The sequence below is a fragment of the Variovorax paradoxus B4 genome (assembly GCF_000463015.1).
GTDB lineage: Bacteria > Pseudomonadota > Gammaproteobacteria > Burkholderiales > Burkholderiaceae_C > Variovorax > Variovorax paradoxus_E.
In genome coordinates this window covers 5,149,020-5,202,500 of sequence record NC_022247.1, presented here as the reverse complement: position 1 = coordinate 5,202,500, position 53,481 = coordinate 5,149,020, and the positions used below count along the sequence as shown (strand labels likewise).

The 53,481-nt window shown below is 64.8% G+C and carries 43 protein-coding genes, 2 tRNA genes, 5 rRNA genes and 1 riboswitch (2 of these 51 running past the window's edge); of the genes, 23 read left to right on the top strand and 27 right to left on the bottom strand.

The genetic code is table 11. The annotated features are described in order from the left end of the window. The 7 genes from VAPA_RS24210 to rrf (VAPA_RS24180) all read left to right on the top strand — a co-directional run. Positions 1-2,369 (top strand): 23S ribosomal RNA (locus VAPA_RS24210); it begins 504 nt to the left of the window's first position. 128 nt (positions 2,370-2,497) lie between these two features. Further along, a 5S ribosomal RNA gene (gene rrf / locus VAPA_RS24205) occupies positions 2,498-2,610 on the top strand. A 545-nt stretch (positions 2,611-3,155) separates the two neighbouring features. Beyond that, a 16S ribosomal RNA gene (locus VAPA_RS24200) occupies positions 3,156-4,690 on the top strand. Positions 4,691-4,769: 79 nt separating this feature from the next. After that, positions 4,770-4,846: transfer RNA gene (locus tag VAPA_RS24195), tRNA-Ile, on the top strand. 29 nt (positions 4,847-4,875) lie between these two features. Continuing rightward, a tRNA-Ala gene (locus VAPA_RS24190) sits at positions 4,876-4,951 on the top strand. A gap of 322 nt (positions 4,952-5,273) precedes the next feature. Beyond that, positions 5,274-8,146, top strand: a 23S ribosomal RNA gene (locus VAPA_RS24185). A 128-nt stretch (positions 8,147-8,274) separates the two neighbouring features. Beyond that, positions 8,275-8,387, top strand: a 5S ribosomal RNA gene (gene rrf / locus VAPA_RS24180). The 16S, 23S and 5S rRNA genes sit together here with 2 tRNA genes alongside, the layout of an rRNA operon. A 106-nt stretch (positions 8,388-8,493) precedes the next feature. Here the strand turns inward: rrf (VAPA_RS24180) and VAPA_RS24175 are convergent. From VAPA_RS24175 to hppD, 5 genes are all read right to left on the bottom strand, one after another. Next, positions 8,494-9,423, bottom strand: a complete 930-nt coding sequence (locus VAPA_RS24175; protein WP_021012641.1) for an MBL fold metallo-hydrolase — start codon at positions 9,421-9,423, stop codon at positions 8,494-8,496. Further along, the gene (locus tag VAPA_RS24170) at positions 9,424-11,118 is read right to left on the bottom strand and encodes a long-chain-fatty-acid--CoA ligase (RefSeq protein WP_021012640.1); all 1,695 of its coding nucleotides are present in this window, start codon (positions 11,116-11,118) and stop codon (positions 9,424-9,426) included. It abuts the gene before it with no gap. A 145-nt stretch (positions 11,119-11,263) separates the two neighbouring features. Next, on the bottom strand, positions 11,264-12,142 hold the full coding sequence (phhA, locus tag VAPA_RS24165) for a phenylalanine 4-monooxygenase (protein WP_021012639.1): 879 nt from the start codon (positions 12,140-12,142) through the stop codon (positions 11,264-11,266). A gap of 15 nt (positions 12,143-12,157) precedes the next feature. Next, positions 12,158-12,952, bottom strand: a complete 795-nt coding sequence (locus VAPA_RS24160) for a transporter substrate-binding domain-containing protein (protein ID WP_021012638.1) — start codon at positions 12,950-12,952, stop codon at positions 12,158-12,160. A gap of 28 nt (positions 12,953-12,980) precedes the next feature. Then, on the bottom strand, positions 12,981-14,108 hold the full coding sequence (gene hppD / locus VAPA_RS24155) for a 4-hydroxyphenylpyruvate dioxygenase (RefSeq protein ID WP_021012637.1): 1,128 nt from the start codon (positions 14,106-14,108) through the stop codon (positions 12,981-12,983). A gap of 157 nt (positions 14,109-14,265) precedes the next feature. Between hppD and VAPA_RS24150 the strand changes: the two genes are divergently transcribed. From VAPA_RS24150 to lnt, 4 genes are all read left to right on the top strand, one after another. Then, positions 14,266-14,739: an Lrp/AsnC family transcriptional regulator gene (locus tag VAPA_RS24150; RefSeq protein WP_021012636.1), complete on the top strand. Its 474-nt coding sequence runs from the start codon at positions 14,266-14,268 to the stop codon at positions 14,737-14,739. Positions 14,740-14,848: 109 nt separating this feature from the next. Beyond that, the gene (locus tag VAPA_RS24145) at positions 14,849-15,577 is read left to right on the top strand and encodes a GNAT family N-acetyltransferase (protein ID WP_021012635.1); all 729 of its coding nucleotides are present in this window, start codon (positions 14,849-14,851) and stop codon (positions 15,575-15,577) included. A gap of 89 nt (positions 15,578-15,666) precedes the next feature. Further along, positions 15,667-16,545, top strand: coding sequence for an HlyC/CorC family transporter (locus VAPA_RS24140; RefSeq protein WP_021012634.1), 879 nt, complete (start codon positions 15,667-15,669; stop codon positions 16,543-16,545). After that, positions 16,545-18,134: an apolipoprotein N-acyltransferase gene (lnt, locus tag VAPA_RS24135; protein WP_021012633.1), complete on the top strand. Its 1,590-nt coding sequence runs from the start codon at positions 16,545-16,547 to the stop codon at positions 18,132-18,134. The genes VAPA_RS24140 and lnt overlap by 1 nt, the downstream gene beginning before the upstream one ends. Before the next feature lie 19 nt (positions 18,135-18,153). Here the strand turns inward: lnt and VAPA_RS24130 are convergent, their stop codons facing one another. From VAPA_RS24130 to VAPA_RS24100, 7 genes are all read right to left on the bottom strand, one after another. Then, complete coding sequence (locus VAPA_RS24130; protein WP_021012632.1) at positions 18,154-19,527, bottom strand: FAD-binding oxidoreductase; 1,374 nt, start codon at positions 19,525-19,527, stop codon at positions 18,154-18,156. A gap of 10 nt (positions 19,528-19,537) precedes the next feature. Beyond that, on the bottom strand, positions 19,538-20,341 hold the full coding sequence (locus VAPA_RS24125) for an ABC transporter permease (protein WP_021012631.1): 804 nt from the start codon (positions 20,339-20,341) through the stop codon (positions 19,538-19,540). Beyond that, positions 20,338-21,168, bottom strand: coding sequence for an ABC transporter ATP-binding protein (locus VAPA_RS24120; protein ID WP_021012630.1), 831 nt, complete (start codon positions 21,166-21,168; stop codon positions 20,338-20,340). The genes VAPA_RS24125 and VAPA_RS24120 overlap by 4 nt, the downstream gene beginning before the upstream one ends. A gap of 11 nt (positions 21,169-21,179) precedes the next feature. Beyond that, positions 21,180-22,166, bottom strand: coding sequence for an ABC transporter substrate-binding protein (locus VAPA_RS24115; RefSeq protein WP_021012629.1), 987 nt, complete (start codon positions 22,164-22,166; stop codon positions 21,180-21,182). Positions 22,167-22,240: 74 nt separating this feature from the next. Next, positions 22,241-23,104: a creatininase family protein gene (locus VAPA_RS24110; RefSeq protein WP_021012628.1), complete on the bottom strand. Its 864-nt coding sequence runs from the start codon at positions 23,102-23,104 to the stop codon at positions 22,241-22,243. 15 nt (positions 23,105-23,119) lie between these two features. Next, a complete protein-coding gene (locus VAPA_RS24105) occupies positions 23,120-24,394 on the bottom strand; it encodes an amidohydrolase family protein (RefSeq protein ID WP_021012627.1) in 1,275 nt (424 codons plus the stop codon). Continuing rightward, positions 24,391-24,978: an NAD(P)H-dependent oxidoreductase gene (locus tag VAPA_RS24100; protein ID WP_021012626.1), complete on the bottom strand. Its 588-nt coding sequence runs from the start codon at positions 24,976-24,978 to the stop codon at positions 24,391-24,393. Before VAPA_RS24100 ends, VAPA_RS24105 begins: the two co-directional genes overlap by 4 nt. Positions 24,979-25,206: 228 nt before the next feature. Between VAPA_RS24100 and VAPA_RS24095 the strand changes: the two genes are divergently transcribed. Together VAPA_RS24095 and VAPA_RS24090 are read left to right on the top strand one after the other, a co-directional pair. Continuing rightward, entirely contained in the window at positions 25,207-25,422 is a 216-nt protein-coding gene (locus VAPA_RS24095; RefSeq protein ID WP_021012625.1) for a hypothetical protein, read from the top strand. A gap of 33 nt (positions 25,423-25,455) precedes the next feature. Further along, positions 25,456-26,454: a serine hydrolase domain-containing protein gene (locus VAPA_RS24090; protein ID WP_021012624.1), complete on the top strand. Its 999-nt coding sequence runs from the start codon at positions 25,456-25,458 to the stop codon at positions 26,452-26,454. A 62-nt stretch (positions 26,455-26,516) separates the two neighbouring features. On the opposite strand, the gene VAPA_RS24085 is transcribed toward VAPA_RS24090, so the two are convergent. After that, positions 26,517-27,740, bottom strand: a complete 1,224-nt coding sequence (locus VAPA_RS24085) for an MFS transporter (protein ID WP_021012623.1) — start codon at positions 27,738-27,740, stop codon at positions 26,517-26,519. Between the two features lie 110 nt (positions 27,741-27,850). Between VAPA_RS24085 and VAPA_RS24080 the strand changes: the two genes are divergently transcribed. Next, positions 27,851-28,792 (top strand): LysR family transcriptional regulator, encoded by a 942-nt coding sequence (locus tag VAPA_RS24080; protein ID WP_021012622.1) that lies wholly within the window; start codon positions 27,851-27,853, stop codon positions 28,790-28,792. Between the two features lie 18 nt (positions 28,793-28,810). On the opposite strand, the gene VAPA_RS24075 is transcribed toward VAPA_RS24080, so the two are convergent. Further along, positions 28,811-29,668, bottom strand: a complete 858-nt coding sequence (locus tag VAPA_RS24075; RefSeq protein WP_021012621.1) for a hypothetical protein — start codon at positions 29,666-29,668, stop codon at positions 28,811-28,813. Between the two features lie 121 nt (positions 29,669-29,789). Here VAPA_RS24075 and VAPA_RS24070 point away from each other — a divergent pair, with 121 nt between their 5' ends. Further along, positions 29,790-30,509: a carbonic anhydrase gene (locus VAPA_RS24070; protein WP_021012620.1), complete on the top strand. Its 720-nt coding sequence runs from the start codon at positions 29,790-29,792 to the stop codon at positions 30,507-30,509. 45 nt (positions 30,510-30,554) lie between these two features. On the opposite strand, the gene VAPA_RS24065 is transcribed toward VAPA_RS24070, so the two are convergent. Together VAPA_RS24065 and VAPA_RS24060 are read right to left on the bottom strand one after the other, a co-directional pair. Beyond that, on the bottom strand, positions 30,555-31,682 hold the full coding sequence (locus VAPA_RS24065; protein ID WP_021012619.1) for a hypothetical protein: 1,128 nt from the start codon (positions 31,680-31,682) through the stop codon (positions 30,555-30,557). Between the two features lie 156 nt (positions 31,683-31,838). Beyond that, the gene (locus tag VAPA_RS24060; protein ID WP_021012618.1) at positions 31,839-32,516 is read right to left on the bottom strand and encodes a TetR family transcriptional regulator C-terminal domain-containing protein; all 678 of its coding nucleotides are present in this window, start codon (positions 32,514-32,516) and stop codon (positions 31,839-31,841) included. Between the two features lie 152 nt (positions 32,517-32,668). On the opposite strand from VAPA_RS24060, the gene VAPA_RS24055 reads away from it, so the two are divergent. Further along, positions 32,669-33,739 (top strand): asparaginase, encoded by a 1,071-nt coding sequence (locus VAPA_RS24055; RefSeq protein ID WP_021012617.1) that lies wholly within the window; start codon positions 32,669-32,671, stop codon positions 33,737-33,739. A 118-nt stretch (positions 33,740-33,857) separates the two neighbouring features. On the opposite strand, the gene VAPA_RS24050 is transcribed toward VAPA_RS24055, so the two are convergent. From VAPA_RS24050 to VAPA_RS24040, 3 genes are read right to left on the bottom strand one after another with little or no spacing between them, the layout of a single operon-like run. Then, a complete protein-coding gene (locus VAPA_RS24050) occupies positions 33,858-34,679 on the bottom strand; it encodes a phosphatase PAP2 family protein (protein WP_021012616.1) in 822 nt (273 codons plus the stop codon). Positions 34,680-34,689: 10 nt separating this feature from the next. After that, positions 34,690-35,514, bottom strand: coding sequence for a metallophosphoesterase family protein (locus VAPA_RS24045; RefSeq protein ID WP_021012615.1), 825 nt, complete (start codon positions 35,512-35,514; stop codon positions 34,690-34,692). Beyond that, positions 35,511-36,476, bottom strand: coding sequence for a diacylglycerol/lipid kinase family protein (locus tag VAPA_RS24040; RefSeq protein WP_021012614.1), 966 nt, complete (start codon positions 36,474-36,476; stop codon positions 35,511-35,513). Before VAPA_RS24040 ends, VAPA_RS24045 begins: the two co-directional genes overlap by 4 nt. 249 nt (positions 36,477-36,725) lie before the next feature. Here VAPA_RS24040 and glyQ point away from each other — a divergent pair, with 249 nt between their 5' ends. Genes glyQ through VAPA_RS24015 form a run of 5 tightly spaced genes read left to right on the top strand, consistent with a single transcriptional unit; the run spans position 36,726 to position 42,170 of the window. Continuing rightward, positions 36,726-37,631: a glycine--tRNA ligase subunit alpha gene (gene glyQ / locus VAPA_RS24035; RefSeq protein ID WP_021012613.1), complete on the top strand. Its 906-nt coding sequence runs from the start codon at positions 36,726-36,728 to the stop codon at positions 37,629-37,631. Positions 37,632-37,634: 3 nt separating this feature from the next. Beyond that, positions 37,635-39,773, top strand: a complete 2,139-nt coding sequence (gene glyS / locus VAPA_RS24030) for a glycine--tRNA ligase subunit beta (RefSeq protein ID WP_021012612.1) — start codon at positions 37,635-37,637, stop codon at positions 39,771-39,773. A gap of 19 nt (positions 39,774-39,792) precedes the next feature. Beyond that, entirely contained in the window at positions 39,793-40,386 is a 594-nt protein-coding gene (gene gmhB, locus VAPA_RS24025) for a D-glycero-beta-D-manno-heptose 1,7-bisphosphate 7-phosphatase (protein ID WP_041946228.1), read from the top strand. Then, positions 40,386-41,159, top strand: a complete 774-nt coding sequence (locus VAPA_RS24020) for a lysophospholipid acyltransferase family protein (protein WP_021012610.1) — start codon at positions 40,386-40,388, stop codon at positions 41,157-41,159. Before gmhB ends, VAPA_RS24020 begins: the two co-directional genes overlap by 1 nt. Positions 41,160-41,189: 30 nt before the next feature. Further along, positions 41,190-42,170, top strand: a complete 981-nt coding sequence (locus VAPA_RS24015) for a M48 family metallopeptidase (RefSeq protein ID WP_021012609.1) — start codon at positions 41,190-41,192, stop codon at positions 42,168-42,170. Positions 42,171-42,206: 36 nt separating this feature from the next. Here the strand turns inward: VAPA_RS24015 and thiC are convergent, their stop codons facing one another. From thiC to VAPA_RS23975, 8 genes are all read right to left on the bottom strand, one after another. Beyond that, the gene (gene thiC, locus VAPA_RS24010) at positions 42,207-44,093 is read right to left on the bottom strand and encodes a phosphomethylpyrimidine synthase ThiC (RefSeq protein WP_021012608.1); all 1,887 of its coding nucleotides are present in this window, start codon (positions 44,091-44,093) and stop codon (positions 42,207-42,209) included. Between the two features lie 87 nt (positions 44,094-44,180). After that, positions 44,181-44,285: riboswitch (TPP riboswitch) on the bottom strand. A 26-nt stretch (positions 44,286-44,311) separates the two neighbouring features. Beyond that, entirely contained in the window at positions 44,312-44,740 is a 429-nt protein-coding gene (locus tag VAPA_RS24005; protein WP_021012607.1) for a YchJ family protein, read from the bottom strand. A gap of 86 nt (positions 44,741-44,826) precedes the next feature. Beyond that, entirely contained in the window at positions 44,827-45,957 is a 1,131-nt protein-coding gene (locus VAPA_RS24000; protein WP_021012606.1) for an acyl-CoA dehydrogenase family protein, read from the bottom strand. Positions 45,958-45,995: 38 nt separating this feature from the next. Next, positions 45,996-47,246, bottom strand: coding sequence for a glutamate carboxypeptidase (locus tag VAPA_RS23995; protein WP_021012605.1), 1,251 nt, complete (start codon positions 47,244-47,246; stop codon positions 45,996-45,998). An 84-nt stretch (positions 47,247-47,330) separates the two neighbouring features. Then, entirely contained in the window at positions 47,331-48,515 is a 1,185-nt protein-coding gene (locus tag VAPA_RS23990) for an acetyl-CoA C-acyltransferase (protein ID WP_021012604.1), read from the bottom strand. Between the two features lie 54 nt (positions 48,516-48,569). After that, complete coding sequence (gene aceK, locus VAPA_RS23985) at positions 48,570-50,390, bottom strand: bifunctional isocitrate dehydrogenase kinase/phosphatase (protein WP_021012603.1); 1,821 nt, start codon at positions 50,388-50,390, stop codon at positions 48,570-48,572. 4 nt (positions 50,391-50,394) lie between these two features. Next, the gene (gene can / locus VAPA_RS23980) at positions 50,395-51,159 is read right to left on the bottom strand and encodes a carbonate dehydratase (RefSeq protein ID WP_021012602.1); all 765 of its coding nucleotides are present in this window, start codon (positions 51,157-51,159) and stop codon (positions 50,395-50,397) included. A 39-nt stretch (positions 51,160-51,198) separates the two neighbouring features. Beyond that, on the bottom strand, positions 51,199-51,597 hold the full coding sequence (locus VAPA_RS23975) for a MerR family transcriptional regulator (protein ID WP_021012601.1): 399 nt from the start codon (positions 51,595-51,597) through the stop codon (positions 51,199-51,201). Between the two features lie 121 nt (positions 51,598-51,718). Here VAPA_RS23975 and VAPA_RS23970 point away from each other — a divergent pair, with 121 nt between their 5' ends. Beyond that, positions 51,719-52,798, top strand: coding sequence for an MBL fold metallo-hydrolase (locus tag VAPA_RS23970; protein ID WP_021012600.1), 1,080 nt, complete (start codon positions 51,719-51,721; stop codon positions 52,796-52,798). Positions 52,799-52,807: 9 nt separating this feature from the next. Continuing rightward, positions 52,808-53,481: the 5' portion of a leucine-rich repeat-containing protein kinase family protein gene (locus VAPA_RS23965; RefSeq protein WP_021012599.1), read on the top strand. Its footprint extends 637 nt past the window's final position; the window shows 674 of its 1,311 coding nt (coding positions 1-674); the start codon lies at positions 52,808-52,810; the stop codon falls past the right edge of the window.

Sequence of the window (53,481 nt, the reverse complement as noted above, 5' to 3'; positions counted from 1 at the left end):
GAAACCGCGTGCTTACAAAAAGTAGGAGCCTCGTAAGGGGTGACTGCGTACCTTTTGTATAATGGGTCAGCGACTTACATTCAGTGGCAAGGTTAACCGAATAGGGAAGCCGTAGAGAAATCGAGTCCGAATAGGGCGATCAGTCGCTGGGTGTAGACCCGAAACCAAGTGATCTATCCATGGCCAGGATGAAGGTGCCGTAACAGGTACTGGAGGTCCGAACCGACTAGTGTTGCAAAACTAGCGGATGAGCTGTGGATAGGGGTGAAAGGCTAAACAAACTTGGAAATAGCTGGTTCTCTCCGAAAACTATTTAGGTAGTGCCTCAAGTATTACCATCGGGGGTAGAGCACTGTTTTGGCTAGGGGGTCATGGCGACTTACCAAACCAAGGCAAACTCCGAATACCGATGAGTACAGCTTGGGAGACAGAGCACCGGGTGCTAACGTCCGGACTCAAGAGGGAAACAACCCAGACCGCCAGCTAAGGTCCCTAAAATTGGCTAAGTGGGAAACGAAGTGGGAAGGCTAAAACAGTCAGGATGTTGGCTTAGAAGCAGCCATCATTTAAAGAAAGCGTAATAGCTCACTGATCGAGTCGTCCTGCGCGGAAGATGTAACGGGGCTAAGCCAGTTACCGAAGCTGCGGATTTGCAATTTATTGCAAGTGGTAGGAGAGCGTTCTGTAAGCCTGTGAAGGTGCGTTGTAAAGCGTGCTGGAGGTATCAGAAGTGCGAATGCTGACATGAGTAGCGTTAAAGGGGGTGAAAAGCCCCCTCGCCGTAAGCGCAAGGTTTTCTACGCAACGTTCATCGGCGTAGAGTGAGTCGGCCCCTAAGGCGAGGCAGAGATGCGTAGCTGATGGGAAACAGGTCAATATTCCTGTACCGTTATATAGTGCGATGTGGGGACGGATCTTAATAGGTCATCCGGGTGTTGGATATCCCGGTTTAGTTGGATGTAGGCGTGCATTAGGCAAATCCGGTGCACATATACCGAGGCCAACGATCGAGCGAGCTTGCTCGCGAAGTGACTGAACGAGGTTCCAGGAAAAGCCACTAAGCTTCAGCTATATACGACCGTACCGCAAACCGACACTGGTGCGCGAGATGAGTATTCTAAGGCGCTTGAGAGAACTCAGGAGAAGGAACTCGGCAAATTGACACCGTAACTTCGGAAGAAGGTGTGCCCTATTAGTGTGTAGTGAACAACGAAGCATGAATGGGTTGCAAAAAATCGGTGGCTGCGACTGTTTATTAAAAACACAGCACTCTGCAAACACGAAAGTGGACGTATAGGGTGTGACGCCTGCCCGGTGCTGGAAGATTAAATGATGGGGTGCAAGCTCTTGATTGAAGTCCCAGTAAACGGCGGCCGTAACTATAACGGTCCTAAGGTAGCGAAATTCCTTGTCGGGTAAGTTCCGACCTGCACGAATGGCGTAACGATGGCCACACTGTCTCCTCCTGAGACTCAGCGAAGTTGAAATGTTTGTGATGATGCAATCTCCCCGCGGAAAGACGGAAAGACCCCATGAACCTTTACTGTAGCTTTGTATTGGACTTTGAACAGATCTGTGTAGGATAGGTGGGAGGCTTTGAAGCAGGGTCGCTAGATCTTGTGGAGCCAACGTTGAAATACCACCCTGGTGTGTTTGAGGTTCTAACCTAGGTCCATTATCTGGATCGGGGACAGTGCATGGTAGGCAGTTTGACTGGGGCGGTCTCCTCCCAAAGCGTAACGGAGGAGTTCGAAGGTACGCTAGTTACGGTCGGACATCGTGACGATAGTGCAATGGCATAAGCGTGCTTAACTGCGAGACTGACAAGTCGAGCAGATGCGAAAGCAGGACATAGTGATCCGGTGGTTCTGTATGGAAGGGCCATCGCTCAACGGATAAAAGGTACTCTGGGGATAACAGGCTGATACCGCCCAAGAGTTCATATCGACGGCGGTGTTTGGCACCTCGATGTCGGCTCATCTCATCCTGGGGCTGTAGCCGGTCCCAAGGGTATGGCTGTTCGCCATTTAAAGAGGTACGTGAGCTGGGTTTAAAACGTCGTGAGACAGTTTGGTCCCTATCTTCCGTGGGCGCTGCAGATTTGAGGAAGCCTGCTCCTAGTACGAGAGGACCGGAGTGGACACACCTCTGGTGTATCGGTTGTCACGCCAGTGGCATTGCCGAGTAGCTAAGTGTGGAAGAGATAACCGCTGAAAGCATCTAAGCGGGAAACTCGTTTCAAGATGAGATCTGCCGGGGCCTTGAGCCCCCTAAAGAGTCGTTCAAGACCAGGACGTTGATAGGTCAGGTGTGGAAGCGCAGTAATGCGTTAAGCTAACTGATACTAATTGCTCGTGCGGCTTGACCCTATAACTTTGATCAATCAGATCAAGGTGTTATGCCAAGTTGACGCATTCAAAATAATTCGCCAAAAGCTGATTCCAAACTCTATGAATTCGTTTGCCTGATCATGTGATCAGACAGACAACAAGTTATGCCTGATGACCATAGCGACGTGGTACCACTCCTTCCCATCCCGAACAGGACAGTGAAACGCGTCAGCGCCGATGATAGTGCGGGTTCCCGTGTGAAAGTAGGTCATCGTCAGGCTCTTACAGCCAGGAAAAGCCCAACACAGCGTGTTGGGCTTTTTCCTTTTTGTGTGAGCACCCCAAAAGTGCTCACACAAAAAGGCAAGCGACACGGCGCCCCTCGGGGCGCTGCGAGCAGCTCCAGGCCGCAGGCTCCCAGTGAGCCGGCTGCCAGGAGGCCTGAAGAAAAAATCTTCTTCGAAGTTGACGCGGTTTGAAAAAACAGTGCATAATCGAAGGCTCCGCTGAAGCAGCTTCAGCGTCTCGCAGCGAAGGTTGCGGGGTGCGAAAAGAAGTTGAAGAAAGCGAAAAAAGTTTGACGGTACTTAAAAAACCGTGATAGACTACAAGGCTTCGCTGATCACAGCAAGCAAGACGAAGTAAACGAAAAGTTGCTTCGGGGTTCGTTAAAAATTTACAGCCGATAAGCGTGGGCGTTTGAAGGTAATTGCGTAAGTTCTTCGGAACAAGTCGCAAGACTTAAAACGCTCATGAGAATAGAAGTGAAGTTCACTTCAATTCCGTTTTTATGAGTTGCTCGAAAGAGCGAAAAAAATCAAGATCGAACTATAGAGTTTGATCCTGGCTCAGATTGAACGCTGGCGGCATGCCTTACACATGCAAGTCGAACGGCAGCGCGGGAGCAATCCTGGCGGCGAGTGGCGAACGGGTGAGTAATACATCGGAACGTGCCCAATCGTGGGGGATAACGCAGCGAAAGCTGTGCTAATACCGCATAAGATCTACGGATGAAAGCAGGGGATCGCAAGACCTTGCGCGAATGGAGCGGCCGATGGCAGATTAGGTAGTTGGTGAGGTAAAGGCTCACCAAGCCTTCGATCTGTAGCTGGTCTGAGAGGACGACCAGCCACACTGGGACTGAGACACGGCCCAGACTCCTACGGGAGGCAGCAGTGGGGAATTTTGGACAATGGGCGAAAGCCTGATCCAGCCATGCCGCGTGCAGGATGAAGGCCTTCGGGTTGTAAACTGCTTTTGTACGGAACGAAACGGCCTTTTCTAATAAAGAGGGCTAATGACGGTACCGTAAGAATAAGCACCGGCTAACTACGTGCCAGCAGCCGCGGTAATACGTAGGGTGCAAGCGTTAATCGGAATTACTGGGCGTAAAGCGTGCGCAGGCGGTAATGTAAGACAGTTGTGAAATCCCCGGGCTCAACCTGGGAACTGCATCTGTGACTGCATTGCTGGAGTACGGCAGAGGGGGATGGAATTCCGCGTGTAGCAGTGAAATGCGTAGATATGCGGAGGAACACCGATGGCGAAGGCAATCCCCTGGGCCTGTACTGACGCTCATGCACGAAAGCGTGGGGAGCAAACAGGATTAGATACCCTGGTAGTCCACGCCCTAAACGATGTCAACTGGTTGTTGGGTCTTCACTGACTCAGTAACGAAGCTAACGCGTGAAGTTGACCGCCTGGGGAGTACGGCCGCAAGGTTGAAACTCAAAGGAATTGACGGGGACCCGCACAAGCGGTGGATGATGTGGTTTAATTCGATGCAACGCGAAAAACCTTACCCACCTTTGACATGTACGGAATTCGCCAGAGATGGCTTAGTGCTCGAAAGAGAACCGTAACACAGGTGCTGCATGGCTGTCGTCAGCTCGTGTCGTGAGATGTTGGGTTAAGTCCCGCAACGAGCGCAACCCTTGTCATTAGTTGCTACATTTAGTTGGGCACTCTAATGAGACTGCCGGTGACAAACCGGAGGAAGGTGGGGATGACGTCAAGTCCTCATGGCCCTTATAGGTGGGGCTACACACGTCATACAATGGCTGGTACAAAGGGTTGCCAACCCGCGAGGGGGAGCTAATCCCATAAAACCAGTCGTAGTCCGGATCGCAGTCTGCAACTCGACTGCGTGAAGTCGGAATCGCTAGTAATCGTGGATCAGAATGTCACGGTGAATACGTTCCCGGGTCTTGTACACACCGCCCGTCACACCATGGGAGCGGGTTCTGCCAGAAGTAGTTAGCTTAACCGCAAGGAGGGCGATTACCACGGCAGGGTTCGTGACTGGGGTGAAGTCGTAACAAGGTAGCCGTATCGGAAGGTGCGGCTGGATCACCTCCTTTCTGGAAACAAGCAATTTAATTTAAACGCCCACACTTATCGGTTGTTGGAAGAAGTCGAAATCTTCGTTGATTCTCGATTGGGTCTGTAGCTCAGCTGGTTAGAGCACCGTCTTGATAAGGCGGGGGTCGTTGGTTCGAGCCCAACTAGACCCACCAAATCTTCTGATTTCTCGTGTGAGAGTTTTGGGGGATTAGCTCAGCTGGGAGAGCACCTGCTTTGCAAGCAGGGGGTCGTCGGTTCGATCCCGTCATCCTCCACCAATAATGCGATACTTAAATTCAACACCAAAGCGGCTTCCTGCTCAGGCATGAGGCTTCTTTGTTGTTGATCGAGATCTCTTGATCAATCGGCTGTTCTTTAAAAATTCATAGAGTCGAATCAGCGTTGCTGATGGAAACTGCACATTCGTAAAGGTTTAGTGCAGACCGTGCCATCAGCAACATAGAATTTTTGATTGCGTCAAAAGAAACTTCAATTTCGAGTCAAATCGAATTGAATGTAACGGCATAACGCGTCAGGTGAGAGGCCTGACATATTCCTTGTGATGATTTTGTAGTTTCGAAAGAAACGTCAAAGTTATAGGGTCAAGTGAATAAGAGCACGTGGTGGATGCCTTGGCGATGATAGGCGACGAAGGACGTGATAGCCTGCGATAAGCTTCGGGGAGCTGGCAAATTAGCTTTGATCCGGAGATTTCCGAATGGGGAAACCCACCGAAAGGTATCGCATGATGAATACATAGTCATGCGAGGCGAACCGGGTGAACTGAAACATCTCAGTAGCTCGAGGAAAAGACATCAACCGAGATTCCGAAAGTAGTGGCGAGCGAAATCGGAAGAGCCTGTTAGTGATAGCACAAGACATAACGGAACAGCTTGGAAAGGCTGGCCATAGCGGGTGATAGCCCCGTACGTGAAATGACCTGTGTGGTACTAAGCTAACGACAAGTAGGGCGGGACACGAGAAATCCTGTCTGAATATGGGGGGACCATCCTCCAAGGCTAAATACTCATCATCGACCGATAGTGAACTAGTACCGTGAGGGAAAGGCGAAAAGAACCCCGGGAGGGGAGTGAAATAGATCCTGAAACCGCGTGCTTACAAAAAGTAGGAGCCTCGTAAGGGGTGACTGCGTACCTTTTGTATAATGGGTCAGCGACTTACATTCAGTGGCAAGGTTAACCGAATAGGGAAGCCGTAGAGAAATCGAGTCCGAATAGGGCGATCAGTCGCTGGGTGTAGACCCGAAACCAAGTGATCTATCCATGGCCAGGATGAAGGTGCCGTAACAGGTACTGGAGGTCCGAACCGACTAGTGTTGCAAAACTAGCGGATGAGCTGTGGATAGGGGTGAAAGGCTAAACAAACTTGGAAATAGCTGGTTCTCTCCGAAAACTATTTAGGTAGTGCCTCAAGTATTACCATCGGGGGTAGAGCACTGTTTTGGCTAGGGGGTCATGGCGACTTACCAAACCAAGGCAAACTCCGAATACCGATGAGTACAGCTTGGGAGACAGAGCACCGGGTGCTAACGTCCGGACTCAAGAGGGAAACAACCCAGACCGCCAGCTAAGGTCCCTAAAATTGGCTAAGTGGGAAACGAAGTGGGAAGGCTAAAACAGTCAGGATGTTGGCTTAGAAGCAGCCATCATTTAAAGAAAGCGTAATAGCTCACTGATCGAGTCGTCCTGCGCGGAAGATGTAACGGGGCTAAGCCAGTTACCGAAGCTGCGGATTTGCAATTTATTGCAAGTGGTAGGAGAGCGTTCTGTAAGCCTGTGAAGGTGCGTTGTAAAGCGTGCTGGAGGTATCAGAAGTGCGAATGCTGACATGAGTAGCGTTAAAGGGGGTGAAAAGCCCCCTCGCCGTAAGCGCAAGGTTTTCTACGCAACGTTCATCGGCGTAGAGTGAGTCGGCCCCTAAGGCGAGGCAGAGATGCGTAGCTGATGGGAAACAGGTCAATATTCCTGTACCGTTATATAGTGCGATGTGGGGACGGATCTTAATAGGTCATCCGGGTGTTGGATATCCCGGTTTAGTTGGATGTAGGCGTGCATTAGGCAAATCCGGTGCACATATACCGAGGCCAACGATCGAGCGAGCTTGCTCGCGAAGTGACTGAACGAGGTTCCAGGAAAAGCCACTAAGCTTCAGCTATATACGACCGTACCGCAAACCGACACTGGTGCGCGAGATGAGTATTCTAAGGCGCTTGAGAGAACTCAGGAGAAGGAACTCGGCAAATTGACACCGTAACTTCGGAAGAAGGTGTGCCCTATTAGTGTGTAGTGAACAACGAAGCATGAATGGGTTGCAAAAAATCGGTGGCTGCGACTGTTTATTAAAAACACAGCACTCTGCAAACACGAAAGTGGACGTATAGGGTGTGACGCCTGCCCGGTGCTGGAAGATTAAATGATGGGGTGCAAGCTCTTGATTGAAGTCCCAGTAAACGGCGGCCGTAACTATAACGGTCCTAAGGTAGCGAAATTCCTTGTCGGGTAAGTTCCGACCTGCACGAATGGCGTAACGATGGCCACACTGTCTCCTCCTGAGACTCAGCGAAGTTGAAATGTTTGTGATGATGCAATCTCCCCGCGGAAAGACGGAAAGACCCCATGAACCTTTACTGTAGCTTTGTATTGGACTTTGAACAGATCTGTGTAGGATAGGTGGGAGGCTTTGAAGCAGGGTCGCTAGATCTTGTGGAGCCAACGTTGAAATACCACCCTGGTGTGTTTGAGGTTCTAACCTAGGTCCATTATCTGGATCGGGGACAGTGCATGGTAGGCAGTTTGACTGGGGCGGTCTCCTCCCAAAGCGTAACGGAGGAGTTCGAAGGTACGCTAGTTACGGTCGGACATCGTGACGATAGTGCAATGGCATAAGCGTGCTTAACTGCGAGACTGACAAGTCGAGCAGATGCGAAAGCAGGACATAGTGATCCGGTGGTTCTGTATGGAAGGGCCATCGCTCAACGGATAAAAGGTACTCTGGGGATAACAGGCTGATACCGCCCAAGAGTTCATATCGACGGCGGTGTTTGGCACCTCGATGTCGGCTCATCTCATCCTGGGGCTGTAGCCGGTCCCAAGGGTATGGCTGTTCGCCATTTAAAGAGGTACGTGAGCTGGGTTTAAAACGTCGTGAGACAGTTTGGTCCCTATCTTCCGTGGGCGCTGCAGATTTGAGGAAGCCTGCTCCTAGTACGAGAGGACCGGAGTGGACACACCTCTGGTGTATCGGTTGTCACGCCAGTGGCATTGCCGAGTAGCTAAGTGTGGAAGAGATAACCGCTGAAAGCATCTAAGCGGGAAACTCGTTTCAAGATGAGATCTGCCGGGGCCTTGAGCCCCCTAAAGAGTCGTTCAAGACCAGGACGTTGATAGGTCAGGTGTGGAAGCGCAGTAATGCGTTAAGCTAACTGATACTAATTGCTCGTGCGGCTTGACCCTATAACTTTGATCAATCAGATCAAGGTGTTATGCCAAGTTGACGCATTCAAAATAATTCGCCAAAAGCTGATTCCAAACTCTATGAATTCGTTTGCCTGATCATGTGATCAGACAGACAACAAGTTATGCCTGATGACCATAGCGACGTGGTACCACTCCTTCCCATCCCGAACAGGACAGTGAAACGCGTCAGCGCCGATGATAGTGCGGGTTCCCGTGTGAAAGTAGGTCATCGTCAGGCTCTTACAGCCAGGAAAAGCCCAACACAGCGTGTTGGGCTTTTTCTTTGCAGCTTTAAAAGCGCGTCATCTCCCGGTGACGCGCTTTTTTATTGCTGCGGCAAAGGATCAGGTATTGCGGATACCCGAAGAGTCCATCTCGGCCGCACCCGCAACGATCAGCTCGTGCAAGACATCTCCTGCCAATTGCTCCAATTCCGCATCGGCAAAGAAGCGCGAGCGAATCGCATCCAGATACGGCGTGCTCCGAATCCAGGCTTTCCAGTCGTCAAGGGCAATGGACTGGACCTCCAGCAGCTTGAACTTCATCAACACCTTGATGGCGTGCCGCGCGTGCTTCACAGGATCGCGCTGAAGACCCTCGAGCCGTCGACGCGCGGTGGTCAAGGCGCTGCCGACTTCATTGAAGACGCGCCCGTGCCCAGGGATCACCTGCAGCGGCCCCAGCATCTCGATCCGATCCAGCGTGGCAGCAAGGTCCCCGAACGAGGGTTCGCCCGCGAGTTCAGGGAAGGCAATGCCAAAACCGCTCTCCCACAAGGCATCTGCCGAGATCAGCGTCCGTGAAGCGGGGTCGAACAGGATGACCGAATGAGGATCGTGGCCAGGTGCGCCGTGCACCTGCCACGGGCTGCCGCCGAGCACGCATTCCGTCCCTGGCTGCAGCAGGCCGGTGAATCGGAACCGTGGACAGGTCTGTCCCGTCGCAAGAAAGCTCAGCCCGCGCTCATCCCACTGTTCCACCAGCGCCGCCTCTCCGGGTGGAATGTCCGTCAGGAGCGCCGGATAGCGCTGCTGCAAGGCCGCGTTGCCACCGCAGTGGTCGCTGTGCAGATGCGTATTCACGATCCGGTCGAGCGGCCGGATTCCCAGAGACGATTCGACCAGCGCCAGGGTCTGGTCGGCATGCGTGGCATACCCGGTGTCGACCAGCGCGGTTTCGTCGGCCCCAATGAGCAGGATGTTGTTCGAAGAAAGCCAGCCGCGCTCGAAGACAACGAGATTCGCCGGCAGCCCGGCCGCGGCACCATCGCTCATTCAGGCGCTCGCGCCGGCGCGCAGCTCGCGCCGCAGGATCTTCCCGACATTGGTCTTCGGCAGCGAGTCCCGGAATTCGATGTGCTTCGGTCGCTTGTAGCCGGTGAGCTGTCCATTGCAGTATTGAAGCACGGCCTCTTCGGTGAGCGCCGCGTCCCTGCGAACGACAAAGACCTTGATCGCTTCGCCCTGCTTTTCGTCCGGGACACCGACGGCGGCGCACTCGACGACGCCAGGACACAGCGAGATCACGTTCTCCAGTTCGTTTGGAAAGACGTTGAAGCCGCTCACCAGAATCATGTCCTTCTTGCGGTCGACGATGCGGCTGTAGCCGTCCTCCTGCATGACGGCAATGTCGCCGGTGCGCATGAAGCCATCGGCCGTGAAGGCCGCCGCGGTTTCGGCGGGCTGGTTGTAGTAGCCGGCCATGACGTTGGGGCCCCTGATGCAGAGCTCGCCCGGTGCGCCCACGGGCAGGGAGTTGCCTTCATCGTCCTTGATGGCGATCTCGATGCTCGGCAGCGGCAAGCCGATGGTGCCCGTGAATTGGGTGTTCGACACCGGGTTGTTGGTGCCGATCGCGCAGGTCTCGCTCATGCCCCAGCCTTCGATCATCGGGCAGCCGGTGGCCTCGAACCACCGCCGCGCCGTGCCCTCGGATGCGGCCATTCCGCCCGCTTGCGACACGAACAGCGTGGAGAAATCGATCGACTTGAATCCGGGATGCATCAGGAGCGCATTGAAGAGCGTGTTCACCGCGGGCAGCATGTGGAAGGGACGCTTCTTGAGCACCGCGATGAACTTGTCGAAGTCGCGTGGATTGGGGACCAGCGTCATGTGCGAGCCCTGGCGGATGACCAGGAGGCAGAGCGTCAGCGCGAAGATGTGATAGAGCGGAAGCGCCGCGATGCTGTTGACCTTCGACAGGTCGCCCGCCCGCGACAGCGCCGGCGTGAACCAGGCTTCCGCCTGCAGCGTGGCCGCGACGATGTTGCGGTGGGTCAGCACCGCGCCCTTGGACAGACCCGTCGTGCCGCCGGTGTACTGCAGGAATGCGACCGAATCGAGGGTGCTCTGATCCGGCGCAAGCCCACGTCCACGCCCGTCTTCGATGACCTTGGAAAAAGGCGTGACGGTACGACCGTTGCCCAGAGGCAGCTTGTACGGCGGAACCATCTTCGCCAAGTGGCGAACCGCGACCGTGATCCACGCGCCATAGAGGCCGCCCAGCAGATCGCCCATCGAAGTGACGATCACATGCTTGACCGGCGTGCGCTCGACCACCTGTTCCAGCGTTGCGGCGAAGTTCTCGAGGATGACGATGGCCGTGGCGCCCGAGTCCTTGAGCTGGTGCTCGAGTTCGCGCGCCGTGTAGAGCGGATTGACGTTGACGCAGGTATAGCCCGCGCGCAGCACGCCGCACATCGTGACGGCGAACTGGGGCACGTTGGGAAGCATGATGGCGACCCGTGCGCCAGGCGCGAGGCCCAGCGACTGGAGCCACGCGCCCAAGGCCTTCGACAAGGTGTCGAGCTCTCCATAGGACATCCAGCGTTCCATGCAGACCGAGAACGGCCGCTCGGCATAGCGGGCGAATGCCTCGTCGAACATATGAGGCAGGGACCGGTACTGCTCGGGATCGATCTCGTGCGGCACGTCGGCCGGGTAGTTCTGTCGTCGCGCGGATGTCTGCATGCAAGCTCCTTTTGCGCGGATTGTGGGAGCCAGACACACTCAGCCGCCAGCGGGCTTGTCCTAGGAGCAGGGCATGCGCTGTCGCGCACGCGATAGTGCACGGCAGCGCATGCATGCCGCGGCAGTCAGTTCGCAAGGAGCGATTTCAGGCCTTGCCGGACTCGCCCGGCAGCAGCACCCCAGGCGGAATGTCGGGCAGGACCTCGAGCGCCTGGTAGAGCGGCGTGAAATCGGGTGCCGTGAGCTCGAAGAGCTGCGCGAAGTTCTCGATCACGAAGTAGTTGGCCTGATACGTATCGATCTTGTAGCGCGTGCGCATGGCGCGCAGCAGGTCGAGCGGCAGCCGGTGCGGCTCGCCGCTGCGCACGGCATGCTGCAGCTCGCCCACGGAGCTCAGGATGCCGGCGCCGTATGCGCGCAGCCCGTCGGTCTGGCGGATCAGGCCGAACTCGACCGTGTACCAGTAGAGCCGCGCGAGCTTCTCGCCCGCGCCGAGCTCGTGTGCCTTGATGCCGCCCTGGCCATAGCGCTGCACGTAATCGGCAAAGACGGGGTCGAACAGCATCGGCACATGGCCGAACAGGTCGTGAAACACGTCGGGCTCGACGATGTAGTTGAACTCCTCGGGCTTGCGGATCCAGTCGGTCACCGGAAACTTGCGGTTCGCAAGCAAGGTGAAGAACGGCAGCTCGGGAATCAGCCCCGGCACCGCGACGATTTCCCAGCCGGTGGCGCGGTGCAGCCGCACGTTGATTTCCTCGAAGCGCGGGATGCGTTCCTTCACGCCCAGCGAGGGCAGGGCCTTGATGAATGCATCGCAGGCCAGGCCCGGCAACTGCGCGGCCTGCCGCTCGTAGAGCCGCTTGTAGGTCTCGTGGTCGGCCGGCGTGTAGCTGGCCCAGTCCTGCGGGCAGGTGTAGTCGGCATGCACCGCGCCGCCGCGCGAGTAGTCGCCGCGCGGCGGACGGTCCGAAGCGCCGTAGACGGCGGGCGTGACGACAGCGGCTGCTGCAGGGGTGTCCATAAGAATGCTCTCTGATTACTTGAGCCAGCGGTTCATCACGCGCTGGAAGTCGCCGCCGGCTTGCTGCAGGTGCAGCCATTGGTCGACGTACGCCTTGAAGGCCACGTCGTCGCGCGGCAGCATCCAGGCCATTTCGCCGTATTGCAGCGGCTTGTCGGGGTTGATCGCGCACAGGCCCGGCTTGAGCTTCTGCTGCGTGATGGCTTCCGCAGACTCGGTCACGAACACGTCGGCGCGATTGGCAAGGATCTCGTCGAAGATCGTCACGTTCTCGCCGTGCAGCGTGAGCTTGGCCTGCTTGAAGTTGGCACGCGCAAAGCGCTCGTTGCTGCCGCCCGGATTGAAGATGACCCGCGTCGACGGCTTGTCGATGTCGGCCACGCTCTGGTACTTGGCGACGTCGGCGCAGCGTGCAATGGGCGCCTTGCCGTTCACCATGTAGGGCGCGCTGAAGAACGCGCGCTTCTGCCGGTCGGTGGTCACGGAAACACCGCCCACCGCAATGTCGCACTTGCCGGCGCCGAGGTCGGGCAGCAGGTTGGCCCAGGTGGTCTTGACCCATTCGGGCTTCGCGCCGAGGCTGGCGCTGAAGCCCGTCATGAGATCGACGTCGATGCCTTCGAACGAGCCATCCGTCTTCTGGAAGCTGAAGGGCTTGTAGTCGCCCGGCGTGCAGATACGCAGCGCCGCAGCCTTCTGCACCGTGTCGAGGTGCGAGCCGGCCGCGGGGGTGGCCGGCGCCATTGCGCAACCGGAAAGAACGGCGGCTGCCGCGATGAGGGTCAAGCCGATCGAAAACGTGCTGCGCATGGGGGCTCCTGGCCAGTGAAAGAGGCGCCTATTTTGGGGCCGACAGCACGCCGCGGCGCATCTGGTCGAGCTCGATGCTTTCGAACAGCGCCTTGAAGTTGCCGTTGCCGAAACCGTCGTCGCCCTTGCGCTGGATGAACTCGAAGAAGATCGGGCCGAGCTGGTTCTCGCTGAAGATCTGCAGCAGCAGCGCGTCCTTCTTGCCGTCGATCAGGATCTTGCGCTTCTGCAGCTCGGCCACGCTTTCGCCGTGGCCGGGAATGCGCTTGTCGACCAGCTCGTAGTAGGTGTCGATGGTGTCGAGCAGGGTGACGCCGTTGGCGCGCAGCGCGTCGACGGTCTCGTACAGGTTGTTCGAGCCCATCGCGATGTGCTGGATGCCTTCGCCGTGGTACATGTCCAGGTACTCCTGGATCTGGCCCGCCTGCTCCTTGCCCTCTTCGTTGATCGGGATGCGGATCTTGCCGCAGGGGCTGGTCATGGCCTTGCTCTTCACGCCGGTCACCTGGCCTTCGATGTCGAAGTACTTGATCTCGCGGAAATTGAAGAGCTTCTCGTAGAAGCCGGCCCAGACGTTCATGCGGCCGCGGTACACGTTGTGCGTGAGGTGGTCGATGTAGGTCAGGCCGTTGCCCTTGGGCGCCAGCGCATCCTGCGAGGCCACGCCCGGCAGCGGCTCGAAATCGACGTCGTAGAAGCCGATGTTGCCGATGTCGCCCGGCTTCGCGCCGTTCTTGCCGGGCCAGCGGTCGACCAGGTAGATCAGGCTGTCGCCGATGCCCTTGATGGCGGGAATGTTCAGCTCGCCAGGTCCGGCCTTGTCGGCGAAGCCCCATGCGCCGAGCGAGATCGCCCGTTCGTAGGCCTGCTTGGCGTCCTGCACGCGGAAGGCGATGGCGCAGACGCTCGGGCCGTGTTCGCGCGCAAAGCGCTGCGCGAACGAGTCGGGCTCGGCGTTCACGATGAAATTGATCGTGCCCTGGCGGTACAGCAGCACGTTCTTGTGGCGATGCCTGGCCACGGCCGTGAAGCCCATGCGCTCGAACACCTTGCCCATCGCGACCGGATCCGGTGCCGCGTACTCGATGAATTCGAAGCCATCGGTCCCCATGGGGTTCTCCCAGGGCGTGAAGGCGGGGGCGTCGATGTGGCTCATGTGTGGGGTCTCCAGAAGTGGGGCTCGAATGAATGAGATAGCGAACGAATGGGCGAGAACGGCCAGTGCTGCACTGTAGAGTGGATGCCACTCACGTTTTCAGCGTTATTGGGCGCTGAAGATGGGCCGGACGCAGTAAAACTGCGAAAATCAAAGGATGGAAGCACTCGACAAGATTGATAGGCTTATTTTGCGCACGCTGCAAGCAGACGGACGCGCCACCTACGACCAGATCGCCGAGCAGGTCAGCCTTTCTCCCAGCGCCGTGCTCCGGCGCGTCAAGCGGCTGGAGGAGAGCGGCGTCATCGACCGCTACGTCGCGCTCGTGCGCCCCGAAGTCATCGGCCTGGGCCTGACCGCCTACCTCAACGTGCGCCTCGAAAAGCACACCGAGAGCCACAAGCGCAATCCCATGGACCTATTCCGCGCCAGCGTCCAGACCTGGCCCGAAGTGGTCGAGTGCGCGGCCCTGACCGGGGACATGGACTACCTGCTTCGCGTGGTGGTCGCCGACATGGGGCACTACAGCCGCTTCATCATGGATACCCTGCTCAAGCACCCCAGCGTGGAGGATTGCAAGACCAGCTTCGTGCTCGACCGTGTCAAGGCCACAACGGCTGTACCGGTTTAGCCACGAATTGGTTGCGTGAACGACACGCCCTCTGGTATTGATTCACGAATGTGGCCCCAAAGTACCCCTGCTGGCTTGGTGTTTAAGGGAAAACCCTTATATTTGAGCCATGCTTACCGCCAAGACCCTTCTGAAGGCGTCTCTCGGCCTCGGCTCTTTCCTGAAGGCGCCGATGGTTGAGGCGCAACCGCGCGCGACCTTCGCGCCACAACCCGTCATGGTGCCGATCCGCTCGATCGGCCCGCGCGAGCGCGACCGCATCGCGCAGCACCTGCTGGCGCTGACCCCGCACGACCGCTACCTGCGCTTCGGCTACGCCGCGGGAGACGAGCAGATTCAGCGCTACGTCGACGGGCTCGATTTCGAGCGCGACGAACTCTTCGGCATCTACAACCGCCGGCTCGACCTGATCGCCATGGCCCACCTGGCGTTCGCGCCGGACGAGCAGCACAGCGACTGCGCCGAATTCGGCGTGTCGGTGGCTGCGCATGCGCGCGGCCGCGGCTACGGGGCCCGCCTGTTCGAGCGTGCCGTGGTCGTGGCGCGCAACGAAGGCGTGGGCATGCTGTTCATCCATGCGCTGAGCGAAAACGCCGCCATGCTGAAGATCGCCCGCAACGCCGGCGCCACCGTGGTGCGCAGCGGTTCGGAATCCGAAGCGCATCTGCAGCTGCCGAGCGCCACCTTCGACAGCCGCATGAGCGAAATCGCGCTCGAACAGTACGCGGCGGTCGACTACCACCTCAAGACCCGCGCCAAGCAGTTCTGGGCCTTTCTCGCCAGCCTGCAGGAAGTGCGCAGCGGCATGCGGGACGCGCGCAGCAAATCTGCGCCCTGAATACCCGAAAAAGGCCTGTGACGGCCGCGCGGTAGAGCCTGTCACGCGCAATCCGGTATCCTTGTATCTCTTCAACTAAGCCTCCCGCAGTGGCCGAACCTCACCCTGAACGCGCACCCGTTGAACGGGAAGACAAGCGCGGCTTTCTCCAGAAGCTGGCCGAATTCATCCACCCCGGTCCCGACTCGCGCGACGAGCTGATCGAAACCCTCGCGGACGCCGAGGACAACGAGGTGATCGGCGCCGAGTCGCGCGTCATGCTCGAGGGCGTGCTGCGCATGGCCGACATGACGGCCGGCGACGTGATGGTCGCGGCCCCGCGCATGGACCTGGTGAACATCGACGCGCCCTTCGACGCGCTGCTGCACCTGGTCATCGATACCGCGCACTCGCGCTTCCCGGTGTACGAGGGCGAGAAGGAAAACATCATCGGCATCCTGCTCGCGAAGGACCTGCTCAAGCTGCAGCGCGCGCCGGGGCTCAACATCCGCGCGCTGCTGCGACCGGCCACCTTCGTTCCCGAGAGCAAGGGCCTGAACGACCTGCTGCGCGAGTTCCGCGGCAACCGCAACCACCTGGCCATCGTGATCGACGAATTCGGCCGCGTGGCCGGGCTCATCACCATCGAGGACGTGCTCGAGCAGATCGTCGGCGAGATCGAGGACGAGTTCGACATTGCCGAGGACGAGGGCGACATCTTCGGCCTGGCCGACCACACCTACCGCGTCTCGGGCGACACGCCCATCGAGCGCGTGGCCGAGGCTTTCGGCATCGTCTTCGACGAAGAACAGCTGAGCGAAGACTTCGACACCATCGGCGGGCTCATCGCGCACGAGATGGGCCACGTGCCCAAGCGCGGCGAGCACCACGCCATCGGCGGCTTCGACTTCGTGGTGCTGCACACCAAGGGCGGCGCCGTGCGCTGGTTCAAGGTGTCTCCGGCCCGCGGCAGCGACGCGGCCGACTGATGCCGCTGCCCGCAGCGGCCACGCTCCGCACGTCGCCCGCCTTTTCCGCCGTGGGGCTGCTGCGCCTTCTCGGATTTGCCTTCGCGGGCCTCGCGCAGGCCGCGGCCATTGCCTGGCCCGCGAACGGCCGCCCGCTGTGGTGGCTGCAGCTGATCTCGCTGGCTGTGCTCGTCGGCCTCCTGGACCGGCTGCGCGCCGAAGGTGCCGGCTGGCGCCGCGCCGGCCTGCATGGCTGGCTTTTCTCGACCGCCTGGCTCACCGGCAGCTTCTGGTGGCTCTTCATTTCGATGCACACCTACGGCGGGCTTGCGGCGCCGCTCGCGGCCATCGCGGTGCTCTTGCTGGCGGCCGCGCTCGGGCTGTACTACACGGTGGCCTGCGCCTGGTTCGTCGTTCGCGGGCCGCGCGGGCCCGTGGCCGGCGCGCTGGTGTTCGCCGCACTGTGGACGTTGGCCGAACTCGTGCGCGGCAGCTGGTTCACGGGCTTGCCCTGGGGCGCGGGCGGCTATGCGCACGTCGAGGGGCCGCTGGCGGCCTGGGCGCCGTGGATCGGCGTGTACGGCATTGGCGCCGTTGCCGCGCTGGTGGCCGCGCTGGTGGCGCTGACCCGGCCCGTGCGCGGCATCGCACTCGCGCAGGCCCTGGCAATTGCCGCCGCTGCACTCGCCGCGCCGCATCTCGTGGCACCGCTGCCCGGCGACGCGCAGGGCGCCAAGGGCTCGAGCGGCAGCCTGCAGCTGGCACTGCTGCAGGGCAACATCCCGCAAGACGAAAAATTCGTTCCCGGCGGCGGCATCGACCTGGCGCTGCGCTGGTATGGAGAACAGCTGCGCGACGCCAGGGCCTCGCTCGTGGTGACGCCGGAAACCGCATTGCCGCTGCTGCCGCAGCAACTGCCCGCCGGCTATCTGGAGGCGATACAGGCGCGCTACAGCCAGGGCACGCAGGCCGCCATCGTCGGCCTGCCGCTGGGCGGCCAGGGCACCTACAGCAACGCGGTGCTCGGCTTCCAGCCCGGCGCGGCGCAGCCCTACAGCTACAGCAAGCACCACCTCGTTCCCTTCGGCGAATTCATTCCCCCGGGCTTTCGCTGGTTCATCCGCATGATGAACATCCCGCTCGGCGACTTCGCCCGCGGCGGCCTGGCGCAGGCGCCCTTTGCCTGGCAGGGCCAGCGCATTGCGCCGAACATCTGCTACGAAGACCTGTTCGGCGACGAGATCGGCGCCAACTTCAAGGACGAGGCCACGGCGCCGACCATCCTGCTCAACGTGAGCAACATCGCATGGTTCGGCAACTCGGTGGCCATCGACCAGCACCTGGCCATCTCGCGCATGCGCTCGCTCGAATTCGCGCGGCCGATGGTGCGGGCCACCAACACCGGCGCGACCGTGGTCATCGATGCCGAAGGCCGCGTCACGCACCAGCTGCCCCGCCTCACGCGCGGCGTGCTCGAGGCGTCGGTCGAAGGCCGCAGGGGGCTCACGCCCTATGCGCGCTGGGTGGCACCGTTCGGGCTGTGGCCGTTGTGGATCGGGACGATCGCCATCGTGGCCATCGCCTTCGTGCTGCGCCGGCGCCGGGGCTGACGCGGCGGCGCCATCACCGTCAGGCCGCTGCCGGTGCGGCCTTCACGGGCCAGTCGCGCAGCTTGCCCGGGTTCAGCAGGCCCATCGGGTCGAAGCGCTTCTTCATCTCGATGACCTCGGGCGGCAGCGGCCCGCCCGCCTTGCCGTCTTCCACGATGTTCACGTGCGGATTGTTGATGTGCACGCCGTGCGCGCGGTGAATGTCGATGATCTCCGCGAGCCGCTCCTCGGTGCTGAAGCGCACCAGCTGGAGCCCGCTGCAGGTCATGAGCCCTGCCACGTTGCGGATGAACTCGGTGTGCATCATCACCTCGCCGCCGAGCAGCTGCTCCATCTCGATGATCTGCTCGACGTGCCGGCCCGGCCCGAAGCCGCTCTGCAGGTAGGTGAGCGTCGGATCGACCTTGAGCGCGTGCAGCGTGGTGTGGTTCCAGGTGAATTCCATCAGCGTGCGGTTGCTCTTCTGCACCTCGGCCGCCGTCCTGCGGTAGCTCACGGTGCCGCCGTGCGCCTCGGCCAGCTGCAGCATCGCCGCTTCGCAGGATTCGGCCACCAGCGACAGCACCGTGTGGCAGCCCCTGGGCAGGTGCGCGGCGAGCTGTGCCAGGTGGTCCGAGATCGGCGCGGCGAAGAAAGCGATTTCCCGCTTCACGATCCCGGGCGCATTCGCCAGCTTGTCGGCGAAGTGCAGTGCGTCTGCAAAACTGTCGAAAGTCACCAGCGTCTCGAGCCAGGGATGCGCCGGTGCGAGTGCGATCTCCAGTTCCAGCACCAGGCCGTTGGTGCCCCAGAGGTGGTGCATGCGCATGGCCTCGGCACCGCGCAGCTCGATCATCTGCGGCTCGGCCTCGATGGTCATCGCGCGGATGCCCAGCACGTTGCCGGGCGCGCCCAGCGGCCCGTAGTTGATGGAGCCCACGCCGCCGAAGCCGCCGCCGAACAGGCCGCCGAGCGTGGCGCTGCGGTAGGTGGAGGGCACGCTGCGCATCTCCTGCCCCGAGGGCCTGGTCTGCTTCTCGAGCTCGCCCAGGCGAATGCCGGCCTGTGCGCGGGCGACGCCGGGCTTTACCCACAGGAAGGCGTTGTAGCCCGTCATGTCGAGCACCACGCCACCCGCGAGCGGCGTGGTCTGCCCGTAGTTGCCAGTGCCGCTGCCGCGGATGGTGATCGGCAGGTTGCGCCGCGCGCAGGCGCCGACCACGGCGCGGATCTCGTCCTCGGTGCGCGGACGCACGACCACGTCGGCGCGCTTGTCCTTCAGTCGTCGGTTCAGCACCGGGCTGAACCACGAGAAGTCCTGCGACAGGCGCGCCACGCGGCTTTCGTCGGTGATCCAGTCGAGGTCGGGCAGTTCGAACAACAGCTGTTCGATGGCGGAAATGGAAGCGTTCATGGTCAAGGGTTCAATCCTGGGAAAGTTCGCTCGCGTGCCACGAGCCCAGCGCCAGCTTGGTGAGCCAGGCCATCAGCACGAAGAGCGCGACGCCGGTCAGCGAGATCAGCAGCAGGGCCGCGAACATGCGCGGAATGTTCAGCTGGAAGCCGGCCTGGAGGATCTGGTAGGCCAGCCCCGCGCCGGAGCCGCCCGTGCCGGCCACGAACTCGGCCACCACCGCGCCGATCAGCGCCAGGCCGCTCGAGATGCGCAACCCGCCAAAGAAGTACGGCAGCGCGCTCGGGATGCGCAGCCGCACCAGCTGCTGCCAGCGCGTCGCGCGGTTGAGCTTGAAGTAGCTCTGCAGATCGGGGTCGATGCTGCGCAGGCCGAGCGTGGTGTTGCTGATGATCGGGAACAGCGCCACCAGCGCGGCGCACACCGTCATCGCCGCCGTCGGGTTCTTCACCCAGATGATGATGAGCGGCGCCACCGCCACGATGGGCGTCACCTGCAGCAGCACCGCATACGGAAAGAGCGCAGTCTCGATGCGCTTGCTCTGCACGAACAGGAACGAGATCAGCACCCCGGCCACGGTGGCCAGCGCGAACGACAGCAGCGTGATCTTGAGCGTGACCAGCAGTGCATTGCCGAGCGGCGCCCAGTCGGTGACGAGCGTCTGCACCATGAGGAAGGGCGAGGGCACCAGGTAGGGCGGCAACTCCATGGCGACCACCATCCATTGCCACAGCGCGACCAGCACCACGCCGATGAGCACGGGATAGACCACGCGCTGCACGCGCGGCTGGCTCAGGAGGGGCGGGCTTTTCATCGTGCGTGCTCCTCGTCGGCCTGGCTGGCGCGCAGCAGGCTGTCCTGCAGGCGCCTGGCATGGCGCGCGAATTCCGGCGTCACCATGAAGTCGGGTGTGCGCGGGTAGGGCTCGTCGATGTGGAACTGCTCCACCACGCGGCCCGGCCGCGCGGCCATCATCACCACGCGGGTCGACAGGAACACCGCCTCGTGGATCGAATGCGTGACAAAGATCACCGTGAGTTTCTTCTTGCGCCAGAGGTCGAGCAGGTCGGCATCGAGCTTGTGGCGCGTGATCTCGTCGAGCGCGCCGAAGGGCTCGTCCATCAGCAGCAGGTCGGGCTGCGTGACCAGCCCGCGCGCGATCGACACGCGCATCTGCATGCCGCCCGAGAGCGCGCGCGGCAATGCATCGGCAAACTTCTCGAGCCCCACCAGCGCGAGCGATTCCATCACCCGAGCGTCGGCGTCCTTGCGCGGCACGCCGGCCAGGTCGAGCGGCAGCCGCACGTTGGTGCGCACGCTGGCCCACGGCATCAGCGTGGCCGACTGGAACACGAAAGACAGCTTGTGCGGGCAGCTGTGGATCTGCGCCACCGGCTTGCGCCACACGAGCAGCCGCCCGTCGCTCGGTTCGAGCATGCCCGCCACCATCTTGAGCAGCGTGCTCTTGCCGCAGCCCGAAGGCCCGAGCAGTGTGACGAATTCGCCTTCTGCGATCGACAGGTCCACCGGCAGCAGGGCCTGCGTGCCGTTGGGATAGGTCTTCTCGGCCGAGAGCACTTCCACCGCGGGCACGGCAGGCGCCGCGGGCGGCGCGAGGGTGTGGGGTTCGATGCGGTTCATGGATGGATGGCTCAGGGCAAAACCTTGGCGTCCTTCACGAACTCGGTGGTGTAGGTCTTGGCCAGCTCCACCTTCGCCGGGTCGAGCAGCTTGGCGCTCACGAGAAAGTCGTAGCTCGCCTTGGAGCGCGCGTCGGTGATCACGCCGATGCCGAGCTTGGCCGCATCGCCGCCGGTGACCATGCCCATTTCCTTGAGCTTGGCCACGCTGTAGGCCAGCTGGTCGTCGGTCATGTTGGGGTTGTCCTTCTTGATCAGCGCGTTGGCGGGCGCCGGATCGGCGAGGTAGCTCTTCCAGCCCTCGGCCGATGCCTTCACGAAGGCTTCCACCTGCTTGCTGCGGTCCTTGACGGTCTTTTCCATGCACGACACCGTGGTGGCGTACGCCGGGAAGCCGTGGTCGCTGAACATCAGCACGGTGCTCTTCACGCCGGCCTTCTGGATCGCGTAGGGCTCCGAGGTCAGGTAGCCCTGCTGCGCGGTGTTCTTGTCGGCCACGAAGGGCTGGATGTTGAAGGTGTAGGGGCGCGTCTGCTCGTCGGTGAGGCCGAACCTGGCCTTGAGCCACGGCCAGTAGCCGCGGTTGGCCTGCGCGCCGATCAGCAGCGTCTTGCCCTTGAGGTCCTCGAACTTCTTCACGTCGTCGTGCGCGATCAGCACCTGCGGGTCCTTCTGGAAGAAGGCCGCCACGTTGACCACCGGCACGCCGCCTTCGCGCACCTGCATCATCTGGATGTCGCTCGAACCCATGATGCAGTCGGCCTGGCCCGCGGCCATCATCTGCGTGATGTTGACCTGCGGGCCGCCCATCTTGATGGTCACGTCGAGGCCGTGCTTCTTGTAGATGCCCTGGGCCACCGCCTGGTAGAAGCCGCCGTGCTCGGCCTGCGCATACCAGTTGGTCATGTAGGTGAACTTGTCTTGCGCCTGGGCCGGTGCGGCAGCGGCGAACAGTGCGAGCGCGGCGGCGCCGGCCATGGAAAGAGCGAAGGAGCGCATGGTGGGAACCTCTCGAAGGCTGGTGAAGGAACGGGTGGAAAAAAGGGCGATGAACCGGATGCAAGTAGCGCGCCTCAGGCGGCCTCGAAGGACTGCTGGATGAAGCCCTGCTGGTGGCCGCGCTCCCAGGTGGCTTCCTCGCGCACCACCCAGCGCAGCGCATGCAGCTCGGTCAGCGCCTGCGCCCAGCTGTCGGACAGCGTGTCCAGGATCTCCTGGCCCTGTTCGCGCGTGGCGCTGGTCGGGTCGCCGATCACGCCGCTGGGGCCGAAGTCGCGCGCGGTCCAGGCGCAGGCCGGGCGGCCGTCGGCCGACAGCAGCTTGATCGGGAACGGCGGCGGAAAGTTGGCGGCCGCGCGCTCCATGTGCACGGTGTCGGGCGCGAGCGCGAGCATCAGCGCGGTCTCGGAATGGCCGGCGTGCATCGACAGGCGCTTTTCCTGCTCGCCGATCTGTTTGCTCGATGCGTTCGGCAGGCGCGACACGCCATGCGGCACCACCACGAAGTCGCCATGGCGCAGGCGCAGCTCGCGCGCTGCCATCTCCAGCACCTGCGGCTGGCCGCCGTGGCCGTTGGCAAACAGCAGCTTGCGAAAGCCCGCGCGGTAGACCGACTCGCCGATCTCGGTGACGGTCGACAAGAGCGTGGTGCCGGTGAGCGTCATGGTGCCGGGAAAGTGCAGGTGCTCTTCCGACTTGCCGTAGGTGATGGTGGGCAGCGCGAAGGCGCGCACCTCGGCCGGCAGCTTCTCGAGCGCCTTGCCCATCACGCCCGAGGCGATCACGCTGTCGACCGAGCACGGCAGGTGCGGGCCGTGCTGCTCGATGGCGCCGCAGGGCAGCACGATGACCGTGTTCTCGCGGTCGGGCAGCGCGGCGATTTCGGTCCAGCTCAGGTAGGGCAGGAAGCGGTGGGGCGGGATGTAGCCGTGGAGCATGGGTGTCCTTGTTTGTCAGCGGGGAAGGAAGGGCGCCGCATCGCCGTGCGTGACGCGGCCGTCGCGCAGCACCACGCGGGTGGCGCTGCGCGAGGGCCAGCCATGGCGGTCGGCTTGCGTGAACAGCACCAGGTCGGCCCTGGCGCCGACCAGCGTCGGCGCCGTCGTGGCGGAGGCGCGCTGCAGCCAGTCGCCGCGGCACAGCGCCTGCGACCAGTCGTCGAAGGGGGCGTCGAGCTGGGCGACCAGTGCGGCCGTGCCCAGCGCCTCGACCGGGTCGAAGCTGCCGAGGCGGCAGAACGGGTCTTGCACGTTGTCGCTCGCGAACAGCAGCGCAATGCCGCGCTCGCGCGCTTCCTTCACCAGCGTGATGCCGCGCATGCGCGGCGTGCGGCCCGTCACCGCATCCTGCAGCAGCAGGTTGGTGGCGGGCAGCGAGACGATGGTGATTGGCGCGCGCGCCACCGCATCGAGCGTGGCAAGGGCCTGGGCTTCGGGTTGCGCGGCCAGCGCGCAGACGTGGCCGCAGACCACGCGGCCTTCGAAGCCGATCTCGCGCAGGATGCGGGCGGTGGTCTGCAAGCCGACCGCCGCGGAATTCAGTTCTTCATCGACGTGCAGGTCGACATCGAGATCGCAGGCCTGCGCCGCCACCAGCAGGTTGCGCAGCGCGTTGCCGCTCCAGTTGGTGGAATGCACGAAGCCGCCGAGCAGCGCATGCGGCCCCGTGGCCTTCACCTGCCTGGCGAGCCGCCGGGCCTGCGCGGCGTCCTCGAACAGCGGCAGCTTGATGAGGCTGACTTGCTCCAGCCGCACCCTGCCGGCCCATTCCTGCGCCAGCTCGGCCATCACGGGCCAGGCCAGCGGGACCGTATCGGGCTCCCACCAGTCGACATGCGTGCGCAGGTGCGTGGTGCCGCATTCCCAGGCCCACTGCAGGCCGCGCGCGGCGCGCTCGTGCACGTCGCTGGCGCTCCAGTGCACGCGGTCGGCCAGCATCGCGTCGATGGCGCCGAGCAGGCCGGGCTGCACCTCTTTCATGCGCGGCAGCGTGAAGGCCTTGTCGAGGTGCGTGTGGGCGTCGACGAAGCCCGGCAGCACGAGCGTGCCGGCGAGGTCCCAGTCTGCCGGATCGGGCTCCTCGCCGTCGGAGGCGGGCCGCACCGACTGCACGCGGCCGGCCTCGAGCGCCAGGCGCGCCAGCACGGGCACGCCGTCGCGCTCGGGCCAGCCGGCGGGCAGCAGCCAGCGCGGCAGGCGCGCGTTGTCGAGCAGGGCGGGCGCCTTCATGCGAAGCGCGCCATTGCGGCGCCGACCCGTGCCATGAAGCGCTCGAGCTGGGGCTCGGTCGCCACGTTCATGTGGTAGTGGGCGTGGTAGTCCACGCGGGCGCGGCGGCCCGTGAGCCGCAGCATGTAGCGCGTGACGATCTTGCGCGGCGGATCGCCCATGTACCACGCCATCCAGCGCGGCCGTCCGTAGGTGACCACGGCGCTGATGCGCTTGATGTGCGTGAGCATCGGCTTCACGTTGGCCGGATCGCTGATGTCGAAGGCCACCCCGGGCATGAAGAGCCGGTCGAAGTAGCCCTTGAGCATCGCGGGCAGGCCGAAGCACCAGGTCGGAAAGCAGAACACGATGCCCTCGGCCCACTGCAGCCGCTCCACATAGGGCTTGAGCGGCAGCTGGTTGCCCGGCACCTCGTGGTAGCCGAGCCGCTCCTCGCGCGAGAGCACCGGATTGAAACCCTCGGCATACAGGTCGCAGTCGTCCACCTCGTGCCCGGCCGCGCGCAGGTTCTTCAGCACCTCCTGGTGGAGGGCGGCGTGGAAACTGGTTTCGACCGGATGGCAGTAGACGACGAGCACGCGCATGGTGTTTGACCGCTTAATCAGAGCAAGTGGTCAGGTTATGCAAGCGACGTGCCAGTCCGGATGCACCAGCCTGGGGAGATGGGGCGGCTCTGCGGCGACTGCCGGTTTTCAGTTTGAATTTGCGCTGCGGAAGGACACTGGACCTGCGAGTGCGTGCTGACCGACGATTGCTCACAATGAGCATGCGGACCGGTCCCCGTGCACCGGCGCATTCAAGGAGTTGCACCGATGCTGTCAAATCTGTGGGTTGTCATCGCGATTCTTGCCATCGTGGCCGTCGCCGTATACGGATGGTGGAAGTGGTTCAAGATGTTCAATTCCCCCGACGGGGAACGCTACTCGCGTGCAGTGACCCAGGGGCCGATGGTCCCCCTTTCACCCGAGGACATCGAGGCTGACGCCAAGCGCCGCAGCGACCGGACGGCGAGCCAGTCGTTTGGATGAAATGTGATCCGCTGTTGGAAGCTGCGTTGCAGCATGCTCTTCTTGCTCGCCGCTTTGGTCCCGATGACACAGGCTCAACGGCCTGCCGAATGGAGGAACGCCTCGGCAGCCGAGCAGGCCCAGGACACGGTTGCGTTCGCGGGGATCGATCAGGCAATCAGGGAAGAGTCTCCCGACGTGCAGAGCGCGGTTGTCGTGTGGCAAGGCCGCGTCGTCTACCAGTTCTACCGCGACGGCTCGCCTGACACACTGCGCAATGTGCACTCGGTGTCAAAGAGTGCGCTGTCCACGTTGACGGGCATCGCATGGGGCCAGGGGCACCTCGCGAGCCTCGACGAGCGTATCGTCTCGCTGGTGCCCGAGTGGGCAGGGCTGAACCCCGACCCGCGGGCTGCGGCGATCACGGTGCGTCACCTGCTGACGATGACCGCGGGCTTCGAGGTCAACGACCCGACCGGAACGGCCACGGCGGGGCACCCTCAAGACGCGTGGAAGCGGCCCATGCGTGACGATCCGGGCCGAGCGTTCGCCTATGACAACGCGTTGATTCCAATGCTGTCGGTCGTGCTGGAGAGGGCCACCGGCATGTCCGTTCCCGACTACGCCAGGCGGCACCTGGTCGGGCCGCTGGCGCTGGGCGAGCCCTCCTATCAACAGGGGCTGAGCATGCGCACGCTCGACATGGCGAAGCTCGGCCAGCTGTATTTGCAGAACGGCGTCTGGGCGGGGCAGCAGATCTTGCTCGAGGCCTATGTCCACGATGCAACGCGCCCTCAAAGTGCGGGCGGCTTGCCCCTGTCCTTGCCCTACGGCTACATGTGGTGGGTCGTGCGCTCCAATGCCGTCCGCCCGACCTTCATGGCGGCGGGGTACGGCGGGCAGTTCGTCTGGGTCTATCCGCCTCTGGACCTGGTGATCGCAACCACATCGGCGGTGTCGCGCGAGAGCCTGCAGCGCTTCCAGGCCATGAAGTTGATCCGCGGGCGACTCTTCGCGGCAGCGCAACAGCGTGCGAAGGAGCCATCCCGTTAGGCGTCACGTCATGTCGGCGCGGGGCCCTGACCGGTGTTCCGGCCCGCCCCGCCGGCCGACAGCTACGCTGCCTGGCGCGGCCAGAGCCGCACGGCCAGCGCGGCGGCGGCCGTGCCGGTGGCCAGCCAGGTCACGCCGGCCCAGCCCCACTGTGCGAGCGCCAGTGCGCCCAGCGCCGAACCCGCCGCCATGCCGATGAACATGCTGGTGAACAGCACCGCGTTGAGCCGGCTGCGCGCACCGGGTTCGATGCCGTAGACGATGGTCTGGTGCGCAATCAGCGCCGCCTGCATGCCCAGGTCGAAGCCGACCGCGGCGAGCGCCAGCAGCCAGAGCTGCGCCTGCGGCGGCATCAGCGGCGCCAGGCCCATGGCCGCGAACGACGCCACCACCAGCCCGGCGCCCAGGCGCGTCACCAGCTCCGGCCCGCGCCGGTCGGCCAGCCGCCCGGCCAGCGGCGCCGCCAGCGCGCCCGCCGCGCCGGCCAGGCCAAAGGCCCCGGCTGCTGCGCTGCCCAGGTGGAAGGGCTCGCCGTGCAGCATCACGGCCAGCGTCGACCAGAAGGCACTGAATCCCACCGCCAGCAGCGCCTGGGCCAGCGCGGCGCGGCGCAGCGCGCCGTGGCGCGACCACAGCGTGCCCAGCGAGCCCAGCAGCGCGCCGTAGGCCAGGTGCGTGGTGGGCCGGAAGCGCGGCAGCCCGCGCCAGGCGGCCGCGCCGATGAGCGCGATGCTGGCTGCGGCCGCGATGAACATCGCGCGCCAGCCGAAGTGCTCGGCCACGAAGCCGCTCACCACGCGCGACAGCAGGATGCCCAGCAGCAGCCCCGTCATCACCGTGCCGACCGTCTTGCCGCGCGTGGCCTCGGGCGCCAGCGTGGCGGCGGCGGGCACGATGTCCTGCGCCATCGTGGCCGCCAGGCCGATGGCCAGGCTGGCCGCGAGCAGCACGCCGATCGACGGTGCGGCGCCGGCCACCAGCAGCGCGGCGCACAGCGCGGCCGCCTTGGCCAGCACGATGCGGCGCCGGTCGAAACGGTCGCCCAGCGGCGCCAGCAGCAGGATGCCGAGCGCGTAGCCCAGTTGCGTGAGCGTGGGAATGAAACCCACCGAACGGGTGGAGGCGCCGATGTCGGCGCCCAGCACCCCGAGCATCGGCTGGGCGTAGTAGAGCGACGCCACCGACAGGCCCGCGCCGGTGGCCAGCAGCAGGACCAGCGATGCCGGCAGGTCGCGCCCCTCCGGCGCGGCGCCCGTCGCTGCATGCACGGTTTGAATGGAGGACATGGTATTAACCCTTGAATATCGAGCGAGGATTGAAATGTGCACCCACGGAGCTTGGCTTGGTAGTCCCGTGGATCGCACAATGTCCATACGCTCAACGTATAAACCAGGCCATGTCGACTCCTGCTCCCGCCGCCGACCGCATCGAGCTGATGCAGACCTTCGTCCATATCGTCGAGGCCGGCAGCCTCTCGGCCGCCGCGCTCCAGATGGGGGCGACGCAGCCCACGGTGAGCCGCCGGCTGCAGGCGCTGGAGCGCTCGCTGGGGGTGCGGCTCTTGCGCCGGTCCACGCACGCCATGAAGCTCACTGAAGATGGCGAGCGCTGCTACGAGCGCGCCCGGGAGCTGATCGCGGACTGGCACGCCTTCGAAGCCGACCTGCGCGGCGTGGGCGACGAGCCCGAGGGCACCCTCCGCGTGGTGGCCCCGCATGCGCTGGGCCAGCTGCTGCTGGTCGGTCCGCTGGCCGACTACCTTCGCGCCTATCCGCGGGTGGCCGTCGAATGGCTGCTGAACGACCGCCGGCCCGACTTCATCGCCGAAGGCGTCGACTGCGCGATCCAGGTCGGCGAGCTGACCGACACCATGGCCGTGGCGATCAAGCTCTCGGAAGTGCCGCGCGTGGTGGTCGCCGCACCCTCGGTGCTGGCCGGGCGCACGCCGCCCGCGCATGCCGCGGAGCTGGCCGAGTTGCCGTGGCTCGCGCTGCGCACCTTCTATCGCAGCGAGGTGCTGCTCACGCACCGGCCGACCGGCGAGATCGCCCGGGTGCAGATCCGCCCGCGCATGAGCACCGACAGCCTCTATGCGCTGCAAAGCGCCGCCCGCATGGGCCTGGGCGCCTGCGTGGCCTCGGCCTGGCTCATGAACGAGGATATCGCCGCCGGCCGGCTGCTGCAGCTGGTGCCGCAATGGCATGCAGCGCCGCTGCCGGTGTACCTGATCTATCCGCCGTCGCGCTTCCAGCCTGCGCGGCTGCGCCGCTTCATCGAGACGATGCGGCTCGCGCTGGCCGACCCGGCGGGCCGTGCATGGGAGGCCGGCGCCTCCTGAACGCTGCCGTGCGCGGCGTCAGCAGGCCCGCCGCGCCGCATGCGCGGCATCGGCGAACCACGACAGGAAGTGCAGCAGCCAGCTCATCATTTCATCCCGGAAGCGCGGCGTGAGCCGTACCTGCGCCCGCCCTGCGTCGTGCGCAAGGTGGCCCGCCTCGATCGCTTCCTTCAGCACGCCGCGCACATGCGAGTGCGAAAGTCCCAGTCCCTCGGCGAGCTCGCGTGCGCGCAACGGGAACGCCACCAAAGGCGAGCATGGCACCGGGTTCGCCTCGAAATGGTCTCGCAGCAGCAGCATCGCGAGCCGCCCGCCGCCGTCGCGGTCGTCGAACCAGGTCCAGCCGCCGAAGCGGCCGCGGTGCAACGCCACCTGGTCCAGGATGCGGCCGGCCCGGCTGACGAAGGCGCTGAAAAAGGCGGGATCGTCCGAGAGCCTTGCCGCATGGCCGGCGTCGAGCAGCCCCAGCGCCTCGCAGCAGCGCAGGTGGTGGGCAATCCAGGCGCGCAGGCCGGCGACCAGCCGTTCCTGCGGCACCAGGTAGCGCACGCGGCGATCACCCGCATCGGCCTCCGCCGTCACCATGCCCGTGAGCCGCAGCACGGCGACGAAGCTGGCCAGCGTGCGCGTGCCGCGGCTCGCATTGCGCTGCAGCAGCGCCAGCGTGGGGCGCTCGGCGCCTTCCTCCTTCCAGCGGTAGTGCTGCACCACGATCCGGCCCGCGGCGTGCGACTGCATGGCGCGGCCGAAGATCTTGTTGATGAGCCGCTCGCCCCAGTGCATGCGCACGATGGCATCGCAATAGAGCGCCACGGCCTTCGCGCGGGCCTCGTAGGAGATCGAAAGGGCCACGTCGGGCGGGGGCAGTGGATCCATGCAATGTTTGGACTTTGTTGTTCTCGATACATAGCGTAACAATTCGTGCGCCGGTGCGAAAGCCCGGCATTTCCTGCCGGGTGACCGGCGAACTCGACAACCACCAAGAACGGAGTTCCACATGTGTGATTGCCTACCTTCCGCCGCGGTGCCGGCAACCTCGCGCCGCCGGCTGCTGAGCGGCGCGGCCGCTTTCGCCGCCCTGGCGTCCGGCGCCGATGCGTTCGCTGCCGACACGCCGCTGCCCGACAACCGCATCGGCGGCGATGCCGCGCTCCAGCGGCTGGTGCAGGGCAATCTGCGCTATGCACAGGGCAAGCAGACGCAGCGCGATTTCAGCGTGGGCCGCGTGGCGCGCACCTCGGGCCAGAAGCCGTTCGCGGCGATTCTTGCCTGCGCGGATTCGCGCGTCGCGCCGGAGCTCGCCTTCGACCAGGGCCCGGGCGATCTCTTCGTGGTACGGCTGGCCGGCAACTTCGTCAACGACGATGCCATTGCCAGCATGGAATACGCGGCCAAGTTCCTCGACGTGCCGCTCATCATGGTGCTTGGCCACAGCAACTGCGGCGCCATCTCGGCCACCATCAAGGTGCTGCAGGAGAACGCCGTGCTGCCCGGACACCTGCCCGGGCTGGTCGCGTCGATCCGGCCTGCCGTGGAGGCCGCGTCGCGCCGCAAGCCCGCGTCGCTGCTGGAAGCCGCCACCGAACAGAACGTGCGGCAGAGCGTGGCGCGCCTGGCCACTTCGGCGCCCATCCTCGGGGGCATGGCTTCCAGCGGCGCGGTCAAGGTTGTCGGCGGGGTCTATGACCTGGCGACGGGCCGAGTGAGCATCGTCTGATCGTCACTGCGTCTGGCCCATCCGAGGCGGGGCGCCCGGGCGCGGTCAGCTGCTGCCGTCTTCGATTTCCTTGCCGTCGGGCGATAGGCACAGCGGCCCGGTGCAGTTCAGCGACCTGAAGAAGATCGGCGAATCGGGAAGCCCGAAGTAGCGCAGCCCGATCGCGGTCTGGCTGTTCGCCTGCACCGCGTTGGCCTCCTGGATGTCGAAGACCGGGTCGGGGTTCTCGAGGAATTCGTACTCGAAGCTGCTCGACTGCGTCGTGTCCTTGAGATAGAAGATGAAATCCTTGCCGTCCTCCATGAAGCGCGACTTCAGCAGGCGATAGCCCGTTGCACCCTGCGCGCGGATCTGCACCTTGACGTCTTCGACCGTCCCGCCGACCACGCTCAGCGGGCTGACGACCGCCTTCAGGTCGTAGCGGGCTGCGCTGCCCAGGTCCTTGATGAAGAATTGCTGCGTCAGGCCCCTCAGCACCGGCGTGGCCCATGGCCTGAAGCCGTTGGCGCCCTGCGCATTCGCCAGGTTCACGAAATCGGCGGAGGTGGGGGGAATGTCGGCCGCCGTGTAGTCGTAGGTGGCCGACGATCCGGCGTCCTTGCGGTAGAGCACGGCGAACTCGGCGTTGTCGTTCACGCTCAGGCCGATCACCCCGAGGATCTTGACGTACACCATGCCCTTCGCGCCCTGCGCCTTCATCTGCTGCAGCAGGCGCGGCAATCCGTCGCTCGACAGGATGTCGACTTCGAAGCGCTTGTATTCGTAGGTGTAGGTCGTCTCGATGTCCTTGACCATCATGAACTGGTCCCGCAGCGTGACGATGGTGCCGCCAGTCACGCCGTCAAGGTAGCGATAGCCTGCGGCACCTTCGCGATTGAGCAACGCGATGTAGTCGTCGTAGCGCTTCTCGGCCGTCTCGGTGTCTGGGTTCCTGTCCTGCTGGAAGCTCAGGAACTTGTAATGCGCACGGATCGGGGAGGGATTGGGCGAGGGATTCGGATTCGGATTCGGGGCCGGGGCCGGGGCCGGGTTCGGACCGGGATCGGGTTGCTGGCCGGGCGGAATTCCGCCGATCGGCAGCCCGCTGTAGCCGCCCCCCCCACCACCACCACCGCCGCCGCAGGCCATCAGCAACGCCGTCGCGGCCACTGTCAAAAGCAACTTTGTCTTCATGTTCTCCCGCCTCCTTCCTACGGGCTCGCCGCGACGGACCAGCCCGGCGGCGAGCGTGCGAAGTTACGGTCGCCGCCGCGGGCGAACCAGTGTCGAAAGTCACGAAGTGGCAGGGCCAGGCGTCCTGCGGATGCAGGCAGCCGGACGAGAGAGAACTTAAGTTTCGATGCCGCAGCCGGCGAGCACGAAAGCCACGAGCTCGCGCGCAATCGGCTCGCGGTCGATCGGCGCATCGGGCGGCAGGCCGAGCATCACGCGCGTCTGTATCGCATAGTCGGCGTAGCTCTGGGTCATGGCCCAGATGTGCATCAGGAGCAGGCGCGCATCGAGCGGGCGCATCTGCCCGCGCGCGATCCAGCCGTTGATGATGTCGACCTTCTTTTGCGTCCAGGCCCGCGCGTTGGGCCAGTAGCGGTCGAGGTTGCGGCCGCCGTCGAGCACTTCGCGCGTGAAGATGCGCGAGATCTCCGGGTTGTCGAATGCGTGGTCGAGCTTCTTGCGGATGTAGTCGCCCAGCACGGTGGCCGGATCGCTGGCGTCCTCGAACGAGAACACCACCTTCCAGGCATGCAGCACCTGCATCAGCAGCTCTTCGTAGAGCTCTTCCTTGCCGGCGATGTAGTAGTGCAGCTGGGGCTTGGTGAGGCCGGCGCGCGCGGCGATGGCCTGGGTGGACGTGCCCTTCAGGCCATGCAGGCTGAACTCGGCCACGGCCGCGGTGCGGATCGCCGCCATGATGCGCTCGCGCCCCGGCCGCGCGCGCGACAGCGGGCCGTCGGGGGCGGGCATTTCCTGGGCGGTACTCGGGGAAAGGGCGGCGGGATCGGCGTTCATGGGATGACGGGTTTGCGGCGGTGCGCCCGGCGATGGTAATCCTTGGCGCATGGCCGCATGCCATGCCGGCATGGAAGCGCAGGGCATGCGGGCACGGTTCATGTATCTTCTCGCCGCTTCCGGAAATTCATCCAAGACAAGGAGTTCCCTTCATGTACCTTTCCCCCCGTTTCAGGGCCTTCGCGGCCGGCGCCGCGCTGTTCGCGGCCAGCGCCCTGGCGCAAGCCCAGCAGGCATTGCCCAATGTGGTGATCCTGGCCACCGGCGGCACCATTGCGGGCGCCGGCGCCTCGGCTGTCAACAGCGCCACCTACGCAGCCGCCAAGGTCGGCGTCGAGAAGCTGATCGCCGGCCTGCCCGAACTCTCCAAGATCGCCAACGTCCGCGGCGAGCAGGTGTTCCAGGTCGCTTCCGAAAGCCTCACCAACGACAACCTCCTGACGCTCGCCAAGCGCGTCTCCGCGCTGTCGAAGCAGCCCGACGTGGACGGCATCGTCATCACCCACGGCACCGACACGCTGGAAGAAACCGCCTTCTTCCTGACGCTCACCGTGCACACCAGCAAGCCGATCATCGTGATCGGTTCGATGCGCCCGGGCACGGCGCTTTCGGCCGACGGCGCACTCAACCTGTACGACGCCGTCAGCGTGGCCGGCAGCAAGGACGCGGCAGGCAAGGGCGTGCTGGTGACGATGAACGACAACATCGACAGCGGCCGCGACGTGAGCAAGAACGTCAACATCAAGACCAGCGCCTTCTCGAGCCAGTGGGGCCCGCTCGGCATGGTGGTCGAGGGCAAGAACTACTGGTTCCGCGCGCCGGTCAAGCGCCACACCATGAACTCGGAGTTCGACATCGACAGCATCAATGCGCTGCCACCGGTCGAGATCGCAATGGGCTACGAGGGCGTTTCGTCCATTGCCATCGACGCGTTCGCCAAGAGCGGCGTGAAGGCGATCATCCATGGCGGCACAGGCAACGGCTCGGTGGCCAACCGGATCGTGCCCAACCTGCAGAAGGCGCGCAGCGACGGCGTGATCGTGATCCGCAGTTCGCGCGTGCCCGACGGCTTCGTGATCCGCAACGCCGAGCAGCCCGACGACAAGTACGACTGGGTGGTGGCGCACGACCTGCGCCCGCAGAAGGCGCGCATCCTGGCGATGGTGGCTCTTACCAAGACCAGCGACACGAAAGAACTCCAGCGCATCTTCTGGGAGTATTGACCCACCCCCGATGCGGCTCACTTCGTGTGGCCGCCTCCCTCTCGAGGGGGCAACACCTGCGGCCCGGCAAAGCCGGTTCCGCGGTGTTCCTGGCGAAGACCTCCTCGATCGATGCCGCTCAGGGACGGATGCGCCGGCGCTTGCGGTGCCGCGCGTATTCGAGGCTGCTCACGCACACGAGCAGCCAGGCGAGGCCGGTCAGCAGGCCGGCCGCCACGTCGCTTGCGAAATGCACCTGCAGGAACACGCGGCTGCACGCGATGGTGACGATGGCCGCCGCCGCCGCCATGGCTGCCGGCACATGCCAGCGCGCCGGCAACAGGCGCAGGGCCAAGTACAACAGCATGCCGTAGCTTACGATCGCGCCCGCGCTGTGGCCGCTCGGAAAGCTGAAGCTCGTCTCCAGCGCGAGCCCGTGGTCGTGCAGCGGCCGGGCGCGCGCGAAGATGCGCTTGAGCGCCGGGTTCAGCAGCACGATCCCTCCGAGCGCCATGACCCAGCCCAGCGCCAGTCCATGGTGCGCGCGGCGCCACAGCAGCAGGGCCACCACGAAGCACACCGGCGCCAGCAGTTCGGCGTCGCCCAGGTGCGTGAGCCAGCTGAAAGCCACGAGCGCCGCCCACGGCACGTGGTTGCCGACCGCGTCGGCCAGTGCCTGGTCGGCCAGCCCCAGCAGCCGGCCGTCGCCGAGCTTCGATGCAAGGTACGCCACCAGGCTCGCCGCCCCGAGGATCGACAGAAAGCCGATGGCCAGCCCCGCGGCCAGCCGCGGTTCGTCGGGCTCTTCGGCCGATGATCTCCTGATGCGCCGCCGCTGCAGCGCCCGGCAGGCCATGCCGGCGCCGAGCACCGAGACGGCGAAGATGCATGCGAACCAGGCCAGGGAATGCTCGCCCAGCTGGCGGGCGAAAAGAACGAGGGCAGGGGCTTCCAACGGCATGCGGCGCACCCTAAGCGGGCGGCGCAGCGCTGGCAAGCGGAAGCCGCAATACTTTGGCGCATACGAAGGCCTTGTCGGCAGCCGAATGGTCCCACCGCTCGGCCTGGCACGCGCGGACGCCTTCCGGCGTGCCCAGGCGCAGCACGTTCACCGAATTGGGATGCCCCGCGCGCACGCGCGACGACACGGCCGTGCCGGCCTGCACCGCCCATGCGGTGCGCGGGCAGCCGGCGTACGCGTCGTGCAGCGAACGCACGAACGGCAGGTGGATGTGGCCGCCCAGGATCAGGTCGGCGCCGGCCGCGCACCAGCGCGCAACGGCGGCATCGCGCCCGTGCAGCCGGTTCGACATGTCTTCCTGCCGCGTCACCATCACCGGCTGGTGCGTGACCACCACGCGCAATTGCGACGCCGAAGCGGCCGCCAGCCGGGCTGCCACCCGCTCGATCTGCGCCGGCGAAACCTCGCCGTCCGCATGCCGGTACCAGCGCGTGGTGTTGACCGCGACCACCAGCCATTCGGCGGATTCGAACACCGGCTCCAGGTCGGTGCCGAAGGCGCCGGCGTACCGTTCATAAGGCGCGAACAGGCGTGCCCCCAGCTGGAAGAGTGGAATGTCGTGGTTGCCCGGAATGGCCAGCACGGCCGGCGCGGCCAGCCTGTCGACGAAGGCGCGCGCGGCCGCGAACTGCGCCCGCGTGGCGCGCTGCGTGATGTCGCCGGAGAGCACCACCACCTGCGGCGACAAGGCCTTCGCGAGCCGCTCGAGCGCAGCCATCACCTCGGGCTGCTCGGTGCCGAAATGCGTATCGGAGATCTGCAGCAGGCAGCTCATTGCCTCGCGGCCTCCAGCTCCGGCGCGATGTCGGGCCGCACCAGCCACAGCGGCTCGGGCGAGACCCGAAACAGCAGCGGCATCTCGGCCCAGGCGATCTCGCCGTCGGTGGCCACCTTCACGCGGCGCGGCGGGTGCAGGCGGCCGGCCTTCACCGTCATCGATTCGAACGCGAAGCTCAGCACCTCGTCCGTGCTTCCCAGCCGGCCGAGCGCGCCGCGCACCAGCAGGCCGGGCATGGCCAGCACCCCCATCGGCTTCAAGGTGATGGCGGCCAGCTGGCCGTTTTCAGGCGCATCGGCATGCTCGATGCCCACCTGCAGCAGCTGCAGCGGGTTGTTGCCCACGAAAAGCGTCGTCGTGCGGATGTCGCGCTCCACCCCGTGCGAGGCGATGCGCAGGTTCCAGTGCCGGTGGCCGCGCATCACGGTGAGCAGGCCGGCGAAGAACGCGACCCAGCGGCTGCGGCCGTAGCGCACCTTGTAGCTCTCGCGTTCCTCCAGCAGTTCGGCATACAGGCCCATGCTGGCATTCACCAGGAACAGGCGGTCATTGACCAGCCCCACCTGCACCGGCCGCGGCTGCTCGGTCAGCAGCACCTGCAGCGCCTGCGCCGTATCGCGCGGAATGCCATGGGCGCGGCTGAAATAGTTGAAGGTGCCCTGCGGCAGCACGCCGAAGGCCAGCCCGCTGCCGAGCGTGGCCCGCGCCACCGTGTTGATGGTGCCGTCGCCACCCGCCGCAACCACCACCCCGTCCACGGCGCGGGCACGTTCGACCGCCTCGCGCGCGAGCGCCTGCACCGTCGCGCGCTCGTCGACCAGGAAGATGCGCAGCCTCCGGCCCGCCGCGGCACAGCCCTGCTCGATGATTTCGCGGGTTTCGGCGGCGTCCGCGCTGCCGGAGCCGGCGTTGAGAACGATGAACAAGGGAGAGCTCGGACCGAGGGGAGACGGCTGCATGTCGATGGAAACCGGAAAAAGGAGGGGAAGAGCCCGGCGGGCTGCGAAAGTTCGGGCGCGCGGGGCAGGACGCCTCGGAAAAGCGCGGTGCGCGCCCCCGCCCCGCGGTTGTCGCACGGCCGGCCGGCCCGCGCAGGCGGCCGGTATCCCGGCCTGCTGTGGGAGAGCGGCCCTCCGCCCGTAAAATCGTCTGCTTTCGCGGTGCTTCATCGCGCTACCGTCCAACGCCCGGTCACGCCGGCCTGCTTCATGTTGACCTTCCAGCAAATCATTCTCAAACTGCAGTCGTACTGGGCCGACAAGGGCTGTGCGCTGCTGCAACCCTACGACATGGAAGTCGGCGCGGGCACCTCGCACACCGCCACCTTCCTGCGCGCGCTCGGCCCCGAGCCCTGGAAGGCCGCCTACGTGCAGCCCAGCCGCCGCCCCAAGGACGGCCGCTACGGCGAGAACCCCAACCGCCTGCAGCACTACTACCAGTACCAGGTGGTGCTCAAGCCCGCGCCCAGCAACATCCTGGAGCTCTACCTCGGCAGCCTCGAAGCGCTGGGCTTCGACCTGAAGAAGAACGACATCCGCTTCGTGGAAGACGACTGGGAGAACCCCACGCTCGGCGCCTGGGGCCTGGGCTGGGAAGTCTGGCTCAACGGCATGGAAGTGACGCAGTTCACCTATTTCCAGCAGGTGGGCGGCATCGACTGCAAGCCCATCACCGGCGAGATCACCTACGGCCTGGAGCGGCTGGCCATGTATCTGCAGGGCGTGGACAACGTCTACAACCTGACCTGGACCGAGGGCCTGAGCTACGGCGACGTCTACAAGCAGAACGAGGTCGAGCAGTCGACCTACAACTTCGAGCACAGCGACGCCGAGTTCCTGTTCACCGCCTTCGCGGCGCACGAGAAGCAGGCCAGGCACCTCATGACCGAGCAGCTCGCGCTGCCGGCCTACGAGCAGGTGCTCAAGGCCGCGCACAGTTTCAACCTGCTCGACGCGCGCGGCGCGATCAGCGTGACCGAGCGCGCGGCCTACATCGGCCGCATCCGCAACCTCGCGCGCAGCGTGGCGCAGAGCTACTACGAGAGCCGCGAGCGGCTCGGTTTTCCGATGGCGCCTCGCGAGTGGGTTGCACAAATCACGAAGAAGGCGGCCTGAGCGATGACGAGCGTGCAAAAGAACCTGTTGGTCGAACTCTTCGTCGAAGAGCTGCCGCCCAAGGCGCTGAGGAAACTCGGCGATGCCTTCGCCGGCGTGCTGCGCGACCAGCTCGTGGCCCAGGGCCTCGCCGAGCCCGCCTCGGTGCTGACCGCCTACGCATCGCCGCGCCGGCTGGCCGCGCACCTCACGCACGTGGCCGAGCGCGCCGCCGACAGGGCCGTGTCGCAGAAGCTCATGCCCGTGGCCGTGGGGCTCGATGCCTCGGGCCAGCCCACGCCCGCGCTGCTCAAGCGCCTGGGTGCGCTGGGCGCCGACGCCTCGGCCGTGCCCGGCCTGAAGCGCGCGATGGACGGCAAGGCCGAAGCGCTGTTCTACGAAAGCACCGCCAAGGGCGCGACGCTGGCCGAAGGCCTGCAGAAGGCGCTGGCCGAAGCAATCGCCAAGCTGCCGATTCCCAAGGTCATGAGCTACCAGCTCGAAAGCGGCAGCGAGCTGCCGGGCTGGAGCAGCGTGAGCTTCGTGCGCCCCGCGCACGGCCTGGTGGCGCTGCATGGCGACACCGTGGTGCCGGTCGAGGCGCTCGGCCTTCATGCAGGCCGCGAAACCCACGGCCACCGCTTCGAGGCGGCCGTTGACCCCGTGGTGCTGCGCGACGCCAACAGCTATGCGCTGCAGATGCAGGACGAGGGCGCGGTCATCGCGAGCTTCGAAGCCCGCCGCACCGAGATCGCGCGCCAGCTCGCGGCCGCGGCCGTGCAGGTCGGCGGCGCCACCGTGCCGATCCAGGACGACGCGCTGCTCGACGAAGTGACGGCGCTGGTCGAGCGGCCCAACGTGCTGGTCTGCAGCTTCGAGCGCGAATTCCTCGAAGTGCCGCAGGAGTGCCTCATCCTCACGATGAAGGCCAACCAGAAGTACTTTCCACTGCTCGACGCGTCGAACAGGCTCACCAACAAGTTCCTGGTCGTCAGCAACATCAGCCCCGAGGACGCGAGCGCGGTGGTCGGTGGCAACGAGCGCGTGGTGCGCCCGCGCCTGGCCGACGCCAAGTTCTTCTTCGACCAGGACCGCAAGAAATCATTGGCCTCGCGTGTCGAATCGCTGGGCAAGGTGGTCTACCACAACAAGCTCGGCACCCAGGGCGAACGCGTCGAACGCGTGATGCACATTGCGCGCGGCATTGCAGAGAAGCTCGGCGACGCCACGCTCGCCGCACATGCCACCCAGGCCGCGCAGCTCGCCAAGGCCGACCTGGTGACCGACATGGTCGGCGAGTTCCCGGAACTGCAGGGCACCATGGGCCGCTATTACGCGCTGCACGACGGTTTGTCCGCCGAAGTGGCCGACGCGATCGAAGACCACTACAAGCCGCGCTTCGCCGGCGATGACCTGCCGCGCCACATGGCCGGCATCGTGGTCGCGCTGGCCGACAAGCTCGAGACGCTGGTCGGCATGTTCGGCATCGGCAACCTGCCCACCGGCGACCGCGACCCCTTCGCACTGCGCCGCCATGCGCTTGGGGTGATCCGCATGCTGATCGAGAAGGACCTGCCGCTGGGGCTCGACGCACTGCTGCAGGATGCCGCCGCGCAGTTCAAGGAGATCGACGGTTTCGACAGCGGCAAGGCCACCGTCGAACTGCAGGACTTCATCCTCGACCGCCTGGCCGGCAGCCTGCGCGAGCAGGGCGCCAGCGCGCAGGAAGTCGACGCCGTGCTGGCGCCGCGGCCGCAGCGCCTGGGCGAAGTGCCCAAGCTGCTGGCGGCGGTGCGGGCCTTTGCCGCGCTGCCCGCCGCGGCCGCACTGGCCGCTGCCAACAAGCGCATCGGCAACATCCTCAAGAAGGCCCCCGAAGCCGATGCGCACGTCAGCGAGCTGCTGCTGCAGGAGCCGGCCGAGAAGGCGCTGCATGCCGCCATGGCCGAGGTCGTGCCCGCCGCCAATGCCCTGTTCGATGCCGGCGACTACACCGCTTCGCTGCAGACCCTGGCCGCGCTGCGCGAGCCGGTCGATGCGTTCTTCGACGGCGTGATGGTCAATGCCGAACAGGCCGACCTGCGCCTCAACCGGCTCGGCCTGCTGATGTCTCTGCACGCTGCGATGAACCGCGTGGCGCAGCTCGAGCGGCTGGCTGCCTGATCCCCCTGGCGACCTCACGATGGGCGGCACTGCCATGAAACTCGTCATCCTCGACCGCAACGGCACGATCAACGTGCACCGCGAAGATTTCGTCAAGAGCGACATCGAATGGACGCCACTGCCCGGTGCGCTCGAGGCCGTTGCCCGGCTCAATCATGCGGGCTGGCACGTGGTGGTCGCGTCCAACCAGTCGGGCCTGGGCCGTGGCCTGTTCGACATGGCGTCGCTCAACGCCATGCACGCCAAGATGCACAAGATGCTCGCGGCCGTGGGCGGACGGGTCGATGCGGTCTTCTATTGCCCGCACAGCCCCGACGAGGGCTGCGAATGCCGCAAGCCCGCGCCGGGCCTGTTCCGCCAGATCGGCGACCGCTACGGCATCGACCTGAAAGACGTGCCCACCGCGGGCGACAGCCTGCGCGACCTGCAGGCCGGCGCGGCCGCCGGCTGCGAGCCGCACCTGCTGCTCACCGGCATGGGCGCGGCCTGCCGCGGCGTCCATCCGCTGCCTTCCGAATTCCCGGCGAACACCCTGGTTCACGAGAACCTCGCCGCCTTTGTCGACTTCTTGCTTGCGCGCGAAGCGCAGGCTGCATTGCAGGTGGCTGTCTGATGGCGTTTATCCGTTCCGTTCTCCATGCACTCTGGATGCTCGTCACCGTGGTGCCATGGGGCATCATCATGTGCGTCAGTTCGCTCTGGAAGCGCGGCATACCGCTCTACTGGATGGCGGAGCAGTGGCTCAGCTGGGCCATCGGTGGTGCGCGGGTGCTGCTGGGCATCCAGACCCGCGTGACCGGCATGGAAAACCTGCCCGCCGACAAGCTGGCCGGCGCGGTCCTGCTGGTGAAGCACCAGTCGACCTTCGAGACCTTCCTGATGCCCACGCTGATGCCGCATCCGCTGGCCTTCGTGTTCAAGAAGGAACTGATCTACGTGCCCTTCTTCGGCTGGGCGATGGCCCGCCTCGACATGATCCACATCGACCGCAGCCAGCGCGCGCAGGCCTTCAACAAGGTCGTGAACCAGGGCCGCAAGCTGCTTGCGCAGGGCATCTGGATCATCATGTTTCCCGAAGGCACCCGCATCCCGCGTGGCCAGAAGGGCACCTACAAGAGCGGCGGCACGCGGCTCGCATGCGAGACCGGCGTGCCGGTGATTCCCATTGCCGTCACCTCGGCCAAGGTCTGGCCGCGCAAGGCCTTCATCAAGCGCCCCGGCGTGGTCGACGTGTCGATCGGCCCGGCCATTCCCAGCGTGGGCCGCAAGCCCGACGAACTGATGCGCGAAGTCGAAGCCTGGATCGAATCCGAGATGCGCCGGCTCGACCCCGAGGCGTACCGCGACAGCCTGCCGCTGCCGCAGGCGCCGCAAGAAGTGCGCTGAAGAAAAAGAAGAACAAGGAAAGAGCCCGAAATGCGGGGACTGCTCCAGTTCACGATGGACCTGTTCGAAGGGCTGGGCAACGAGTTTGCGCCGGCCAAGCCGACCGAGCCCCGCGCAAAGAAGGTCAGGAAAAAGGCGGCGCCGCCTGTCGTCGTGGCGCCCGTCGTGGCCGATGCGCAGTCACGGGAAAGGGCCGACCTTGCCGGCCCCGCGTTGCCCGCCATTCCGCTGCGCGATACGCTCGCGCTCGCGAGCTTCGTGCACCCCCAGGCCACGCGCGAAGCGGTGCTGGGCTCGGCGCGTGTGGCCTACGAGTTCAAGCGCGGCAAGCGCAAGACCATCGGGTTCCTGGTGGGCGCCGAAGGCCTGTCGGTGCGCGCGCCGCGCTGGGTCACGCTGCGCGACGTCGATGCCGCCATCCAGGAAAAGGCCGACTGGATCCTGCGCAAGCTGCTGGAGACACGGCAACGCCACGCGCGCGTCGAGGCCACGCGCATCGAATGGAAAGACGGGGCCGAGTTTCCCTTCATGGGCGAAACGGTCGTGATCCGCCTCGATCCGAAGCACGGCTTCGCAAGCGTCGGCGGCACGCTCGATGCGAGCGACGACGGCGCCGCACCGCGCACCCTGCGCCTGGCCGTGGCGCAGAACGCCGAGGCTTCGCAGATCCGCGATGCCGCCCAGGCCTGGCTCATGCGGCAGGCGCGGCGGCTCTTCATCGAGCGGCTCGACCACTTCGCGCCCCGGCTCGAGGTGCGGTGGCAGAAGCTGTCGTTGTCGAATGCCGCGACGCGATGGGGGAGCGCGAGCGCGGATGGGTCGATCCGGCTGAACTGGCGCTTGATCCACTTTCGCCTGCCGGTGATCGACTATGTGGTGGCGCACGAACTGGCGCACCTGCGGGTGATGGACCACTCGCAGCGCTTCTGGAGCACGGTGGAGAGCGTGGTGCCGGACTATGACCTGCTCCGGCAGCAGCTCAAGGACGAGGCTGTGCCTCGGTGGTCCTGAGGGGGCTGCTTCGCTTGGGCCCCGGGGAGGCAATCCCTACGACACGGCCCGAATCGGTATGTACATCTCTCCACCGGCTGCCGCGAACTCCTGCGATTTCTCGGCCATTCCGGCCGCCATGGCTTCCGACTCGGCCACGCCCTTCTTCGCCGCGTACTCGCGCACTTCCTGCGTGATCTTCATCGAGCAGAACTTCGGTCCGCACATCGAGCAGAAGTGCGCGACCTTGCTCGAATCCTTGGGCAGCGTCTCGTCATGAAATTCGCGCGCCGTGTCGGGGTCGAGGCCCAGGTTGAACTGGTCCTGCCAGCGGAACTCGAAGCGCGCCTTGCTGAGCGCGTCGTCGCGCGAGCGTGCCCCCGGATGCCCCTTGGCCACGTCGGCCGCATGCGCGGCGATCTTGTAGGCAATGATCCCCTGCTTGACGTCGTCGCGATCGGGCAGGCCCAGGTGCTCCTTGGGCGTCACGTAGCAGAGCATCGCGGTGCCGGCCCAGCCGATCATCGCGGCGCCGATGGCGCTCGAGATGTGGTCGTAGCCCGGCGCGATGTCGATCGTCAGCGGGCCGAGCGTGTAGAACGGCGCCTCGTGGCAGTGCTTGAGCTGCTCGTCCATGTTGGCCTGGATCATGTGCATCGGCACGTGGCCCGGCCCTTCGATCATGGTCTGCACGTCGTGCTTCCACGCGATCTGCGTGAGCTCGCCCAACGTGCGCAGCTCGGCGAACTGCGCTTCGTCGTTGGCATCGGCGCCCGAGCCCGGGCGCAGGCCGTCGCCGAGCGAGAAGCTCACGTCGTAGGCCTTCATGATGTCGCAGATGTCCTCGAAGCGCTCGTACAGGAAGCTCTCCTTGTGGTGCGCGATGCACCACTTGGCCATGATCGAGCCGCCGCGCGAGACGATGCCCGTCATGCGGTCGGCCGTCAGGTGGATGAACGGCAGGCGCACGCCGGCGTGGATGGTGAAGTAGTCGATGCCCTGCTCGGCCTGCTCGACCAGCGTGTCGCGGAAGATCTCCCAGGTCAGGTCCTCGGCCACGCCGCCCACCTTCTCCAGCGCCTGGTAGATCGGCACCGTGCCGATGGGCACGGGACTGTTGCGCACGATCCAGTCGCGCGTGGTGTGGATGTTCTTGCCGGTGGAAAGATCCATCACGTTGTCGGCGCCCCAGCGGATCGCCCACACGAGCTTTTCCACTTCTTCCTCGATGCTGGAGGTGACGGCCGAGTTGCCGATGTTGGCGTTGATCTTGACCTTGAAGTTGCGGCCGATGGCCATCGGCTCGACTTCGGGGTGGTTGATGTTGGCCGGAATGATGGCGCGGCCGCGCGCCACTTCCTCGCGCACGAACTCGGGCGTGATGATGCGCGGAATGCTGGCGCCCATGGGGTTGCCGGCCACGCGCTTTGCGCGCTCCTCGTTGGCGAGGTATTCGGCCATCCACTCGCGCTTGCCGTTCTCGCGCAGTGCCACGTATTCCATCTCGGGCGTGACGATGCCGCGGCGCGCGTAGTGCATCTGCGTGACGTTGGCGCCCGACTTGGCGCGGCGCGGCGTGCGCTGCAGGGCCGAGGCGCCGGCGCGCAGTTCGGCCAGGCGCTGGGCATCGTGGTCGTGGGCGTGCTTGAGGCCCTCGTCGAGCGCCTGGTGCGAGCGGCCTTCGTAGCTTTCCGTGTCGTTGCGCTCGGCGATCCAGGCGCCGCGCACGCCGGGCAGGCCGCGGCGCACGTCGATCTCGACCTTGGCATCGGTATAGGGGCCCGAGGTGTCGTAGAGCGACACGGTCTCGCCGTTGGTCAGCAGCACGTCGCGCACCGGCACGTTGAGGTCGGGCCGGCTGCCCGGGATCAGGCACTTGTGCGATGCGGGAAAGGGCTCGCGCGTGAGCGAGAGCAGGGAGGTGAACTTGTCTGGGGCATTCATGCGGGGCACTCCTTGTTGAGGGAAAGGGTGCTCCGCAATCGCTCTGAGGACTTTGGGCCGCCACGGTGGGTGGGTGGCGGGACCGGAGTCGGGGAGTGCAGCTCTTCTTACGCCGGTATGACCCGGATCAAGTTCGCGGGTCGGCACTTTGCCATCTCAGCACGCCACTTGCGTGCACCCCGGAGCGGGGTTCATTGTGCGGGCCGAAGCCCGGTGCGTCAACCGGGGGTCTGCAGGTCGCCCTCGAGGTAGAACCAGCGGTCCCCCTCGCGCACGAAGCGGCTGCGCTCGTGCAGGCGCGTGGCGGCGCTGGTGCTGCTGCGCTGGCGGGCGACGAATTCGACCTCGGCATGGTCGGCGTCGAGCACCGAACGCGAGCGGATGTCGAGCCCGAGCCATTTCACGCCGGGTTCGAACTCGATCGACGCCGGACGCGTCGACGCGTGCCAGGTGGCGAGCAGGTAGGGGCCACGCTCCAGCACGAACGCGGTATAGCGCGAACGCATCAGCGATTCGGCGTCGGGCGCGGGCGTGCCCTCGAAATCTTCGAGGTAGCGGCCGCAGCACAGGGCATAGCCGATGGGCTTGTCTCGGCGGTCCGTGCGGCCGCAGGGGCAAGGTCCGGTGGTGGGATCGGTGGCACTCATGAAGAACGCTATTGGAACATCCTCCGGGGCCCTTCGCCGATGGGGCAAGCCCGGGGCCCGGCCGACGGCCGTGCAAGACGCCCGGTTCAGGCCAGCGCGCGCTGGATGAGCAGCTTCTGGATGTCCGACGTGCCCTCGTAGATCTGGCACACCCGCACGTCGCGGTAGATGCGCTCGAGCGGAAAGTCGTTCACATAGCCGTAGCCGCCCAGCGTCTGGATCGCGGCGCTGCAGACGCGCTCGGCCATTTCGCTCGCGAACAGCTTGGCCATGGCGGCTTCCTTGAGGCAGGGCCGGCCGGCATCGCGCAGGCTGGCGGCGTGCCAGATCAGCTGGCGGGCGGCCTCCAGCTGCGTGGCGCACTCCGCCAGTCGAAAGCCCACGGCCTGCTGGTCGAAGATCGCCCCGCCGAAGGCCTGGCGCTCCTTGGCATAGGCCAGCGCCACGTCGAAGGCGCTGCGCGCCATGCCCACGCTCTGCGCCGCAATGCCGATGCGGCCGCCCTCGAGCGCACCCAGGGCGATCTTGTAGCCCTCGCCCTCGGCGCCGATGAGGTTTTCCGCCGGGATGCGGCAGCCGTCGAAATTGATCTGCGCGGTGTCGCTGCTGTGCTGGCCCAGCTTGTCCTCGAGCCGCGCCACGCTGTAGCCGGGCGCGTCGGTGGGCACGATGAAGGCGCTCATGCCGCGCTTGCCGGCGCCCTTGTCGGTCACCGCGATGACGATCGCGACCTGGCCGTTCTTGCCGCTGGTGATGAACTGCTTCACGCCGTCGATCAGGTAGCCATCGCCATCCTTGCGTGCCGTGGTGCGCAGGCTCGATGCATCGCTGCCGGCCTGCGGTTCGGTGAGGCAGAAGGCGCCGAGCATCCGGCCTTGCGCCAGCGGTTCGAGCCACTGCTTCTTCTGCTGCGCATTGCCGTAGCGCATGAGGATGGCGTTGACCGGGCAATTGGTCACGCTGATGGCGGTGCTGGTGCCGCCGTCGCCGGCCGCGATTTCTTCCAGCACCAGCGCGAGCGTGAGGTAGTCGAGGCCCGCACCGCCGTGTTCCTCTGGCACGCAGATGCCGTAGGCGCCGAGCGCCGCGAGGCCCTGGTGCGCTTCCTTCGGGAAGCTGTGCTCGCGGTCCCACTGGGGGGCGTTGGGCCAGAGTTCGGCTTGCGAAAAATCGCGCACCGCGTCGCGGATGGCTTCCTGGTCGGCATTGAGCAGCATGGCGTGTCTCCTGTCTTTTTTCTGGCGTGCCTACGTGCTCACTTGCCGGAGCCCAGGTCCATGATCAGGCGCGCGGCCATGTAGAGGCGCCTCGGAATGGCGCTGATGTCGACGTACTCGGCCTTGTCGCTGTGATAGCCAAAGCCCGGCAGGCCCAGGCTTTCGATCACCGGCTTGCCCGAGAGCGCCGCGTAGGCCGCGTCGGTGCCGCCGCCGGTGCGCTCTTCCACGCCCAGCGTGCCGCCGGCTTCCTTGTAGTAGGCCACGGCCTTTTCGACCAGCTTCCTGCCGCCTTCGCCCGCATTGAAGGCCGGACGGCCGCGCGTGACCACCACCTTGACATCGGATTCGGGCAGCTTCTTCTGCTGCGCCCTTTCTTCCAGCGTCTTCATGGCAGCCTCGAAGTCCTCGTTCTGCGCGTAGCGCACGTCGGCGTTCAGCGTGGCGCTCGCCGGAATGATGTTCGACACGTTGCCGGCCTTGGCGATGGTCCAGTTGAAGCGCAGGTGCCTGGCCTTGTCGTCGATGCTCATGGTGCGCAGCACGAGGTCGGACGCCTCGACCAGCGCGTTCACGCCCAGGTCGGGCGCGGCGCCCGCATGCGAGGCCTTGCCGGTGATGTTGACCTGCACGTAGGCAATGCCCGAAGTGCCGAGCGAAAGCTTTTCGTCGCCCGCGCTCGTGGGTTCGAAAGAGAGCACGTAGTCGGCCTGTTTCGCTTCTTCCTGGATCAGGTCGCGCGAGCCGAAGGAGCCCTTTTCCTCGTCGGTATTGAACAGCACGGTGATGGTGCCGTAGTCGCGCACGCCATAGTCCTTGAGCAGCTTCAGCGTGTGCAGGATGACGGCGTTGCCGCCCTTGTCGTCGGCGATGCCGGGGCCGTAGGCCTTGGTGCCTTCGACGCGGAACGGCGCCTTGGCGAGCGTGCCCTTCAGGTACACGGTGTCCATGTGCGACATCAGCAGCAGGTTCTTGCCACCCCGGCCCTTGAGCTTGCCGACGATGTTGTCGCCCACCACGAGGCCGGCGGACTTGCTGCGCGTGACGGTGAAACCGAGATTCTTGAGCTCGCCCTCAAGGTAGTTGCCAGCGGCCGCGATGCCTTCGGCATCGCCCGTGCCGGTTTCGATGTTGACCAGTTGCTCCAGCGTCTTGAGCACTGCGGGCTGCGCATCGGTGGCGGCCTGGAACAGCACGTTGTCGCGCTTTTGCGCCCAGCCGGCGGCGGGCGCCAGGAAGGCGGTCGCCAACAGGGCAGCGAGGACGGTGCGTTGATTGAATGGGCGCATGAAGAATCTCCTGGCGTCTGCAGTATTCGTAGAGAAAAAACCACAAGCGCCCCGGCAAGGGGCGCTTGTGGCGGTTGTTTCTTGCTAAAGCAACTCGAGTGCCACGGCCGTGCCTTCGCCGCCGCCGATGCACAGCGTGGCCACGCCGCGCTTCTTGCCGCGCGCCTTCAGCGCATGGATCAGCGTGACCATGATGCGCGCGCCGCTGGCGCCGATCGGGTGGCCCAGCGCGCAGGCGCCGCCGTTCACGTTGACGATCTCGTGCGACACGTCGAGCTCGTGCATCAGCGCCATCGGCACCACCGCGAAAGCCTCGTTCACCTCCCACAGGTCCACGTCCTTGACCGTCCAGCCGGTCTTCTTGAACAGCTTGGCCACGGCGCCCACCGGCGCGGTGGAGAACCACTCGGGCTGCTGCGCATGCGTGGCATGGCCGACCAGGCGCGCAATGGGCTTGGCACCGATCTTCTTCGCGTGCGATTCGGTCATCATCACCAGCGCGGCGGCGCCGTCGTTGATCGACGAGCTCGAGGCGGCGGTGATGGTGCCGTTCTCCTTCTTGAACGCGGGCTTGAGCGTGGCGATCTTGTCGAGCTTGACCTTGCCCGGGCCTTCGTCGATGGAAATGACGGTGTCGCCGCCGCGGCCCTTCACGGTGACGGGCGTGATCTCGTCCTTGAACGCGCCGGATTCGGTGGCAGCCTTGGCGCGCTGCACGCTGGCAATGGCGAAGGCGTCCTGCTGCTCGCGCGTGAACTTGTACTTGGCGGCGCAGTCTTCGCCGAAGGTGCCCATCGAGCGGCCCGGCTGGTAGGCGTCTTCCAGGCCGTCGAGCATCATGTGGTCGAAGATGCGGTCGTGGCCCATGCGGTAGCCGCCGCGGCCCTTGAGCATGAGGTAGGGCGCATTGGTCATGCTTTCCATGCCGCCCGCCACCATCACTTCGTGCGTGCCGGCCAAGAGCAGGTCGTGCGCGAGCATCGCGGCCTTCATGGCCGAGCCGCACATCTTGCTGAGCGTGACCGCGCCCGCGCTGTCGGGCAGGCCGCCCTTGTAGGCCGCCTGGCGCGCCGGCGCCTGGCCCTGGCCGGCCATCAGGCAGTTGCCGAACAGCACTTCGCCCACGCTGTCGGGCGCAATGCCGGCACGCTCGACGGCGGCCTTGATGGCGGCGCCGCCGAGGTCGTGCGCCGAGAGGGAAGAGAAGTCGCCCTGGAAGCTCCCCATGGGGGTGCGGGCGGCGCCGACGATGACGATGGATTCAGGCATGGTGGTCTCCTTCGGAAAGTTGAAAGAAAGCGGTCGTCGTGGACCGGGGCTCAATCAGAAATGGGTCGCATGGCCCTCATGCGGAAAGCGCTGCGACTCTTCGTACGGGAACACATCGAGCATCTGGCCGGCCCGGATGCGTTCCTTGTGGTGCTGCCAGAAGGCAGCGTCGAGCAGGTCGGCATGGTGCGCCATGAAGGCTTCGCGCACCGCGTCGTTGCCGAGCAGGAAAGGGCCGAAGGTTTCGGGAAAAACGTCCTTCGGGCCCACCGAATACCAGACCTCGCCGCTCATCTCGTCTTCCTCGTTGCGCGCAGCGGGCACCTTGCGGAACTGGCAGTCGGTGATGTATTCGATCTCGTCGTAGTCGTAGAAGACCACCTTGCCGCCGCGCGTGACGCCGAAGTTCTTCCACAGCATGTCGCCCGGAAAGATGTTGGCTGCCACCATGTCCTTGATGGCATTGCCGTATTCGACCACCGCGTGCTCGAGCTGCTCCTTCGCGCGCTTGGCATGCGCCGGGCTTTCCGGATCGGCGAGCGTGTCGAAGGCCTCCTGCAGGAAGATGTTGAGCGGGATCATGCGGCGCTCGATGTAGACGTGCTTGAGCACGAGCTCCATCTCCCCGTTGCCGTCGCGGTCGCCGATCTCGAGCTGGCTGGGCGCGAACTTCCGGATTTCCTCGATCAGCTCGGGCTCGAAGCGGTCGAGCGGAAAACCCACGTCGCTGTACTCCAGCGTGTCGGCCATGCGGCCCACGCGGTCGTGCTGCTTCACGAGCATGTACTTGCCCTTGATCTGCTCGCGCGTGGTGTCCTTCTGCGGGGGATAGAAGTCCTTGATGACCTTGAACACGAACGGGAACGAGGGCAGGTCGAACACCAGCATGACCATGCCCTTGATGCCGGGCGCAATGCGGAAGCGGTCGCTCGAGTAGTTCAGGTGCGAGAGGAAGTCGCGGTAGAACAGCGTCTTGCCCTGCTTGGCCAGGCCCAGCGCGTTGTAGATTTCCGCCCGCGGCTTGCGCGGCATGAGCGAGCGCAGGAACTGCACGCAGGCCGAGGGCACTTCCATGTCGACCATGAAGTAGGCGCGCGCAAAGCTGAACAGCATCTGCAGGTCGTCCTCGCCGAAGAGCGCCGCGTCCACGTAGAACCGGCCCTGGCTGTCGTGCAGGATCGGCAGGGAGAACGGGAGCTCGACGAAGCCGTTCATGATCTTGCCGACCACGTAGGCGCCCTTGTTGCGGTAGAACAGCCCCGAAAGCACCTGCAGCTGGAAATTGGCGCGCAGCTTCACCTGGTGGAAGCGCCCCATGATGGCGTGAGCCACGCGCTCGGCATCGCGCCGCTTGTTGGCAAAGCTGCCCTGCAGGCCGTAGTCGCCCAGCATCTGCTCGATGGTGTCGGCCAGCGTCTCGTGCGAAGGGTAGTAGGGCCTGTACGTGGGCGCGCCGCGCGGCTCGATGTACTCGGTACTGATGGCCGGGCGAACGAAGATGAAATCGTTCTGGAAGTACGCCCGGTGCAGGATCTTCGTGGTCACCGAATTGAAGAAGCTCTCGGCCAGCTCGGGCTGGTGGTGGTCCACCAGCAGGCCGATGAAGTGCAGCTTGACCTGGTGCCACACCTCCATCGGCTGGTCGCCGGCCTTGAACTCCTTTTCGAGCCGGGCCACGGCCTCGTTCACGCGCAGGTCGTAGAACTCGATGCGCTCGCGCTGCGCGCGCTGCTGGCCATGCCAGTCGGCCGTTTCGAAGCGGTGCTTGGCGCGCGCCGATTCGGCGCGGAACAGGCTGTAGTGGCGATTGAATCCATCGATCATCGCCTTGGCGATGTCGTAGGCCAGCGGTGAATCCAGACGCTGCGGGAACATGGGCTCAGCCGGTTTTCGTTCCAGTGCTTTCGCCGACCTGGCCGATCGGGCTCGCTTCGATGGCCTCGGTCCCGTCGGCCCCGGCCTGCGCCGACGGCGAGGCTCCCGCGGGCTTGCTCCACTTGTAGCGGATGCGCTGCACCGCGGCCTTGTAGACCGCGTCGAGCGGCTTGGCGCCGTCGACATTCAGGCCCAGGTCCTGCAGCAGGCCGTCGTGCACGCCGAAGGTCCAGCCGTGGATCTTGACCTTCTGGCCGCGGCCCCAGGCATCGACCATCACGGTGCTGACGGCCACGTTGACCACCTGCTCGGCCACGTTGAGTTCGCACAGCGCATCGACGCGCACGTCCTCGGGCAGGGTGTCGAGCATCACCGAGTGGCGGTCGCGCACGTCCTGGATGTGGCGGATCCAGTTGTCGGCCAGGCCGATGCGCTTGCCGCTGAGTGCCGCCTTCACGCCGGCGCAGCCGTAGTGGCCCACCACCATGATGTGCTCGACCTTCAGGTGCTCGACCGCGAACTGGATCGCCGAGAGCGCGTTGAGATCGGAATGCACCACGATGTTGGCAACGTTGCGGTGCACGAACACCTCACCTGGCTCCAGGCCGGTGATCTGGTTGGCAGGCACGCGGCTGTCGGAGCAGCCGATCCACATGTAGCGCGGCGTCTGCTGCTTCACCAGGCTGGTGAAGAAGCCAGGCCGGTCGCGTTCCATCTGTGCGGACCAGGCACGGTTGTGGGCAAACAGGTCGTCAAGGTTGTCGGACATGGGAGTGATTGTCGATGAGTCGTGGTTCGGTCTGGAATCTCAGGCCGCCCTGGCCGCTTTCTGTGCCTTGGCCAGGGTCGCGCGGCCCTTTTTCTCGTGCTCGCGCACTTCCGCCAGGTTGGCCTGCAGCTCGGCCAGCTGCGCCTCGAGCTGCGCACGGTGGGCGCCCAGCACGCCAAGGAACTTCTGCAGCTGCGCCACGGTGTCGCGCGGGCTGTCGTACATGTCGAGGATTTCCTTGGCCTCGGTCAGGCTCAGGCCCAGGCGCTTGGCCCGCAGCGTGAGCGTGAGCCGCGCCCGGTCGCGCGCGCTGTAGACGCGCTGCATGCCGGCGCGCTCCGGCGTCAGCAGCCCCATGTCTTCATAGAAGCGGATGGCGCGCGTCGTGAGGTCGAACTCCTTCGCGAGCTGGCTGATGGTGAAGGTCTGCGCGGACATGTGGGTGCGGGTTGTCGAAAAGCCGTCTGAAGGGGGCGTTGCAAGGGCGACAGCAGGTTTTCTCCGCTCTCCCTACAATGATGCCCTCAACCTATGACGTTTACGTAAACGTCAATCTTACATGAACCTCCTCGAACGCGAACTCCACTACCCCCTGGGCGACACCCTGCCCGCCGCCGGCGAAGCACTGGAAGTCGCGCCGGGCGTGCGATGGATCCGCATGCGGCTGCCGTTCGCGCTCGACCACATCAACCTCTGGCTGCTGCGCGACAGCCTCGACGGCGTCGAGGGCTGGACGGTGGTCGACTGCTGCATTGCGCACGACGAAGCCCGTGCCCAGTGGGAGCAGATCTTCGAAACCCAGCTGCAGGGCCTGCCGATCCTGCGCGTGATCGTCACCCACATGCACCCCGACCACATCGGCCTGGCCGAGTGGCTGTGCACGCGCTGGAACGCGCCGCTGTGGATCAGCTCGACCGACTACCACGTGGCCCGCGTGCTGAGCACCGCCGGCGACACGCTGGCGGGCGGCGACGCGGCGGCGCGCTTCTTCGCCTCGCACGGCCTGACCGACCCCGGGGCGGTCGCCAAGATCCGCGCGCGCACCAACTACTACGCCAACATGGTGCCCTCCGTGCCCGACCGCTTCACGCGCATGATGGACGGCGACACCGTGGCCATCGACGGCCACGCCTGGCGCTGCATCAGCGGCTACGGCCACGCGCCCGAGCACATCGCGCTGTACTGCGACGAGCTGAAGCTGCTGCTGGGCGGCGACATGATGCTGCCGCGCATCTCGACCAACGTGAGCGTGCACGCGGGCGAGCCCGAAGCCAACTCGCTGCGGCTCTTCCTGGACAGCATCGACAAGTTCAAGGCGCTGCCGGCCGACACGCTGGGCCTGCCTTCGCACGGCAAGCCGTTCACGGGCATTCACCGCCGCGTCGACCAGCTGCAGGAGCACCACCGCGACCGCCTGGCCGAACTGCTCGAAGCCTGCACCGCGCGACCGCTGACCGCGGCCGAGGGCCTGCCCATCCTGTTCAAGCGCGAACTCGATCTGCACCAGATGACCTTCGCGATGGGCGAGACCGTGGCGCACCTGCACCTGCTGTGGTTCGCGGGCCAGGTCAGGCGCGAGCTGGGCACGGACGGCATCTACCGTTTCGGCGCCGGCAGCGCAGCGGGCCAGGGACTTTAGACTCGGTGGATGGACACGCTTGCTGAGCTGCGCGCGGGCCGGCTGGCAGGCGCCACCAGGCTCGACCTCTCGTGCGGACTCACCGAGTTCCCGCGCGAAATATTCGACCTGGCCGATTCGCTCGAGACCCTGAACCTCTCCGGCAATGCGCTCGACGCGCTGCCCGCCGACCTGGGCCGGCTGCATCGCCTGCGCGTGCTGTTCTGCTCCGACAACCGTTTCACGCAACTGCCCGAATCCGTCGGCCAGTGCCAGGCGCTGGAGATGGTCGGGTTCAAGGCCAACCGCATCCGCACCGTGCCTGCCGCCGCGTTGCAGCTGCGGTCGCTGCGCTGGCTGATCCTGACCGACAACCAGATCGAGACAATGCCCGAGTTGCTGGGCCAGTGCACCGCAATGCAGAAGCTCATGCTCGCCGGCAATCAACTGCGGGCGCTGCCGGAATCGCTGGCGGCCTGCGGCCGGCTCGAACTGCTGCGCATTTCAGCCAACCGCTTCGAGGCGCTGCCCCCATGGCTGCTCTCGCTGCCGCGCCTGTCGTGGCTCGCGGGCGCTGGCAACCCCTGCGACACGCAGGCCGAGGAAGCAGCCATCGCCGCGCAGTCGGTGCCGCATGTCGACTGGCGCGACCTGGCGCTGGGGCAGAAGCTCGGCGAAGGTGCTTCGGGGGTCATTCACCAGGC

Coding starts and splice junctions, on each gene's coding strand:
- VAPA_RS24175 (WP_021012641.1), bottom strand. CDS start 9,423: ATGAGCGATGGTGCCGCGGCCGGGCTGCCGGCGAATCTCGTTGTCTTC.
- VAPA_RS24170 (WP_021012640.1), bottom strand. CDS start 11,118: ATGCAGACATCCGCGCGACGACAGAACTACCCGGCCGACGTGCCGCAC.
- phhA (WP_021012639.1), bottom strand. CDS start 12,142: ATGGACACCCCTGCAGCAGCCGCTGTCGTCACGCCCGCCGTCTACGGC.
- VAPA_RS24160 (WP_021012638.1), bottom strand. CDS start 12,952: ATGCGCAGCACGTTTTCGATCGGCTTGACCCTCATCGCGGCAGCCGCC.
- hppD (WP_021012637.1), bottom strand. CDS start 14,108: ATGAGCCACATCGACGCCCCCGCCTTCACGCCCTGGGAGAACCCCATG.
- VAPA_RS24150 (WP_021012636.1), top strand. CDS start 14,266: ATGGAAGCACTCGACAAGATTGATAGGCTTATTTTGCGCACGCTGCAA.
- VAPA_RS24145 (WP_021012635.1), top strand. CDS start 14,849: ATGCTTACCGCCAAGACCCTTCTGAAGGCGTCTCTCGGCCTCGGCTCT.
- lnt (WP_021012633.1), top strand. CDS start 16,545: ATGCCGCTGCCCGCAGCGGCCACGCTCCGCACGTCGCCCGCCTTTTCC.
- VAPA_RS24130 (WP_021012632.1), bottom strand. CDS start 19,527: ATGAACGCTTCCATTTCCGCCATCGAACAGCTGTTGTTCGAACTGCCC.
- VAPA_RS24125 (WP_021012631.1), bottom strand. CDS start 20,341: ATGAAAAGCCCGCCCCTCCTGAGCCAGCCGCGCGTGCAGCGCGTGGTC.
- VAPA_RS24120 (WP_021012630.1), bottom strand. CDS start 21,168: ATGAACCGCATCGAACCCCACACCCTCGCGCCGCCCGCGGCGCCTGCC.
- VAPA_RS24115 (WP_021012629.1), bottom strand. CDS start 22,166: ATGCGCTCCTTCGCTCTTTCCATGGCCGGCGCCGCCGCGCTCGCACTG.
- VAPA_RS24110 (WP_021012628.1), bottom strand. CDS start 23,104: ATGCTCCACGGCTACATCCCGCCCCACCGCTTCCTGCCCTACCTGAGC.
- VAPA_RS24105 (WP_021012627.1), bottom strand. CDS start 24,394: ATGAAGGCGCCCGCCCTGCTCGACAACGCGCGCCTGCCGCGCTGGCTG.
- VAPA_RS24100 (WP_021012626.1), bottom strand. CDS start 24,978: ATGCGCGTGCTCGTCGTCTACTGCCATCCGGTCGAAACCAGTTTCCAC.
- VAPA_RS24095 (WP_021012625.1), top strand. CDS start 25,207: ATGCTGTCAAATCTGTGGGTTGTCATCGCGATTCTTGCCATCGTGGCC.
- VAPA_RS24090 (WP_021012624.1), top strand. CDS start 25,456: ATGCTCTTCTTGCTCGCCGCTTTGGTCCCGATGACACAGGCTCAACGG.
- VAPA_RS24085 (WP_021012623.1), bottom strand. CDS start 27,740: ATGTCCTCCATTCAAACCGTGCATGCAGCGACGGGCGCCGCGCCGGAG.
- VAPA_RS24080 (WP_021012622.1), top strand. CDS start 27,851: ATGTCGACTCCTGCTCCCGCCGCCGACCGCATCGAGCTGATGCAGACC.
- VAPA_RS24075 (WP_021012621.1), bottom strand. CDS start 29,668: ATGGATCCACTGCCCCCGCCCGACGTGGCCCTTTCGATCTCCTACGAG.
- VAPA_RS24070 (WP_021012620.1), top strand. CDS start 29,790: ATGTGTGATTGCCTACCTTCCGCCGCGGTGCCGGCAACCTCGCGCCGC.
- VAPA_RS24065 (WP_021012619.1), bottom strand. CDS start 31,682: ATGAAGACAAAGTTGCTTTTGACAGTGGCCGCGACGGCGTTGCTGATG.
- VAPA_RS24060 (WP_021012618.1), bottom strand. CDS start 32,516: ATGAACGCCGATCCCGCCGCCCTTTCCCCGAGTACCGCCCAGGAAATG.
- VAPA_RS24055 (WP_021012617.1), top strand. CDS start 32,669: ATGTACCTTTCCCCCCGTTTCAGGGCCTTCGCGGCCGGCGCCGCGCTG.
- VAPA_RS24050 (WP_021012616.1), bottom strand. CDS start 34,679: ATGCCGTTGGAAGCCCCTGCCCTCGTTCTTTTCGCCCGCCAGCTGGGC.
- VAPA_RS24045 (WP_021012615.1), bottom strand. CDS start 35,514: ATGAGCTGCCTGCTGCAGATCTCCGATACGCATTTCGGCACCGAGCAG.
- VAPA_RS24040 (WP_021012614.1), bottom strand. CDS start 36,476: ATGCAGCCGTCTCCCCTCGGTCCGAGCTCTCCCTTGTTCATCGTTCTC.
- glyQ (WP_021012613.1), top strand. CDS start 36,726: ATGTTGACCTTCCAGCAAATCATTCTCAAACTGCAGTCGTACTGGGCC.
- glyS (WP_021012612.1), top strand. CDS start 37,635: ATGACGAGCGTGCAAAAGAACCTGTTGGTCGAACTCTTCGTCGAAGAG.
- gmhB (WP_041946228.1), top strand. CDS start 39,793: ATGGGCGGCACTGCCATGAAACTCGTCATCCTCGACCGCAACGGCACG.
- VAPA_RS24020 (WP_021012610.1), top strand. CDS start 40,386: ATGGCGTTTATCCGTTCCGTTCTCCATGCACTCTGGATGCTCGTCACC.
- VAPA_RS24015 (WP_021012609.1), top strand. CDS start 41,190: ATGCGGGGACTGCTCCAGTTCACGATGGACCTGTTCGAAGGGCTGGGC.
- thiC (WP_021012608.1), bottom strand. CDS start 44,093: ATGAATGCCCCAGACAAGTTCACCTCCCTGCTCTCGCTCACGCGCGAG.
- VAPA_RS24005 (WP_021012607.1), bottom strand. CDS start 44,740: ATGAGTGCCACCGATCCCACCACCGGACCTTGCCCCTGCGGCCGCACG.
- VAPA_RS24000 (WP_021012606.1), bottom strand. CDS start 45,957: ATGCTGCTCAATGCCGACCAGGAAGCCATCCGCGACGCGGTGCGCGAT.
- VAPA_RS23995 (WP_021012605.1), bottom strand. CDS start 47,246: ATGCGCCCATTCAATCAACGCACCGTCCTCGCTGCCCTGTTGGCGACC.
- VAPA_RS23990 (WP_021012604.1), bottom strand. CDS start 48,515: ATGCCTGAATCCATCGTCATCGTCGGCGCCGCCCGCACCCCCATGGGG.
- aceK (WP_021012603.1), bottom strand. CDS start 50,390: ATGTTCCCGCAGCGTCTGGATTCACCGCTGGCCTACGACATCGCCAAG.
- can (WP_021012602.1), bottom strand. CDS start 51,159: ATGTCCGACAACCTTGACGACCTGTTTGCCCACAACCGTGCCTGGTCC.
- VAPA_RS23975 (WP_021012601.1), bottom strand. CDS start 51,597: ATGTCCGCGCAGACCTTCACCATCAGCCAGCTCGCGAAGGAGTTCGAC.
- VAPA_RS23970 (WP_021012600.1), top strand. CDS start 51,719: ATGAACCTCCTCGAACGCGAACTCCACTACCCCCTGGGCGACACCCTG.